This window comes from Thauera sp. (genome assembly GCF_035444905.1).
Lineage (GTDB): Bacteria > Pseudomonadota > Gammaproteobacteria > Burkholderiales > Rhodocyclaceae > Thauera.
This window is the reverse complement of the sequence record NZ_DAOMPS010000018.1, coordinates 1-57671: the sequence shown is the minus strand read 5'-3', so window position 1 is coordinate 57671 and position 57671 is coordinate 1. Positions and strand designations below refer to the sequence as shown.

The window sequence follows — 57671 nt, the reverse complement described above, 5'->3', positions numbered from 1 at the left end:
CACAGTGCGCGGCGCTCCTCCGGGCCGGGCGTGGGGAACTCGAGGATGGCGTCGAGGCGGCGGGTGAAGGCGGGGTCGAAGCGGGCGCGGCTGTTGCTGGTGAGCAGCACGATGCCCTCGAAGCTCTCGATGCGCTGCAGCAGGTAGTTGGTCTGCTGGTTGGCGAAGCGGTCGTTGGCGTCCTTGACGTCGGTGCGCTTGCCGAACAGCGAGTCGGCCTCGTCGAACAGCAGCACGACCTCGGCATGCTCGGCGCGGGCGAACAGCTCGGACAGGTTCTTCTCGGTCTCGCCGATGTACTTGCTGGTGACCGAGGCCAGGTCGACCCGGTACAGCGGCAGCCCCAGGCGGGTGGCGATCCAGCCGGCGGCGAGGGTCTTGCCGGTGCCCGAAGGGCCGACGAGCAGCGCGCGCACCCCGGGGCGGTAGCGCGAGCGCGCCGCGGCGCCGAGCGCGGCGACCAGGGTGTCGCGCAGCCGGCAGCGCGTCAGCAGGCCGTCGAGTGCCTGGCGCAGCGTGGGCACGAGGACGAGGGCGTCGTCGTCGATGTCGTCTTCGAGCAGCTCGGCGAGGGCGCCGAGGTCGGCGCCGACACCGCTGCGCGCGGCGGCGGCGACATGGGCGCTGGCCAGCGGCTCGCCCGCGCGTGCGGCAGTGGAGCGGGCTGCCTGGCCGAGCTCGACGATACGCCCGGCACCGTGCCGGTGCTGGCCGGCGAGGGCATCGAGGGTCGCGGCGGGAAGGCTGTCGCCGAGCGCCTGTTGCCACAGTTGCCGGCGTTCCTCGGCAGGCGGCATGGCGAGCCGCCATTCGGCGACCGCGCCCTGCGCCTCGAAGCTGCCGTCGGCGCCGCTCGCCACCAGCACGGGGCCGCGATGGCCGGGGAGGGCGGGCAGGCGCTGGCGGTCGCCGGGCGCCAGGCGCAGGCACAGCACCGGCAGGCGGCCGCGCAGCCACAGCCAGGGACCGAGGCCGGGCGGCACCTCGCCGCTGACGAAGGCGGGTCGCGCGCCGAGCGCGGCGGCGACCTCGGCGGCAGCAGCGCGTGCCTCGCCGTCGAGCGCGGCACGGATCACCAGCACGCGCGCGCCGCCACGGGCGAGGCCGTCGGCGTGGCGCCGGGCCGCCGCGCGCGTCGACGGCGCCAGTACGGGCAGCGCGCTGCAGTCGTTTTCGACGCCGGCGAAGCGGCCTTCGTGGCCGCCCAGCGCCATCACGATCGGCAGCGGCAGGCGCACGCTGCGCTCGCACAGCGGGCGGTCCTCGGGCACGAGCTGGATCAGGCCCAGCGCCTGTGCGGGCCCGTCGGCGAGGCGGGACAGCGCCTCGGCCTCGCCCAGGCGCTCGCACAGCGAGGCGAGCAGGCCGAGGCTCGGGCGGGCCTCGCCCACCGGGTGCTGCAGCCAGATCAGTGCGCGGGCTGCCATCGGCTCGAGCTCGCAGGCGCGTGCCAGGGCGATCGCCATCGTCTCGGCCAGCGACAGGCGCTCGTGGCGGGCCAGGGCGTGCAGGGCACGGTCGGCCTCGGGCGGGGCCTGCAACCACGTGGCGAGCGCTGCGCGGGCGCGGGCCTGCTCATCCTCATCCTCAGCCTCAACTCGTGCGCTCTGCGCTTCGAGGCCGAGCCGATCGCGGTGCGCGCGCAGCCAGTCGGCCTCGGCGCCCTGGCCGGGTACGCAGGCGGCGGCAAGCAACGCGAAGCCGAGCTCGGCGAGCGGGGGGGCGGGTGCGGCAGGGGCGGCATGAGCGTGCCCCTGTCCCGTGCCATCGACAGGCCCCGCGGCGCGGCCGTGTTCGGGGGAGCGCGCGGCTTCCTCCGGGCGTTTCATGACGGCCTCTGCCCGTAATGAAAGCGCACCACCCGCCCGAACCACGGCAGCCAGCCCGGGTCGATGTCCAGCCCGGCGCGGCGGATGCGCAGGTCGAGCTGGTCGAAGGCCAGCCACACGTCGGCATGGGTCGGCGTGATCTCCATCTGCGCCGGGCGCAGACACAGGCTGGCCGGTCCGATGCCGATGGCGACGCGCAGATGGCGGCGGCAGGCGGCGAGCCAGCGTGCGGCCTGCCGCCGCTCGTCAGCCTCGACGGTGGGACGGCCCAGCCACCAGGCGGGGTCGTCGTCGGCCACGCCCAGCCGATGCAGCAGCTCGCCCATGACCAGGGCCGGCAGCGCGCCGCCGGCGTCCGGGTGGGCCTGCAGCCAGGCGGGCAGGCCGACGCGTTCGAGCACCGGCAGCAGGAAGAGCAGGCCGCCGACGAGGGTCGGCGCGTCGATGGCATGCGGTGCGCTCATCCAGTCGATCGCGGGGTGAGGCGGCTGGGCGGCGCGGCGCGGGCCGGGTGGGCGGTTCGGCTCGGGATCGGGCGTGATTTGCAGGGCCGCGCCGGCGTCGGCGAGGCCCTGCCCGGGTGCCGCCGCAGCTTGCGCGCCGTCGCGCAGCGACGGCGTGCTGGTCATGATGCGCGGTGCTGGCGCTGCGCGCCCGGTGGCCGCCAGGGCGCGGTAAGGCTTGGCGTCGGTGGGGGGCGGGACGATGCGCCAGGCGCTGAGCTGCGGCGCGACGCCGGCCGCCGGGGCCACGTTCGGCTGCGGCGATTTCATCGCCGACAGGCGCGTGCCTGCACGCGCAGGGGCGGCGACCGGGGCGAAGTCATTCCCTGCGCCCGCTGCGTCCCGACGGGGTGGTACTGCTGCGGTCCGTGCGCGGAGCGGACGCCGGGCCGCGGTGGGTGACTGGGCGTCTGCACGCTTCTGCAGAGGCCTTCCCGTCTCCAGCTCCGTCGCCTCCCGGCCGTGAGGGCGCGGCACCGTTCGCCGCGCCTGCGCCCCGCGCTCGGATGTGTCACCGGCGTCCTCTACCGCGGGCATCCCTCGTCCGGCGGCCATCGCCTCGAGCAGTGTGCGTCGCGGATCGTCGCGCGCGAGGCCTTTCCGTGCCCATGCCAGCGCCCGCTGCCAGGCAGCCGCATCGGCGGGCGCGACCGCCGTGGCCGCGCGGCTGGGCGTGCAGCTTGGCGCGATCAATGCCGCATCGTCGGCATCGAGTGCCCGCAGCAGGCGCTCGGCGCCACCCCAGGCGACGATGCGGGCAAACCAGTGCGCCAGCGCGGCCGCGGCCGCCTCGCCGCGGGCGAGGGAAAGCGCGATGCTGCGCAGCCCGGCGCCGGTCCCCGCATCGGGGCGGTAGCCGGGCACGGCCAGCGCCCAGCACCAGGCGCGCGCAGGGCGGCCAGCGAGCAGGCGGGCGCTGAGGGCGAGGTGGGCTTCGAGCGCATCGGCAAAGCGCACTGCGCGCGCCGCGGCAAGCGCGGCATCGTCCGCATCGCGCCCGCTGACGGGGGCGAGCGCACGGCATGCGGACTCCAGCCCGATCGCCACGCCCTGCGCCGACACGCGGCTGTCGAACACCGGCAGGTCGAGGCGCCGCACCAGCACCAGCTCGGCGCCGTCGCCCGGCAGGCTGGCAGTGCGCAGCGCATCCTCCACCAGCAGGCCGGCGCGCCGCGCGAGCTCGGCGCTGGGGGCGGCGATGTCGAGGCGATGCACGCTGCGCGCGAGGCTCATGGCGCTACACCGCCTTTGTCCCCGCCAGCCGGACCGCGCCCATTGCTACCGGGCTGGCGGCATCGACGAAATGCACCCGGGTGTCGGCCGCCAGGTTCAGCGTCGCCGTCTCGAGCTGGACCACGGTGGCGGCCGCGGTGGTGCCGGACAGGTCCTCGACGTTGGCGCGCGCCACCACGCGCCCGCTCTGGTAGATCAGCGCCTGCATGCCGACGCGCAGCTGAAGCGCATCGGTGACGCGGATCGGCAGGCGGATCCCCGGTCGCACCGTCACCGGCTCGGGGATGCGGCCGGACAGGATGCGGTTGACCGGCGCATGGCTGGCGAGCAGCAGGCTCATGTGCACGACGTCGTTCATCAGGTTCTCGGCATCGACATCGCCGCTGCGGATCTGGCCGAACAGCCAGTCCACATAGGCCTGCAGGCGGTGGCGGTCGGCGTAGTCGATCTCGCCCCAGCGCGCCAGGCCGGCGAGGTTGCGCAGGCGCGGCGTGGCATCGAACTGCGACAGGCGCTCGGCCCAGTCGAGGCGGATCGAGGGCAGCACGGTGGAGAAGGCCTCGTGCAGGCAGGCGGCGAGGCGCGACAGCTCGTCGAACACGGTCGCAGCCCGGCTCGCCACCGCGCCGCTGCCATGCTCGCCGTCGATCAGGTCGCCGAGCGACACCACTTTCTCGGCCTCGGCGCGCGCGCCCTTCCAGCCCAGGCTGGCGACGACGGCGAGGTCGATGCGTGTGGCCTCGCTGCGCAAAGCCTGCACGGCGAGCAGGCGTTTTCCCTGCAGGCTGGCGATGGCGCCGGCCACGCCCTTGGCCGCTGCGGCGGGCGCCGGCTGGGCGGCGAGCTTGAGCTCGAGCAGCTGGCTGCGCAACTGCGCCGACTGCATCGCCTTCAGCAGCAGGTCGCTGCGGTCGAGGCGGTCGAGCAGGGCCGGCACGGCGGCGAACCAGCGCGCCGGCGCTTCGCGCACCACCGCCAGCAGCTCGCGCAGGGCGTCGGGGGCGTCCTGGTGCGCGGCCAGGCAGGCGGGCACCGCGGGCGCGAGCAGGCCGGGGTCGAGCGTGCGCTGCGGTGCAGCGACGATGAGCTCGGTCTCGCGCGGGCGCTGGTAGGCGATGAAGTGCACGTGATCGCGCAGGATGCGGGCGCGTCGGGCATTGATCGCCGCCAGCCGGGCCTCCTCTTCCGCGATCAGCGCACGCGTCACGGCGACGTCGTGGCGCGCCTCGGCGAGTTCCTCGCCGATCGCGCGCAGGCGGCTGTCGAGGGCGCGCACGGTGGCGCGCAGGCCGTCGAGCACCTGCTGGCTGCGCGCGATGGCGTCGCGGTAGCGCTTCACCCGGCCTTCGAGCTGGCGCATCAGCACCACCGTGTTGTCGGCCAGGTCGGTGCCATCGGCGAACTGGGTTGACTCATCGGTCCGGATGCGTCGCGGCGTCTTCAGCAGCAGCGGCATGCGCCACGATTCGCGCAGCACCTGGGCGAAGGGCAGGCTGCGCGGGCGCGCCTCGAGCAGCGCGCGCTCGTCGGCGTTGTCGGTGTCGATCGCCGGGATCGGCACCCCCTTCTGGGCCTCGTCCTGGTTGGCATAGAACAGCGCCGGGTCGCCACGCGTGCCATGGAGCTCGATGTCGAGGAACAGGCCCGGCGTCTCGCCACCATCCTCCCGCGTCAGCGCGGCGGCGTAGGCGGCGATCGCGCGCACCGCCTCGTAGCGGGTCGAGGTCGTGTAGTCCTTGGCCTCGGTCGCGCGCGGCGCCTGCAGGCGTTCGGCGATGCTCACCGTGCGCACCTCGGCCTTGCCGATCAGCGGCGCGGCGTTGGTGATGTCGCTGGGCAGGAAGTCGCGCGAGACGCCGATGGTGAACTGCGGCGTGGTGGCGTTCTTGATGAAGAGATTGCTGCTGCTCGACTTGAGGTCGGTGCTGCGCGTCCCCGTACCGCTGAGGGTCCCCTGGCGGCTGTCCAGTTCGAGCCGGCCGAGATCCACGTTGCTGACGAAGGCGAGGTTGTTGCCCGTGTTGGCGGCGGGCGCTGCGCCACCGGTGGGCGCCGTGCCCGACGACTGCGCCTGTGAGAGCGCGCGCTCAGGGGTCTCTTCCTGCTTGAGCTCGTTGAAGAAGCCGGCGATGCGTTCGGTGGTGGCGACCGCGGTTTCGGCCTGGGCGATGCCGGCCAGCGCCGGCGACACCGCCAGGCGGGTGGCGGCCGAGCTGCCGAGGATGATCTGGCGCACGCGGTAGATGTCGGTCTGCACCTTGACGAAGTTGAAGTCCACCAGGTCGTCGGCGCGGTCGGTGCGTGCCTTCAGGTAGGCGATGAAGCCTTCCAGCCCGCGCTGGAACAACTGGTAGCGCTCGTGCGCGGACAGCGGCGCGAGTGCGGGGTCGTCGTACAGCGCCAGGCTGGCGGCGACGGCGCCGTTGCGCCCCGCCGAGCCCGGCGCCTGCAGGTCGCGCGGGCTCAGAAAATGCCAGGCGCCGCTCGGCCTGGCGCCGGCCGGCAGGCTGCCGGCGAACCACGGCCGCTCGTTGCCGTTGGTGTCGATCACGCCGCTGGCGCCGAAAGCGACGCTGCCGCCCGCGACCAGGAAGCGGATGCCGCGGATCTCTCGATCGGCGGCGCCGACGCCGCTGGCCTCGTCGGCGCCGATCTCGAGCCGCAGCCAGCGCCCGGGGCGGGGCAGCGGACCCGCACGACGGCGTACGAGGTTGGGCTGGGGAACGGCCGGCATGCGCTCCAGCCCCCACCAGGCCTGATGCAGGCGCGTGCTGCTGCGCCATTCGACCAGCAGCTGGGCGGGCGGGGCGTTGGGGTCGAGGTAGGCCCAGACATACAGGTGCTCGCCGGCGGCGGCGCGCAGCGGCGCGCTGGCACCGTCGAAACCGTGCTCGCTGAGCTCGATTCCCGTCGCACCGGCATGGCCGCCGCCGGCCGGGGCGCCGTCGCCTTCGACCGGCAGCACGCCGTCGATGCGCTCGAAGGGGGCCCACAAGTCGTTGTGGGTGAGCATCGTCCACGGTTCGTCACCGCCGCCGCGGGCATTGGCCGGCAGCACGCCGCAGAACCACTTCTGCCGTGCGCCGTCGGCGCTGATGCTGCCCGTCATGCCATAGGCGGCCTGGCCGTCGTACAGGGTGAAGGCCATGCCGTCGACCGCCTGCGCGCCGAGGCCGACACGCGCGGCCGGGACGCGCAGCTCCACCCAGCGCCCGGCGGGCGGCAGCTCGTCGATGCGCACGCGCTCGCTGCCGTCGGCCGCACCCCAGGGGATGAGGTCCTCGCCCCAGTAGGCGCGGTGCTGCCAGCCGTTGGCGTGCCACTGCAGCATCAGTGTGCGCGGCGGGTGGTCGGGGTCGAGATAGACCCAGGCGTAGAGCTCGCTGCCGCTGGCGACCGCGAGCGTCTCGGTGGCGGCCTCGAAGAAATGCTGGTGGATGCCGGCGACAAGTTGCGAGCGATGGCCGCCGCCGGCGGGGGGCGGCCCCCAGGGCGCGAGCGACTCCGGCTCGAGGGCCTCGGCGTCGGCGTCGATCGCGGGCACTTCCAGCGCGCGGCCGCTGATCGCCCTCACCAGCAGGGCGGCGCGGGTGCGCAGGCCCTGCCGTGCGCCCAGCCAGCGCGCCCGCACGAGCAGGAACTCGGCCAGGGTGGCGGCAAACTCGGGGTCGATGCGTTCACGGATCAGCAGACGGGGGTCGAACACCGCCTGCGGCACCGGCACCAGCAGGCGCACGCGTCCGCCGAGGCCGAGGTCGATCGCCGCCAGCGAGGCGGCTTCGCCAATCGCGGCGTCGAGCTGCTCGATCGGCACCGGCGCGGCGTCGAGCTCGAAGCTGGCGGGAAAGAAGTCGCTGCGCAGGGTCTCCAGATCAAGCGCGTGGGCGGGCAGCAGGCCGAAGGGCGGCAGGCGGGCGAAGCCGGCAGCCAGGGCGTCGGCGGGTGCGTCGCCGGCGGCGGTGATCTGCTCGGCGAGCTGTTCGAGCTGCGCCTGCCACAGCGCAGGCAGGCGCCAGTGCGTGGCCAGCCGGGTGGCACCGCCGCCCATGCGTGGCCAGCGGCCGCGGCCGCCGGTGCGCTGCACGCTGGCGCGGTCGAGGAAGAGCGGCGTCCAGTCGGCGGCGCAGGCCACCAGGCCGAGGGCGACGCCAAAGGCCTCCCAGGGCAGGCCTTCGTCTGCGCCGAGCGTGCGCTCGGCGTCGAAGATGCGCCACGCCAGCAGGTTGCGCCAGCGCTGTGCGCCCGAAGGCGGCAGTGGTGGCAGGCTGCGCCATTCCTGCGGCCAGGCGTACCACAGCAGGCGCGCGCCATCACCGATGCGCCAGTCCTCGAAGGCGATCGTGCCCTCGCCGCAGGCGTGCAGCGGGCACGGGTCGGTGGGGTCGAACTCGCCGATGCGGTCGGCGCATACCGGTTGCAGCACCAGGATGCCGACGCGCGGCAAGGCATCCGGGTCGGCGCCGATCACCGTGCCTAGGTCGGGGCCGATGAGCTTGCCGGCCAGCGTGTCGCCGCTGCCACCGGCCGCGCCCAGGCCGGCGAAGGCGGACGGGTCGGCCACCACCGGCAGCCGGGCCAGCGCGAGCTCGTGCGCCTGGGGCAGGTGCAGGTCCTCGCCGTCGGCGGCCAGCGCGATGCCCTGCATCAGCGCCAGGCGGGTGTCGCCCAGGCCGCTGCCCGCTGCGCCGTCGGCGATCAGCGCCGTCTCCAGGCCCTGCACCACGCCGGGCGTGAAGGCGCGCGCGCGCAGGGCAACATGGGCCGCAGCCCAGGCCTGACGGCCGGACAGCGTGGGGGCGGTCAGCGTGCGGCCGGCAAACAGGTTGGGGCGCCGCAGCCACCAGCGCGCGGCCTGCGTCGCATCCTCGGGCGCCAGACCCAGCAGGCGTTCGCCTGGCAGGGGGGCTTCGATCGGGGTGATGCTCACGGTTCACCTCCTTGCATCAGCTCGCATCGCTGTCGGGCTTGCGGCGGCGGGTGGCGGCAGTGGTCTTGCGTGCGGGTTTCTCGGCTTCGGAGCTGGGCGCGGGCGTGCGCCGGCGCCGCCCCGAGGGCGAGGTGGCGGCCGGCTGGCCGCGCGTGTCGGGCGCCGGTGCGGCCGCGGCGCGCGCCTGCGCGCGCGGCCGGACGGGGGCTTCCAGCACCGGTCCGGTCGGCGCGACCGGCGTCTCGCGCACCGGTTGCGGGCGCAGCACGCTCTGGGCGAGCGGCCTGAGCTCGGCGCTGGCGGCGACCGTGGCCTGCTGGTCGGCGGCGCGCCAGTCGGCCTCGCCGCTGGCGATCTCGCGCAGCGCGGTCTTGCTCGGTACGGTGTCGGCACGCGTGGTCTCGAGTCGTACCAGGCCGTCGCCGACGCCGGGCGCCGACAGCTCGGCGGCCACCTTCAGCACCGCGGCCTGGTCGAGGGTGTCGGCGCGCGACAGCTCGCCGATCGCCGCCGCGGTCAGGGTCGGCGAGTCGGCGAAGCGCGGACTGGCGAGCAGGCTGTTCACCTCGAGCGCGGCACGCGGGGTGGCCTCGGCGAGGACGCGGTTGAGCTGGGTGTCGAGGCCGAGCGTGTTGAGGCGCGGCAGGAGCTCGCTGACGCGGTCCTGGCCGGCGACGCGGATCGCCTCGCCGGCGAGCTCGTCGCGGTAGGCGAGGTTGCGCCGGCGCACGAACCACAGGCCGGGCAGCGCGGCCAGGCGCGCCCATTCGGCGTCGACGGGGTCGGCCGGCGTGAGCGGTGGCAGCGGGCGGGGAAGGCGCAACTGCTGCAGGATCTCGAGCGGCTTGCGGCTGGCGACGAGGTTGATCGCCGCCGGGCGCAGGCTGCGCAGACGCGCACCCGCCTGGCCACCGAGGCGGGCATTGACCGCCCGCCACTCGTTGCGCGGCACCGGGGCGAGGACCAGCACCGAGGTCGATTCCAGCGTGTCGGCGGCGGCGCCGAGGTCGATCGGTGGCAGCGCGAGCGACTCCTCGACCAGGGCCGGCAGCTCGTCCTCGGGGATGATCGAGAAGTCGACCGCCATCTCGGCCGGGAAGTAGCGCTGGGTGAAGTCGCGCGCATCGATCATGCCCGGCGGCAGCGGCCCGGCCGGCGGCAACAGCGGGAAGCGCTCGCGCGCGGCAAAGCCGCGGCCGCCATTGGCCGCCACCGCGTCGGCGAGGTGCAGCTGGTGCTGCAACAGGTGCGCGAGGCGCAGCGCGCGCGGCGAATGACCCAGCCCGGGCAGGTCGGCGCGGTCGGTACCGAGCTCGCGCCGCACCAGGGGAGCGTCGATCCACAGCGGCAGGTTGTTCTGCAGCGCGATCATCGCCAGCGGCAACACGTTCGAGGACAGCACCGGGCCGCCGTCGCCAGCGAAGAGGGTCGCGGCTGCACGTGCGCGACGGGCGTCGAGCGCATCGGCCGCGGCGTCATCGTTCCACGGCACCAGCACCACCGCCGTGGCCTCGATGATGTCGGCGTCCTCGACCGTGCGCGGGCCGGTGATCGTCGTCGGGTAGGCGCCGACCGGGTTGTCGGTGAACTCCACCGGACGCAGCGCGAGCACGAACAGCCCGGTGCGGCTGCGCAGCGGCGGCTGCGGGATGCGGCCCAGGCCGAAGCGCGCCGACAGCTGTTCGGCCTGCGCGATGTCGGCCAGGCGCAGGCTGGCCGCGCGCGGCAGCACGACGAGCTCGCCCGCCGGCGTGACGCCGTGGCCGGGGGAGACCTCGATGCGGTCGCCGCCGCCGCGGCTCACCTCCAGGCCGGCGGCGACGCCGCTGCCGGCGGCGCGGCCGAGGTCGGCCTCGCGCGTGAGGATGTACTGCTGGTCGCGGATGAGATCGCGCGCGGCGAGGAAGCGGCCGTCGAAATAGCGCGGGCGCTCGCGGCGCGGGTCCTCGATCAGCGCGCCGGCGCTGCGCAGGGCGCCGACCTCGCTTGCGGTCAGGGTGACGCGGCCCTTGCCAGTCGTCAGGTCCATGGCATGTCCTCCAGCGCGTTTGCGGACGCGCACAAATGCAGTCGGGTGGCCGGCGCGCTGTTCATGTCGGCCTCAGCGCCCCAGGCCGAGCGCACCGGCCATCAGGCCCAGATGGGGCAGGAAGCGCCGCCCCCAGTTGTCCACGATCGCCTCGCCGCTGCGCGCGGGCGGGTTGCCCGCGGCGACGCCGACGAAGACGCGGGCGATGAACACCGCGGTCGGATCGAGCGCGGGCGGGTGGCCGGGCGGGCGCGGCAGTTCGCCCGCGGCGTCGGTGTTTCCGGCCAGGCTGGGCCAGGCATCCAGCACCGCATCCTGCAGGGCGTCGCGGCGGCCTTCGGCGTCGAGTGCGGCGAGGTCGCGGTCGCCCAGCGGCAGGCCGTCGAAGTCGTCATCCAGGCCGTCGCCGCGCAGCACCAGGTGCAGCTCCCAGCCATCGCGCAGGCGGGCGGTCTCGACCGCGTCCAGCGCATCGAAGGGGCCGCTGGCAAAGGCCGGCGCCAGCGCCTGGCGGCAGGTCACGAAGCGGATGAAGACGTCGGCGATCACCGCGCGCGCCGGCAGCACCGTGCCGTCGGCGAGCAGGCGGGCGCTGGCGAAGCGCGCCGGGTCGTCGAGCGCGGCGCGGCGCAGGTCGTCGCCGCCGTCGCGCGCGAGCTCGCCGGCGAACCAGCGTTCGACGCGCAGGCACACCGGGACGGGGAGTTCGATCAGGCGACCGAGGCGGTCGACGGCGAGGCCCGGCGCGATGCGCAGCTCCTCCTCCGCCGCCTGCGGCGGCTGCCGATGGGCGACGCGCAGGCCCGCCAGGGTGCCGCCGCCGTGCAGGCCGACCACGCCGCTGTCGTCGCTGTCGGGCGTGGCCAGGCGACGGCTGCCGGCACCGCTGGCAAAGGCCAGCGCGCGTGCGAGGCGGTTGCGGTGGTAGGTCTGTTCGTCGGCGAAGTCGCGCGCGCCGAGCAGCATGCCGGTGGCGTAGTGGGGGCGGGCGGCCTCGGGCAGGGCGTACAAGGGGTCGTCCGCGGGTGGGCGCAGTGGACTGTTCATGATTCCTTCCTCGGCTTGCGCGGCTGGCGGCTGGGTGCAGACCGGGGTCTGACGAGCGTGCCGCCGATGCTGCCGGTGGGGGTCGGACTCGTCGTTACCGTGGGGGTGGTCGTGAGCGTCGGCGAGCCGGGCTGCGGATTGACGACGGTGCTGTCGAGCACGGGCCGGATCGGATCGACCACGATGCGCACGACGCTGACCTCGACCATGGCAGGCACGCTGGCCTGGCCGTTGTCGGTCTGCACCACGAGCTGGAAGCGGTGTACGCCGGCCGCGAGGCCGGCATCCACGGTGATCGTGGGGGTGGCGGTCTTGATCGTCTGGCCGCGAACGAAGCTGACCATGGTGTCTCCGTGAGCGTGTTGGCGTGGCCTTTCTCAGGGCTGGCCGAGGTAGGTCCACAGGTAGGTGGTGATGCGCCCGCCGCCGACGTCGAAGGAGCGGCTGCCGTCGAGCTCGAAGCTGCGGCCGAGGCTGACCGAGCGCGGCGCGCTGAGCACGGCTGTTGGCGCCTCGGTGTCGGCGACGATGACGATCACGTCGTCCGGGATCGAGGTGTTGCCCGAGTCATCGACCACCACCAGGCGGAACACATGGCGCCCGATCGGCAGCGGCCGGTCGCGCGACACGGTCACCTCGACGGTGGGGGTTTCGGTCTTGACCTCGGTGTTGATGATGAACTCGGCCATGATGGGCTCCTTGTTGGTGGCGGAACGGGGCGGGCGGCTAGCCGAGCAGGCGCCAGCGGTATTCGGTGAGGTGGCGGCCCGGGGCGGCGTGCGAGCCGCCGCCGTCGAGCACGAAGCTGCGGCCGTGGGCGACGCGTGCGTCGGCGCCGGCGTCGGCGACCGGCAGCGGCAAGGGCGCGAGCGTCGCCGCCGCGCCCGACAGGCGCGGATCGAGGCTGGCGACGCCGAGCACGCGGTCGCCGTGGCCGAGCGTGCTGTGGTCGGCGCGTGCCGGCTGCGGCGGTCGCGGCGGGCCGAGCCAGGTGTCCACACCGACCAGGCTGGCGATGCCGGTGAGCAGCGGCCAACTCGCGCGCGCGATCTGCACCTCGACGTGGGCCGGCGCCTCGAGCTCGATGATGCGGCGCAGCAGGCCATCCGCGTGTTCGGCGGCCGTGCTGTCACCCTCCTGCTCGCCGTGCAGCAGCACCAGCGTGCGGTAGGCCAGCCGCTCGTAGAAGGCGCGCACGGCGGCGCGCTCGGCGGCGCTGGCGACCTCGTCGCGGAACAGCGCGAGCAGCTCGACGCGCTCGGCCTCGCCCAGGATCAGGGTGTCGCCGACCACCGAGTTGCCGCTGATGACCAGGCCGGGCAGCAGCGGATCGTCCTCGACGTTGAGGTCGACGCCGAGCAGCGTTGCCAGCAGGCGGCGGATGCGAAAGCCCTCGATGACGACGATGCGGCCCGCGCGCACGCCGCCGTCGGTGGCGAGGTCGAGCGCCAGCAGCAGGCCGTGCCGCGTGCCGTGGAAGCGCGCGAGCTCGGCCGCATGGCGCAGCCAGTCGCGGCGCCGCGCGGCGGGTAGCGCGGGGTCGAAGGCGACGCCGATCCAGCTCCCGAGCCAGTCCAGCCCGGGCTCGGCGACGGTGTCGGGGTCGGTGAGCAGATGCGCGGCGGCGACGCGGTCCTCGAGCGCGGTGAGCCAGCCTTCGACGTTGCCGAGGAAGCGTTCGAGGAAATCGGCCGGGGTGCTCTGTGGCTCGCCGGGGGCGACGCGGGCATCGGCAGCGGCACCGAACTCGGTCTCGTGATAGAGCCGCGGCAGGTACTGGTCGCGAACGGGGAAACGCGGGCCGTAGGCGCGCAGCGCGGCGATCTCGGGCGAGTCGCGGCCGTTGCCGTGCAGCGTGATGCGCACCCACAGGTAGCGCCCGCGCAGCGCACGCACCCGCCGCCCGTGGCGTTGCACGAGCACCGTCCATAGGCCGGCGCGGCCGGGCTGCGGTGCGCCCCAGGCGCCCAGGCCGGGATGGCCGGGCAGCTCGGACGGCAGGCGCTCCCAGGCGGCGCGCGGCAGCGGCCCTGCGGGCAGTTCCTCGGCCGGCACCGCGCCGAACACATGGGGTTCCCAGTCGACGACGCCTTCGGGCGAAGGCTCGGCGGTGGCGGCAAGCCACACCACGAAGCCGCACTCGGCCGGCAGGCGGGCTTCGGCATACAGGCGATGCCATACGGTGGCGGCATCGCCACTGTCGATCAGGTGCGGCGGGCCGGCGCCGAAGTTGGCGGCCTCGCCACGGCGGGCGAGGCGCGACACCGACAGCCGGTGCAGCGGTTCGAGTGCCGGACCGATCACCGGATAGTGCGGCGGCTGGTCGAGGCGGTGGGCGAAGGGGGCTTCCTCGGCCTCGGGCTGCAGCGGATAGATGTCGCCACTGGCCTGCAGGGTGAGGGCCTCGCCGGTGGCGCGTGGGCGGAACACCGGTGCGTCGCGCCGGCCCGGCACGCGCACGGCGATGCCGCCGTCGCCGAGCCAGTCGAGCGCATAGGCGAAGCGCAGGCCGGCCAGTGTCTGGGCGGCACCGAGCGCGCGCGCGTCGGCCTCGAGCAGGCGCAGCCGGCATTCGCCGTCGCCGAACCAGGACAGCAACGCGAGGCGACCGTCCGGGTGGGCGGCGATCGCCTGCGGTCGTTCGCCCGTCGGCCAGGCCAGCGCGGGCGCCAGGTGCAGGCGCGGGGCGTCGGCGTTCTCGGGGTCGGGACGGAAGGTGGTGGCGGCATAGTCCGCTGCCGGGCGCGCGGCCTGCAGGCAGCCGCGCAGGCGCGCCAGGCGGCCGCTGCCACGTTCGAGCAACCAGGCGCCGCCGCCGGCTGCCGCGGCGACGCGCCAGGCCTGGAAGCCGGGGGTCGGCAGCACGAAGTCGGGCCAGCGGCCGCGCAGGTCGTGCAGCAGCAGGCGGCCGGCGAGCGCGACGTAGAGCACGTCGTCGTGGCCGGGGGCGAAGTCCTGCAGGCGCTCGGGCAGCTCGAGCAGGGTGGCGGGCGCGGGCAGGTGGCTGCGCACCTGCAGCGCGCTGGCGGCCTCGTCCCACCAGGCGGTGGCGCCTTCACGGTCGATCGCATGCGGCAGGCGCTCCAGCGCCGAAGCTGCGATCGCGGCGGCGTCGGCCACCATGGCGCCGAGGCTGCGCTCGCTCGACAGGTGCAGTGCGCGGCAGGCGCTGCGATAGTCGACATGGCTGCGCGCCGGCCAGTGGTGGTCGTCGGCGAGTAACCAGAAGCGCTGGCGGTTGGCGTCCATCAGCACACCTCGGGCACGACCGGCACGGCGACGGCCGTGTCGTCGGCGAAGGGGTTGGGCAGCGCCGCGAGCGAGCCCGGCGCGGCGTTGGCGCTGCCTGCGGCGACCTCGATCACCAGCACGCTGAGCAGTTCGGGCAGCTGCCAGGGCGCCAGCTCGAGCTGCTGCGAAGCGTCGACCGTGTTGCGCGTCAGCAGGCGCCAGGTGGTCTCGCCGTCGATCTGCGCGCGTTCGAACAGGTTGAGGCCGGCGACCTCGGCCACGCCGGCGACGCGCGACACCTCGACCTCGAGCTCGCGTTCGCGCACCGGGCGGCGCAGCGGCCAGCCGCTGCCGGTGGGGCCGAAGGGTGGCAGCGGCCACAACAGGCGGCGCAGGGCCTCGCGCACCTCGAACAGCACCGCGTCGCGGGCGAAACCGTCGCGGATGACCACCGCCACCGACAGGCCGAGGGCGAGGTATTCGCAGCCGATCACGTAGCACTCGGTGGCAAGCGGCGTGCGTGCGGCGAGATGGGCGTGCACCCGCTCGATGAAGGGGCGGTCCGGGCGCGGATTGGGGGCCGGGCCCAGCGCGCGCGCCGGCAGCACCATCACGCTGACCACGCCGGGCACGTCGAAGCGGCGCTCGCGCGGCTTGAAGCGCGGCAGCACGTCCACCCGGCCGACCTCGGTGCCGGGCACCTCCTGCGCCAGGCGGCGATAGTCCTCGGCCGTCACCGCGCGCTCGCGATGGCGCAGCAGGGCCGGGATGCGGCGCTCGGCCAGGGCCAGGGTCTCGGCGTCCTCGCCGCCGGCGCTGGCCAGCGGCTGATGCACCTTGATCGCCGGCAGCGCGCGCGGGCTACCCACCACGCGCGCGCTGGCGAGCTCGGTGAGGCTGCCCGCCGGCAGATTGCCCGCCCGTCCGCCGCCGAAGCGACCATGGGCGAGACGGACGCGCATCTGGCGTTCCGGCACGCGGCCGCGCACGCCATCGCCGAAGCGCAGCGTGCCGGCCTCGGCGTCGAGCTCGAAGGCGCCGGTCTCGCGGGCGACGACGGGGTCGGCGGAGATCGCGGCGAGCTCGTCGACCCGCCGCCATTCCCGATAGCCGCGGCCCGGCTCCTCGACCTCGATGCGCAGGCTCGCGGCATCGACCGAGCCGGCGGGTAACTGGAAGACCTGGTCGGCGGTGCCGGTGGACACGCCGAGCACGCGGCCGCCGATCGTGCTGCGCTGGTCAGCCTCGACCGCATTGACGCCGACCCAGGACAGCTTCAGGTGTTCGACGCCGCTGCCCGGCCGCGGCCGCAGGCGCAGCCAGCCGATCAGGCGCGCGGCGCGTTCGGGGTCGTCGAGCCGCGGCGGGTTGTCGCCGACGCCGGCGCGTGGGTTGTCGCCGACGTCGTTGGACGGCGCCCAGATCAGGGACTCGTCGGGCATCGGCAGGCGCAGCACGCCCGGGCGGGTGAGGCCGGCGGTGGTGTCGTTGAGCGTGCCGGGCAGGGGGTCGATGGTGAGGTAGTCGGCATCGACGCCGTTGGCGCCCTGGGTCACGATCTCCCACATCACCGGGATGCGGGCGCGTGGCCCGATCTCCTCGAACAGCGCCGGCGCGGCGATCGCCGGCACCACGCCGACCGACAGCAGGGCGGTGGCGCCGCTGTCGCCGCCGCCGAGGGCGCTGCGCGCGGCAGCGGTGACCGCGGCCTGCTGCTCCGGTCGCGCCGCGGGCGCGAGCAGGGCCAGCCACAGCGCGCGGTCGATGCTGTCGGCGAACACATCGACCCCCTCACCGACCGCCTGGCCGTTCTCGAACAGCGGCGTCACCTGGTAGCCGCGCGCCGCGCCGTCGATGCGGTGCACCCGCTGCAGGCCGTCGATGAGCTCGGCGAGGCGGGCACTGTCGGCCTCGTCGAGCGGGCGCTTGTAGCAGGCCTCGGCGCTGATCGGCAGCACCGTGGTCTCGGCCAGGGTCTCGAAAGGCTGCGGCCCCTTGATGACGGCGCCGGCAGCGAGGGTGAGCGCGGCGAGCTCGGTGGGCTGGGCAAAACCGAGGCTGAGGATGGCCGAGGCCGGCTGGGCCGGGCGCAGGCCCTGGCCGAGCAGCTTAAGGAACACCAGGCGCTGGCGCTCGGGGATCAGGTTGGCGCGATACAGCAGCGCATCGCCGAGCCAGGCGAAGAGCTCGAGCAGCGTGCGGCCGGGGTCGCCCAGGCGCGGGTGGGTCCACTCGGGCGTGTGCGCCGGGATGCGGGCAAGCAAGTCCTCGAGCAGGTCGTCGAAGCTGCGGTCGTCGAGGCGGGGTGGCAGGATGGGCATGTCAGCCTTCCTCCAGTCGGACGGTCACCGCCACTGCGCCGGGGCTGCCGCTGCGGGCGAGCCGGTAGGCGATCTCCACGCGCAGTTCGGTCGGGCGGTCGGGGACTTCGAGCACCTCGACGCGGTCGAGCAGGATGCGCCGTTCCCAGCGCTCGAGCGCCGCGCTGACCCAGTCGCGCAACTGGCGGCGGGTGGCGAGGTTGTTGGGCTGGTGCAGCAGGCGGTCGACGCCGGCGCCGAACTCGGGCCGCATCAGCTGCTCGCCCGGCCGCGTGCTGAGGATGATGCGGATCGACTGGCGCACACTGGCCTCGGGTGTCGGCCAGTCGAGGCGGCCGTCGGCATCGGGCACGGCGAACAACGGCCAGCCGACGAGCGGGCGGGGGAGCGGGCTGGTGCTCATCCGCCACCTCCACCGCCCTCGCCGCCCCCCTTCTTGGGGAAGGGGATGCAGATCTTGAAGAACATCATCCAGCGCAGGAACAGATCGAACAGCGACAGGAAGATGTTCAGCACGATGAAGGCGCAGATCGTGATGATCGGGATGTTGAAGCCGCAGATCCAGCCCAGGCCCAGGCCCTCGCCGGCGGGCTTCTTGCCTTCGAGCATGTCGAGCGGGTCGCCCGACAGCAGGTGCTGCATCGAGGCCGGCACGGTGAAGGCGACATTGGGCTTGAGTTTCCTCAGCGTGGCCTTGTCGGTGGGGTCGGGCATCGCCACCTGGGTGGGCGGCGCGCCGCTGCCCTCGTACCAGGGCGCGATGACGAAGCGCGGGCTGTAGGCGCTCCACACCGTGCGTGCCGGGCAGGGGCCCTCGGGCTTGAGGCGCACGAAGGCGCGCAGCACGTACTGGGCGTCCTGGTCGTCGTAGCGTCCGGCCTGGCCGCTCAAGGCCTCGAAGCGGCGCAGCAGGCAGGCGTGCAGCGCCAGGGCGAGGCGCTGGGCGGTGGGCGTGTCGAGCGCGGGCCAGCCCAGCGGCATCGTCGGCGGATCGGCCGGGGTGTCGCCGTCGAGCAGGATGGCGGTGGCAACGCGCAGGAAGGCGCCAGCGGGCGTCGTGCCTTCGATCGGCTTGCCGGCGGCGTCGGCGAGCGGCAGGCGGATGCCGTCGAGCACCTGCATCAGCGCGTCGGCCTCGGGGGCATCCTCGAAGGCGCCGAACTCGACCGCGAGCTGGCGCAGCAACAGCAGCAGGCGCTGCATCGCGCTCTGATCGGCGCCCGGGGTGCGCGCGAGGGAGGCGAGGTCCTCGGTCACCAGCCGCCCCGGGCGCGGGAAGCTGTCGGGAAGGCCGCGCAGAGTACCGACCAGGTGCGTGGTGAAGGCGCTCGAGCTGGCGCCGAAGCCTTCGTCGTCAAAGGCGGGCGCACCGCCCTCGGCGCGGTCGCTGCTGCTGGTGGGAACCAGGCCGTAGAACAGCGTGGCGCCGGCGGCGGTGCACACCTCGGGTGGGGCGACGAACATCGGCACCACGTCCTCGCTCAGCACGGCGTCCTCGTGGGCGCTGATCAGGGCCAGGAGCTCGCGGTCGAGGGCGGGCTGGCGGGTGCCCGGGCGGCTCAGGCGCCGGCGGGCGTCGGGGTCGTGGCGCGGCGGCAGCGGCGCCTCGCTGCTGTCGACCTGCACCCAGCCACGCACGCCGTCGGCGGCGCGCATCCAGCCCTGGCGGATCTCGCGGCCCTTGTCGCTGCGCAGGCGGCGGATCACCAGCCCGGCCGACTCAACCTTCGCCGGGTCGATGCGCGGCAGCCCCGGCGTGTCGCAGCGCGCTTCCATGACGGCGAGGTGAAACTGGCGCTGGATGGGCTGGAACAGCTTGAGCACCGTCTGGCCCCGCACCGCGCGGTGGAGAGTGTCGAGCGCGGCGGCGCTGCCCTTGCCGCTGGCAGCCTTCTCGGCGCCGCTGTTGGTCGCGGGGGCCTTGAGGCGCGCGCCCGGCAGGCCGAGCCGGCCGCTGGCGGCGCGCAGCGAATCAAGCAGGCCGCGACCCGCAGCGCGTTTGCTGGTCGGGCGCGTGTCGGCGCCGGCGGCCAGCGTGACGCTCCGCGCCAGGTTGTCGCGCAGCGCGCTGCGCGCACCGGGTTCGCGCAAGGCGGCGAGCACGGCGGGGATGAAGTCGTCGTCACTGCGTTGCAGGATGGCCGGCGCACCGCAGCCTTCGGCAGGCCAGGTGGCGATGTCGCGCGGCGGTCCGAGCAGGACCTCGTGGGGGTGCCTCACCATATGTTCCCCGCTCCCGGTGTGTAGCTGGTCGACACCACCGCCGTGGTCTGCAGCATCTCGCACTTGACGATGCCGGAGAACTTGGCGATCGCGGTATTCACATTGACCATGCCGGCGGTGATGTCCACCTGCGGTGCGTCGATCTTGAGCTTGGCCGAGGCGGTGAAGGCGATGCTGCTCGAATCCATCACCACGCGGTTGCCGTTGCTGTCCTCGACGGTGATCGTGCCGGGGCCGTCGCCGAGCGTGACCTTCTGCCCGGCGGGGGTCTCGAGCACGAGCTTTTCCTGACCCTGCTGGTCGTCCAGGGTCACGACCACGCCGTTCTTCGAGCGGATGCGCTTGAAGCGGTTGCCCTCGCTGCCCAGATCGGCCGGGGCGGCGGCGCTGCCGTTCCACAGCCCGCCCAGCACCAGCGGGTAGCGGCTGTCGCCCTGCACGAACACGACCAGCACCTCGTCGTCGACATCGGGCATGAAGAAGGCGCCGCGCTGGTCGCCGGCGAAGGGGCAGACCACACGCGCCCACAGCGGCGCGTCCTGCTGGTCGGCGCCGTCGAGCGCGAACAGGCGCACCTGCACGCGGTTGAGCGACTCGGGGTCGTCGAGGCTGACCACGCGCGCCAGGGTGGCGGACTGCATCCAGCCGGTGGCGGCGAGGAAGTGCGGGGCGCGGTCCATCAGCGGCCTCCCAGCCAGGCGCATTCACCGACGAACTCGGTGCGGTAGCCGGCCTGCATGTCGTAGCGGTGGCGGGCCTCGACGACGTAATAGGTGTTGTCGAAGCGCGGCGACAGGCCGCTGACGGCGACATGGGTGCCGACGCGCAACTGGGCGTTGCCCTCGGCGATGCCGTCCAGGCGCACGAAGCGGCGCGCGCGCTGGTCGAAGGCGGCGGCGGCGACCGCGCTCGCCTCCTCGTCGGTGGCGAGCGCGAGATGGCCGAGGTGTTCGCTGCGCGCCTCGAGCGCGCGCGTCAGCCAGTCTGCGCCGCTGGTGCCGCTGCCCGGGCCGGCGTGGGCGCAGCGGGTGGCCTCGCCGCTGACGGTGCTGCCGCTGACCGGGTTCCAGCCGCCGGCGGTGACGCGGCTGACCTGGTGGGCGAGGTCGGCGGTGACGCGGGCGCGGGCGAGCTGGCCGTGCAGCTCGAGGCTCAGCTCGCCGCGCCGGACCTCGCCGCGCGGCGCGACCTGCAGCTCCTCGCCGACGATCTGAAGGTCGGCGTCGAAGCGCCCGAGCAGGCGGCGCAGGAAGGCGAGGTCGCTCTCGTTGAGCTGGGCCCAGGTCGCCACCGGGGCGTCCAGGCCCTGCACCGTCGGCCGCAGGCCCAGTTCGCCCGCCACCGCGCGCACCACCGCGGCCGGGCTCATGTCGGTGAATACCTTGCTGCGGCGGGACAGGCGCGCACGGCCGAGCGGATCCTCGGCGAGGACGACGAGCTCGGGCGGAGAGCCCTGCACGAACTCGGCCTCGAGCGCGCTGACCACGCCGCGGAACAGCTCGCGCGCCTGGGCCTCGTCGCCGGCATAGACCTCGATCGCGGTGCCCAGCGCCAGCCGGCTGCCGTCCTCGAAGGCGGGCTCGGCGTTGCCGTCACGCGTGCTCGCCCAGTTCGAGAAGCGCAGCTCGGCGGTGCTCATGCCGCCTTCGGACTCCTCGATGCACATGCCGATCAGCAGCTCGGAGGCGCGCTCGTCGGCCTGGCCGGCCAGGCGCAGCGTGGGGCGCGCGCGATAGACGGCGGTCTGGCTGACGGAGGTCTCGGTGCTCATGGCGCCGCTCCTAGTCCGCCTGCCAGCGCAGGCGGCGTTCCTCGCGCAGGCGCAGTTCGCGCCGGATCTGCTCGGCGAGCGCGGCAAGCAGCGCAGGGTCGAGGCCACCCCCGGCGGCACCGGACTCGCGGCCCGGCTCGCGTTCCGCCGGCTCGCGCTCCGGTCGGATCTGGGTGTGCATCTCTTCGATCATGATCGGCATCGTGCTGTCCTCCTCGTGTCAGCGGCCGCCGATGACGAAGTCGGCTTCCGCGCCGACCTCGGCACGCAGGCCGCCGCTGCTGGCCGTGAGTCGGCCACCGGCGGCGACGCCGCCCGCCGAGGCGCCGAAGCTGGCGTTCGTCGGGCCGGGCAGCAGCGCGGCCGTGTTGAGGCTGCGCGTGCTCTGGCTGGTTTCCAGGCGCAGGCCGGAAAAGCCGGCGCTTGCGCCGGCACCGGCGCTGAAGCCTGCGCCTGCGCTCGCACCCGCACTCAGGCTCGCGCCGAAGCCGGCACTGGCGCCCGCGCCCAGCGACAGGCCGCCTCCGGCGGACAGGCCAAGGCCGGCGCCCGCACCCGCACCCAGGCTCAGCCCGCCACCGCCACTGGCGAAGGCGGCGGGCGGCAGCAGGTTGGCGCCGGCGCCGGCGGACAGGCCGGCCGAGGCCGACAAGCCTGCCCCCGCCGAGGCCGAGAAGCCCGCTCCGGCCGACGCGCCGATGCCAGCGGAAAATCCGGCGCCTGCCGCAAAGCCCGCGCCGACCGAGGCGCCCACAGCGAGGCTGGCGCCGGCGCCGAAGCGCAGGCTGTCTGCGCCGTTCGCGGCTGCGATGGCGCGTGCGGCACGCGGATCGCCCGCGGCGTTGGCCACCCCTTGCGCGCCACCGGGGCCGGCGCCGTCGTCCGCGCCCGGCGCGACCACCGGCTCGGGTCCAAGGTTGGCGTCGACCGAGGCCGGGCTCGCGGTGCCGCTGTCGAAGACCACGTCCTGGCTCGACAGCGTGAGGTTGATCGAGGCGCGCAGCGGCACGCCGCCGGCGGCGAAGAAGTCGATCGTCTCCTTGTACTGCTCGACCATGCCGGTGAAGGCATAGGCGCCCCAGCTGAAGCGCACCGTCGGTGGCACGTTCTTGCCGCCGCCGGCCGCGACCGGCTGCAGCAGCTTGGCCATCTTGTTGGTGGTGACGCGCACGTCCTCGCCGCTGTCGGTGGTGTCGAACACCAGGTCCATCGTCAGCTTGGCCGTGGTCTGGCTGACGTACTGCTTCTTCTTGGCGCCCTTGCCTTCTTCCTTGAGGGTGTTGGCGACGGTGTATTGCAGGCTGGCCGGGTTGAAGTGCACCGGCACGCTGACTTTCTCCCCGGTCAGCGTCTCGAAGCTGGCGGGCTCGTCGATGAGTTCGGCAGGCAGCTGCGGCATGGCCGGCTCCTCAGCTCACCAGCACCAGGCCCTCGTGGGCCAGGTGCAGTTCCTCGATGCCGACCTCGGTGCCCTTGGCGTTGAGGTCGGCGGCCTTGAACTTGACCGGCAGCGCGCGCCGCAGCGCCCAGCGCAGCACCGGCTCGTCGCGGCCGTTGCGCATTTCGATCTCGACCTCCATGCGGTAGGCGTAGGCGCCGGCGGCGACGGTGGCGAACCAGTCCCACAGCTCCTGGCGGCCGTTGCGGGTGCGCGTCATGCCGCGCTTGAGCACGACGGTGGCGAAGCTGACCGGGCCGGCGCGCTGCACCGCGCCGTAGTTGGCGCCGCCGACCTTGATCACCTTGGGTTCCATGCTCGCCTCGAGGCCGCTGCATTCGGCAAAGGCGCCCTGGCACAGCGGCACCTCGGCGCCGGTCGCGCCCTTGATCGGCTGCTTGCGAAAGCTGACATGAAAGCGGAACACGCCGAGCGGGGCGGCGTCGAGCCGTTCCTGGCGCGCGCTGTCGAGCGGCTCGGCCATCACGCCACCTCCAGCGCGGGCGCGGTGGCCGACGCGCTGCTGCCGCCACCCAGTTCGAGGACCACGGTGATGCGCTCGATGGCGGCGAGCGGCAGCAGGCTCACCTCGACGCGCAGGCGGCCGTTGTCGAGGTCGTTCTGCGTCATCGTCGTCAGGTCGCAGCGCACGCTGAAAGCCTCCGCCGGGTCCTTGCCCCCCAGGCCACCCTCGCGCCAGAACGCGGTCAGCGTGTGTTCCAGGCTGCGCGCGACGCTGTGCCACAGGGCTGGGCCGCTGGCCTCGAACAAGGCGTTGCTGCCCACCGTGCGGGCGGCGCGCAGCACGGCGCCGAGCAGGCGGGTGACGCCGCCGGCGCGCCAAGCTTGGTCGGCCGCGGTGCTGACGTCGGACTGCAGGGCCCAGCCGCCAGGCTGGGGCGCGATCACGCACACGCGGCGGGCGAGGGCGTCGCTCGGGCTGGGGGCGATGGCGCTCCACGGCAGCACCGGCTCGCTGCCCGACACCATCGGCAGCGGCGTGCCGGCGATCGAGCGGAAGGTGCCGCGGGCCAGCGCGTTGTGGGCGATGAGGCCGGTGAGCAGGCCTTCGGGCGGCTCGAGTTCGCCGGGCAGGTCGCGCGCCTGCGCGGTTCGGAGCCAGGGCCAGGCGAGCTGGATGAAGGCGCTCGCGGTGCCGGTGCCGGCGGTGTCCGGCGCGGCGAGCACGCCGGTCTGCTCGAGGTGGGCGAGGTAGTCGGTGCGGGCCTGGGCGTCCGCCTCGCTGCCAGGCTGGTGCAGGTCGCGCGTCGGCAGCGGCAGGCTGGCGACCAGCAGCTTTTCGCGATGGTGGCGGGCGAGCTGCAGCCGCGCCTGGCCGAGGGCGTTGCGCCAGGCCGCGAGGCCGGCCGCATCGCAGCGCGGCGGGGCGAGGTCGCGCAGGCCGATGTCCTGCTCGACCGCGGGCGCGGCGTTGTCGCTGCAGGCGACGAAGACTTCGGGCGAGGAGGGCGCCTCGATCGCCACCGCCAGCGTCTCGGGCGGCGCGGCGCAGAGGTCGGGCAGGTCGGGCAGGCACACCAGGCTGACCTCGGGCAGGCCGTGCAGATGGCCCAGGCCGTGCCAGGACGAGGGGTCCATCGCGCTCGCCTGCGGGGCGAGCAGGGCGGCGAGGCGCTCATCGCGGCGGGCGGTGCGCTCGGTGGTCGGCTCCAGCCAGGGCCAGGGATCGCCGCAGCGCACGATCAGCGCGCGCCGGCCGCCAGTGGCGAAAAAGCGCCGCACCGCCGCGCCGAGCGCGCTGGCGCAGTGCTGGCGGCCGCCGCCGAGCGGACGTTCGTCCCAGGCATAGAGGGCGTCAAAGGCGGTCCAGCCGTCCACCGCCACCGGCAGCTGCAGCAGGCTGTCGATCTCTGCCGCCGGTCGCGCCCAGGGGCCGTCGGTCCAGCGCGCGCGCGCCAGCGCCGTGCGCACCGCCGCCGGCAGCGCGCCGGGGCGGCGGCCGACGAAGCCGACGAAGCAGGCGATGTCGACCCGGTTGGGGTCGGCCTGCAGCGCCGGGGGGGCGATCTCGAAGGCGAGGCCTTTCATGGTGGCGTTACGCTCGGTTAGGTGGCCGGTGAAGCGGCGGGTCGGGTGCCGGATCAGGTGCCGGATCAGGTGCTGGATGAGGCGGCCATCGATCAGGCCTGGATTTCGAAGCCTTCGGCCGACAGCACGATCTCTTCCATTGCCACGTCGCCGCCGCCCTTGCCGGCCAGCGTGGGGCCGGTGTACTTCATCGGGATGCAGCCGCGCAGGAGCCAGGTGCGCACCGGGTTGCGAGCCTCGTCCATCAGGGTGATGGCGACCGTCTTCTGCGCCGCCGGGCCGTCGGTGCGCGTCTGCTCGATCCAGGCCCACAGGCTGTCGAAGTTGACGATGCCGCGCTTGCAGGTGACGTCGCTGACCTTGTGGATGCCGGCGACCTTGCGGACATGGTTCTCCTTGTCGTTGCCGGCCCGGTATTCGGCCACCGTGACCTCGGTACCGATGCCGGAGACGTCGGAGAAGCCGCCGAACTCCTCGCCACCGTCGAAGTTGACGATGAAGTTGAAGGCGCCATAGGGCGTGATGCGCTCAGCCATGATTCAGTCCCCCTCGATCAGGCACGGGCATCGGCGGTCTTCTGGCCGATGCGGAAGATGACGAATTCGGCCGGCTTGATCACCGCCACGCCGATCAGGCAAACCAGGCGACCGTTGTCGAGGTCGTTCTGGGTCATGGTGCTGCGGTCGCAGCGCACGAAGAAGGCTTCCTCGGTCTTGGTCCCGAGCAGGGCGCCGTTGCGCCACTCGTTGTAGAGGAAGTCGGAGATCGTCTGCCGCACGTTGGCCCACAGGCGCTCGCCGTTGGGCTCGAACACCGCCCACTGCGTGCCGCGGTCGATCGAGGACTCGAGGTAGTTGAAGTAGCGCCGCACGTTGACGTACTTCCACTCCGGGTCGGACGAGGCCAGCCTCGCGCCCCACACGCGAAAACCCCGCCCGGACAGGTAGCGCAGGCAGTTCACCCCGATCGGGTTGAGCATCTCCTGCTGGGCGAAGTTGATGTCGAGCTCGAAGCGCAGCGCACCGCGCACGACCTCGTTGGCGGGCGCCTTCCACACCCCGCGCTCGACGTCGTTGCGGGCGTAGATGCCGCACACGAAGCCCGACGGCGGCAGCGCCAGCTCGCGCGGGATGTCCTCGCGCCCCGGGCGGGCGAGCGGGTTGGAGACCACCACCCAGGGGTAGTACACCGCGGCGTAGCGCGAGTCGATCAGGCCGCGCAGGGTGCGTGCCTGGCCGGGCAGCTGGTCGGGCGGCAGGTCGAGCACCGCGATGCGGTAGGCGCGGCGGGATTCGGCATGCGAGATCAGCAGGTTGTTGATGGCCTGGGCGTCGGCGTAGGCCGAGGCGCCGGGGGCGGCGACGATGGAGATGTCCTCCAGGCCGGCGAGCTCGCCCAGCGCCAGCGCGTAGTCGGCCGCGGCCGGCGCGGCGCCGTCGCTGCCGTCCTCGAGGCTGAAGCTGGCCTCGAGCTCGCCGGCGGCATTGCTCGCGGCGCCGGCGAACAGCGCGTTGCGCAGCTCGAGCGCGCTGACGCCGGCGCCGATGCTGATCGCGAACAGGTTCTGCAGGTGGTCGGCGCGGCGGCCGGGCGTGGCCGACATGACGTGGCCGACCCAGGCCGGGTGGCTGCGGTCGAAGCCCAGCCCCTCGTAGCTCAGGTCCTCGCCATCGGCGTCGATGGCGATCACCAGCAGGGTGGCCAGGCGCGGCGTGGCCGCGGCAAGTGCCGCCTCGTCCTCCGCCGCATCGCCCGGGCTGGCCGCCGGGTGCCAGGTCGAGCCCACCTTGAGGTGCCAGGCGGTGGCCGCGCCGGCGCCGGTGGCGAGCAGGCTGCCGGCAGGGGCGTTGGTCATCGCGGTGAGGGCGACCGGGGCGAGCACCTCGCGCACGATGATGCGGCCATTGCCGATGGCACCCGGAAAGCGCGCCTGGAAGGCGACCGCCTGCGCTGCCGGCGTGCCGTCGGCGGTGACGTTGCCCGTTGCGGCGGCGGCGCCACCACCGACCACGCGCGACACGTACAGGCGCGAGCCGCCTTCGTTGAAGAAGGCGCGCACGCCGTGGGCGAGGTAGTTGGTTGCGGGGCTGTAGTCGAAGTCGGCGATGCCACCGTAGATGCGCTCGAAGTCGCCGAAGCTGGTGAGCAGCTCGGGGACTTCCTGGGCGTCGGTGTCTACGCGGTAGGGGCCCTTGCGCGTCGGCCCGACGAAGGCCGTGGTGCTGGTGCCCACCCCTTCGATGGACTTGGCGCGGAAGCTGGTTTCCTCGACATAGACGCCGGGAGCAAGGTACTCGGGCATGGCTGGTCTCCTTTTATCGAGCGTGCCGGGCGGTATTCACGCCCAGATAAGCGGACTCCGATCTCATGGCAGGTCGAGGCCCAGGTTGAGGCTGAGGCTGGCGCGTGCGCGCAGCTGGACGTCGGCCTGCGCCGAGGGCAGCGTCGCGCGGCGGGTTTCGAGATCGACCGGATCCACGCAGGGGAGCTGCGCGGGCGGGCGACCGTTGCGCATCGCGGCCAGCGGCGTGCGCGTGCCGGCGGCGGGGTCGTGGCAGACCTCGAGCACGGCATCGACATGGGTGGCGACCACCGCGTCGGCGTCGGCCGACCAGGTGGTGACCGGCACGCCGGCCACCGCCACCAGCGCTTCGCCGCGCCAGTCGCTGAGGCCGCGCGCCAGCACCTGGCCGCCGGCGACGACGCGCAACAGGGCGCCACCGAGCACATCGCCACCGGGCTGGGCGCTGACACTGACGCGCAGTGCGCACCAGTTGGTGCCCAGGGCTGCGCGGGGCGCCGGGTAGAGCGGGATGTCGAGCGCATTGAAGATCGAGTCGGGCGCGTCGCCATCGGGGTTGCGCGGCAAGCTGAGCGTCGCCAGCCGTGGCAGGTAGCGCCCGCTCGGGTCGTCGATACGGATCATGAGGGTCTCGCTGCCGATCGCCGGGCTGGCCGGTGGCTGCAGGAACTCGGTGGCGTGGGCGGCGAGCCGCGTCCATTCGTGCACCACATGAAAGCCGCTGCGGTTGCGCACGATGCGCGCGCCCTCGCCCTGGAGCCGCAAGGGGGCCTCGATGGTGGCGCCGGTGGTGGCGTCGATCGGGCGCAGCGCGGCCAGCACCCGCCACTCGAAGCGCTCGAGTTCGTGCAGCTCGGGGGCGTGGGGCGCCGGCGTGCTCACGAGGCCTCCCGGCCATAGGCGAAGCGCGCGGCGACGACGCGGCGGTAGCTGGCGTCGTCGGTGTCGGGGTCGATGCGCACCAGCCGCGCGACCCAGGACACCGACAGGCGATAGGCCGGGCTGAGGGCGTCCCAGATGCGCATCAGGTCTTCGGTGGGCAGCTCGGAGGGCACGATCTGGATGACTTCCTCGCCATCCCAGCCGGCGTCCGGGGTCAGCGAGGAGGCATCGAGCACCGGGTACTGGTGCAACTGGCGCAGCGCCCAGGTCATCGACACCTGCTCCTCCTCGGCACTCATGCCCCAGGCGCTCATCAGGTAGTGCAGGTCGAGGGCGAGCGGGCCTGCGCCGGATTCGCCCTCGCGCATGCGCGGGCTCTGGCGGCGGTGCTCGTTGACCGCGATGCGGTACAGGAACAGCGTGATGCGGTTGCCCTCCTCGATGTCGCCGGCGAGCTGTCCGGCGCTCACCAGCTCGAAGTCGCAGGCCGGCAGCGCGCGCTCCGCCCCGGGGCCGGGGTAGGTGTTGCGCAGGAAGGTCACGATCGAGCTTCCCACCGAATGCACGCCGAAAACGTTTGCCATCGTTCGCCTTGCGCCTGTCCGTCCGTTTCCATGTCCTTGCTGTTTCGCTCGCGGCCTTCACCCATCGGGGTCGCTCAGTGCGGCCGCTCCGGATCCGGCCGCGGTGCCGCGCCATAGACCTGACGCCCGTCCGGCGTGTGGGTGACACGCACGGCGTGAAAGGCAATCAGGCGCTGCAAGGCGGTGTGGACCTCGTCTGCCGTCGCCTCCAGCCCCCGACTGCGCAACCACCAGCGCGCGATGCCTTCCTCGCTGTCGACCGCCTCGGGGTGGCACGCCAGGTAGGCTTCGATGGCCTCCATGAGCTCCTCGAGGTGGCGATCCTGCATGGCGGCGGACTCCCGATCCGGATTTCGGCGACACCTATGCGAAACGCGTGCCATGACTCGGTGATTGTCATGATTGCGAAGGGAAACAACGGCTTGCGAGCGATCAGCCGTATTCGTCAGGCGGTGCACGTGGGGGGCGAGCGGGTCATTCACGACCCAGGGCCACGACCCGGTGGCGGGCGAAGGCGCCGTCAGTCAGCCGCTTGGGGCGAGATGCGAGCGTCGGCGCGGTGGGTCGGCCTCGACCCGGTGCATGCCGTGAGCAAGCCTGGCACCACTTTGGTGCCCTCGCGAGCGGGCTTGGTGCGCGCGATGCGCGTTCGAGGGGCGTGATCCGGGCCAATGCACTGCAATGACGCCCTCGCGCCGCATCGCACGATTCTTGCTGTCGAGGTTGACCAGCATCCCCTGCCCTTCGCGAGGCCCCTGTGTCCATCCACGTCAAGCTGAACCACGTCACCCATTACCGCTACGACCGCCCGGTGACGCTGTCGCCCCAGGTCGTGCGCCTGCGCCCGGCGCCGCATTGCCGCACGCCGATCCTGGCCTACTCGCTGAAGGTCGAGCCGGCCGATCACTTCATCAACTGGCAGCAGGACCCGCAGTCGAACTACCTCGCCCGCCTGGTCTTCCCCGAGAAGACGACCGAGCTGCGCATCGAGGTCGACCTGGTGGCCGAGATGTCGGTCATCAACCCCTTCGACTTCTTCCTCGAGCCCGAGGCCAAGCAGATTCCCTTCGCCTACGACGAGGGCCTGAGCGTCGAACTGGCGCCCTACCGCCTGAAGGCGCCGGCCGCCGCGCTGGGGCCGAAGTTCCTCGACTACCTCGAGTCCATCCCGCGCGAGCCCTGCGCCAGCGTCGATTTCCTGGTTGCGCTCAACCAGCGCCTGCAGCAGGACATCCGCTACCTGGTGCGCCTCGAGCCGGGCGTGCAGACGCCGGAAGAGACGCTGACGCTGGCGAGCGGCTCGTGCCGCGACTCGGCCTGGCTGCTGGTGCAGCTGCTGCGCCACCTCGGGCTGGCGGCGCGCTTCGTGTCCGGCTACCTGATCCAGCTCACCCCCGACGTGAAGTCGCTCGACGGCCCCTCGGGCACCGAGGTGGACTTCACCGATCTGCACGCCTGGTGCGAGGTGTACCTGCCAGGCGCGGGCTGGGTCGGTCTTGACCCGACATCGGGGCTGTTTGCCGGCGAAGGCCACATCCCGGTCGCGTGCACGCCCGAGCCCTCGTCGGCGGCGCCGATCACCGGTTTCTCGGATGAGTGCGAGTGCGCGTTCGAGCACCACATGAAGGTCGAGCGCGTGTGGGAGGCGCCGCGCGTCACCAAGCCCTACAGCGACGAACAATGGGCTGCGATCGAGGCCCTCGGCCACCTCATCGACGGCGACCTGACGGCGCATGACGTGCGCCTGACCCAGGGCGGCGAGCCGACCTTCGTGTCGCTCGACGACCGCGACGGTGCGGCCTGGAACAGCGATGCGCTCGACCCGCACGATCGTGATGCCACCAAGCCGAGCAAGCGCACGCTGGCCGAGAACCTGATGTTCCGGATGAAGGAGCACTACGCGCCGGTCGGGCTGCTGCACTTTGGCCAGGGCAAGTGGTATCCGGGCGAGCAGCTGCCGCGCTGGTCGCTGAACTGCTACTGGCGCCGCGACGGCGAGCCGATCTGGCGCGACCCGGCGCTGTTCGCGCGCGAACTGTCCGCCACCGCGGTGGACGAGGCCACCGCCGGCCGCTTCCTTGCCCGCGTCGGCGAGCGCCTGGGCGTCGATACGCAGTGGATGATGGCGGCCTTCGAGGACGCCTGGTATTACCTGTGGCGCGAGCGTCGGCTGCCGGCCAACGTCGATCCGCACGATTCGCGGGTGGATGATCCGCTCGAGCGCGCGCGCCTGGCCAAGATCTTCGAGCAGGGCCTGAAGCAGGTCATCGGCCATGTGCTGCCGATCGTGCGTCAACATGTCGGGTCGGTGCGCTGGCAGAGCGGGCCGTGGTTCCTGCGCAGCGAACGCCTGTACCTGATCCCGGGCGATTCGCCGATCGGCTACCGCCTGCCGCTGGATTCCCAGCCGTGGGCGGGCAAGGGCGACTATCCGTGGATCCACGCCGCCGACCTCAACCAGGCTTTCCCCGCCTTGCCGGCCCATGCCGAGCTGCGCCAGCAGTTGCGGCCGACCGGCGTGACGGGGGTGGCGACCATCGGCGCCGACAGCGGGCTGGGCTTCGAGGCGCAGGGGGGCGGGTGGACGCCCGGCCGCGCCGAGCATGCCGGCTTCCATGACACGCAGGGCGAGGCTGCGGTGCCGCTGCCCGGCGCCGCGGAGGCGGCGCTCGCCAGCCGTGACGAGCGCATCGACCCCACCCGCCGTCCGGCGCCCTTCGAGTCCGCGGCCTGGATCACCCGCAGCGCGCTGTGCGCCGAGCCGCGCGGTGGCCTGCTGTACCTCTTCATGCCGCCGACGGTGGCGCTGGAGGACTACCTCGAGATCGTCACCGCGATCGAGGACACCGCCGCCGAGTTCAGCCTGCCGGTGGTGCTCGAGGGCTACGAGCCGCCGTCCGATCCGCGCCTGGCGAGCTTCCGCATCACCCCCGATCCGGGCGTGATCGAGGTCAATGTCCACCCGGCGGCGAGCTGGGACGAGCTCGTCGAGCGCACCACCACGCTGTACGAGGAGGCACACCAGTCGCGCCTGTCGACCGAAAAGTTCATGCTAGACGGCCGCCACACCGGCACCGGCGGCGGCAACCACTTCGTGCTCGGCGGCGCCACGCCGGCCGATTCGCCCTTCCTGCGTCGTCCCGACCTGCTGCGCAGCCTGGTGAGCTACTGGCACAACCACCCCAGCCTGTCCTACCTGTTCTCGGGCATGTTCATCGGCCCGACCTCGCAGGCGCCGCGGGTCGACGAGGCCCGCCACGACACCGTGCATGAGCTGGAGGTCGCCTTCCAGCAGTTCCCCGAGGTGGGCAGGCAGGTGCCGCCCTGGCTCATCGACCGCCTGCTGCGCAACCTGCTGATCGATGCCAGCGGCAACACCCACCGCGCCGAGTTCTGCATCGACAAGCTGTACAGCCCGGACACCGCGACCGGCCGGCTCGGCCTGCTGGAATTGCGCGCCTTCGAGATGCCGCCGCACGCGCGCATGAGCCTCGCCCAGCAACTGCTGCTGCGCGCGCTGATCGCGCGCTTCTGGCAGCACCCTTACGCGCCCGACCGCCTGCGGCGCTGGGGTACCGAGCTGCACGACCGCTTCCTGCTGCCGCACTGGGTGGCGGACGATTTCCGCGACGTCATCGACGAGCTGCGCGATTTCGGCTACCCGATGGAGTTCGCCTGGTTCGCGCCGCACTTCGAGTTCCGCTTCCCCAAGTACGGCGAGTTTTCCGCGCGCGGCGTCGAGGTCGAGCTGCGCATGGCGCTCGAACCCTGGCATGTAATGGGCGAGGAGGGCGCGCCTGGTGGTACCGTGCGCTATGTCGATTCCTCGGTGGAGCGCGTGCAGGTGAAGGTGAGCGGACTCAACGATGACCGTCATGTGCTGACCTGCAACGGCCGTGCCGTGCCGCTGCAGCCGACCGGCACGGTGGGCGAGTTCGTCGCCGGCGTGCGTTATCGCGCCTGGCAGCCGCCGTCCTGCCTGCATCCCACCATCGGCGTGCATGCGCCATTGGTGTTCGACCTCGTCGATGGCTGGATGCAGCGCTCGATGGGGGGCTGCATGTATCACGTCGCCCATCCGGGCGGGCGCAACCATGAGACCTACCCGGTCAATCCCTACGAGGCCGAGGGTCGGCGCCTGGCCCGCTTCACCACCACCGGCCACACGCCGGGCCGGATCACGCCCGCGGTGGCCGAGCGCAACGCCGACTTTCCCTTCACCCTCGACTTGCGCCGACAGGGCTGAACGCCGCCATGCAGGTCCAGCCGCACAGTCCGCCCGAGCTGCTCGCCGCCTACGCCGCGCGTCCCGACCGCTACGACGAGCTGTGCCAGCGCATCGGCAGCGTGGTGGTGCTGCGGCCGCACTGGCGCGATTTCTTCCACAGCCTGGCGGACATGGCGCCCGCCGAGCTGGCGGCGCGGCGGGTGGCGTTGCGCCGCCAGATCCACGAGAACGGCATCACCTACAACGTGTATGCCGACCCGCGTGGCTTCCAGCGGCCGTGGGAGCTCGACCTCCTGCCGCTGATGCTGCCGTCGGCGGAGTGGGCGCAGATCGAGGCTGCGGTGATCCAGCGCGCGATGCTGTTCAACCGCATCCTGGCCGACCTCTACGGCGAGCAGACGCTGCTGCAGCAGGGCCTGATCCCGCCGGCTCTGATCTTCGGCCACAGCGGCTTCCTGCGCCCGCTGGTGGGGGCGAAGCAGCCGGGCGACCTGTTCCTGCACCTGTTCGCGGTGGACCTGGCGCGTTCGCCCGACGGGCGCTGGTGGGTGGTAGCCGACCGCACGCAGGCGCCATCCGGCGCCGGCTATGCGCTGGAGAACCGCAGCGTGCTGGCGCGCGCCCTGCCCGAGCTCTATCGCAGCGCCGGCGTGCAGCCGCTGGTGCCCTTCTTCGAGGGCTTTCGCGACAGCCTGGCGGCGCTGGCGCCGGCGGACACGGGGGAGGGCGAGGACGCGCCGCTGATCGTGGTGATGACCCCCGGGCCGTACAACGAGACCTACTTCGAGCACGCCTTCCTCGCCCGCGAGATGGGCTTTCCGCTGGTCGAGGGCCAGGACCTGACGGTGCGCGACGAGACCGTCTTCCTGCGCACGCTCGACGGCTTGCGCCGGGTGCATGTGATCCTGCGCCGGGTGGATGACATCTGGTGCGACCCGCTGGAGTTGCGCGACGACTCGGCGCTGGGCGTGGCCGGCCTGGTGGGGGCAGTGCGCGCCGGCCGCGTCACCGTCGCCAATGCGCTCGGCAGCGGCATCCTCGAGACCGGGGCGCTGCTCGGCTACCTGCCGCGGCTGGCCGAGCAGCTGCTCGGCCAGAAGCTGAGGATGCCCTCGGTGGCCACCTGGTGGTGCGGCGAGCCGGCCGCCTGCGCCTATGCGCTCGAGCACCTGCGCGAACTGGTGGTCAAGCCCGCCTACCCGAGCGCCAGCGCCGGCCCGGTGTTCTGCCGCGACCTGCCCGAGGCCGAGCTCGAGGCGCTGGCGGCGCGCATTGCTGCCCGCCCCTTCGATTTCGTCGCCCAGGAGATGGTCAACATCTCGCAGGCGCCGGTGCTCGCGGTCGATGGCGAGGCGCCGGGCGAGCTGCCGAGTGAGGCCGAGGCCGCCGCCTGCAGCCTGGTGGCGCGCAACATTGCGCTGCGGGTGTTCGTCGCCGCCGGCCCGGACGGCTTCCGGGTGCTGCCCGGCGGGCTGACGCGGGTCGCCTCCGGCGCCGACGCGCGCGTGGTGTCGATGCAGCAGGGTGGCAGCAGCAAGGATGTGTGGGTGCTGCGCTCGCCGGCGGCGGCACGACCGGCGGCGCGCATCGTACCCGGCCAGCTGGCGCCGTCCGAGCACGGGTTGCGCGAGCTGAGCCTGTCGAGCCGGGTGGCGGAGAACTTCTTCTGGCTCGGGCGCTACAGCGAGCGTGCCGACGCCGCCGCCCGCCTCGGCCGCGAGACGCTCGCCCGCCTGGGCGGGCTGATCGGGCCGGCGGGGGAGCTGAGCATGGTCGGTGCGTCGCCGGCGGGCGGCGGCTTCCCGCAGGACGGCACGAAGGCCGATGACGAGCCGACGCTGGCCGCCCTGCTCGCGTTGTGCCGGCGGGCGGGCATCCTGCCGACCGAGGGCGAGGAGGGTGCGGCGGCGGACGCAGACGAGGGCGGCGACGGCGGCGGTGGCACCGCTGGCGGGGCGGCGGCGCGTGCGCTGCGCTCGCGCGTGCCGCTGTCCGTTGCGCTGCTCGCCAGTGCGCTGTTCGACCCCGCGCGCAGCGGCAGCGTGGTCGCCAACCTGCGCATGGTGCTGGGCCTGGCGGCCCAGGTGCGCGACCGCCTGTCGCCCGACAGCTGGCGCATCTACAACCGCCTGTCCGATTTTGCCGAGGCCCCCAGGCGCGTACCCAGTCTGGGCGATGCCCTGCACCGGCTCGACGACTCGCTGCTGTCGCTCGTCACCCTGTCGGGCTTCGTCATCGAGAGCATGCCGCGCGACGCCGGCTGGCGCTTCCTGTCGATCGGGCGGCGCATCGAGCGCCTGCAGTTTCTCGCCGCGGCCTTGTCGGCGCTGCTGCTGTCGCCCTACCCGGGAGCGCTGCGCGCACTGCTGGCGCTGACCGACGGCGAGATCCGCTATCGCAGCCGCCACGCCCGCGGCCTGGCACCGCAGCCGGTGGCCGAGCTGGTGATGCTCGACGGCGACAATCCGCGCGCGCTGCGCTACCAGCTCGAGTCGCTCGCCGAACATGTGCGCCTGCTGCCCGAGGGCGAGGCGCTGGCAGAACCACTCAACCGTCAGCGCGAGCGTCTCGATGCGCTGTCGCTGTGCGACTGCTTCGTGCTCGAGCTCGACGGCCGCGCCCGGCGCGAGGCGGGTGGCGCGCGCCACTGCGACACCCTGCAGGCCGTGCTGGCTGACACCTGGGCCTGCGGCAACCAACTCGCCGATGCCTTGTCGCATCGCTACTTCACCCACCTCGACGCCCGCAGCCGGGCGACGGTTTCGCTCTGAGCGAGGTGCCGCCAGGATGCAGGAATACGACGTCCGCCACGACACGACCTACCACTACGACAGCCCGGTGCTGCTGTCGCAGCAGATTGCCCACCTGCGCCCGCGCGAGGTCGCCCACCAGCAATGCCTGTCGCATGAACTGGCGATCGAGCCGCCGGCCTCGGTGCAGCGCGAGCGCAGGGACTTCTTCGGCAATCCGGTGACGGCCTTCGCGGTCTATGCGCCCCACGACCGCCTGCTCGTGCGGGCGCGCAGCCGCATCCGGGTCGATGCGCGGCGCTGGCCCGAGGCCGCCAGCAGCCTGGCGTGGGAGGCGGCGCGCGACCACCTGCGCGATGGGCTGTCGGGCCATGCGCCGCTGCAGGACGATGCGCGCGACGCCGGCCAGTACCGCTTCGGCTCGCCTTTCGTGCCGCTGGGCGAGGCCTCTGCCACCTATGCCGACTATGCGCTGCAGTGCTTCACCCCGGGCCGCCCGCTGGTCGAGGCCCTGCTCGCCTTGTCGGCGCGCATCCATGCCGATTTCAGCTTCGATCCCGAGGCCACCAGCGTGGCCACGCCGGTGGCGCAGGTGTTTGCCGAGCGGCGCGGTGTGTGCCAGGACTTCTCGCACCTGATGATCGCCTGCCTGCGCGCCCTCGGGCTGGCGGCGCGCTACGTGTCGGGCTACCTGCTGACCGCGCCGCCGCCCGGCCAGCCGCGGCTGATCGGCGCCGACGCCTCGCACGCCTGGGTCGCGGTGTGGTGTCCGGGCCGGGGCTGGGTGGAGGTCGATCCGACCAACGACCTGCAGCCGGGCAGCGGTCACATCACGATCGCCTGGGGGCGCGACTATGGCGACGTGTCGCCCTTGCGCGGCGTGATCCTGGGCGGCGGCGGGCACAAGGTGGAGGTTGCGGTGACGGTGATGCCGCTGGAGGAGGGCGAGCACGCACCAGTTTGATGCATTGGCGGCCATCGTGGTGCGCACCAAGGCAGTGCCTGCACGCGGATGCGCCATTCCGTGGGAATTGGGGCTTGGCACGCTTCATGCTGAACCCTGCGCGAGGGAGTGAGAACATGAGCGCAAACAGCACAATGAACGCCGCAATACCTTTCGACGAGATGTACGCCGCCGACGGCAGCGTGCGCGAGCACTACCGGCCCTATGCCGAGTGGCTGGCGCAGATGCCGCATGAGCGTATCGCGCGCAAGCGCAGCGAGGCCGACGTCGCCTTTCACCGCGTGGGCATCACCTTCAACGTGTATGGGGAGGAGGGGGGCAAGGAGCGGCTGATTCCCTTCGATCTGTTGCCGCGCATCATTCCGGGCACGGAATGGACGACGCTGGAGGCTGGCCTGCGCCAGCGCGTGAAGGCGCTCAACGCCTTCCTCGCCGACATCTATCACGGCCAGGAGATCCTGCGCGCCGGGCGCCTGCCCGCCGACCAGGTGCTCAACAACGCCCAGTTCCGGCCCGAGATGAAGGGTGTGGACGTGCCCGGCGGGCTGTACGCGATGATCGCCGGCATCGACCTGGTGCGTGCCGCCGGCGCCGACGGCAAGGGCGAGTACTACGTGCTGGAAGACAACCTGCGCGTGCCCTCGGGCGTGAGCTACCTGCTCGAGAACCGCAAGATGATGATGCGGCTCTTTCCCGACCTGTTCTCACGCTACAACGTGCAGCCGGTCGAGCACTACCCCGACCTGCTGCTCGAGACCCTGCGCGCGGTGGCGCCGGCCGGCGTGCTCAACCCGACGGCGGTGCTGCTGACGCCGGGCGCCTTCAACAGCGCCTACTTCGAGCACAGCTTCCTCGCCCAGCAGATGGGGGTGGAGCTGGTCGAGGGCCAGGACCTGTTCGTCAAGGACGAGACGGTGTACATGCGCACCACCCAGGGGCCGAAGCGGGTGGACGTGATCTACCGCCGCATCGACGACGACTTCCTCGACCCGGAGGTGTTCCGCGCCGATTCCATGCTCGGCGTGCCGGGCCTGATGGCGGCCTACCGTGCCGGTCGCGTGACGCTGGCCAATGCGGTCGGCACCGGGGTGGCGGACGACAAGTCGATCTACCCCTACGTGCCCGAAATGGTGCGCTTCTACCTCGGCGAGGAACCGATCCTCAACAACGTGCCGACCTACATGCTGCGCAAGCCCGAGGACCTGGCCTACACGCTGGCCCACCTGCCCGAGCTGGTGGTGAAGGAGGTCCATGGCGCTGGCGGCTACGGCATGCTGGTGGGCCCGGCGGCGACCAAGGCCGAGATCGAGGACTTCCGCCAGCTCATCGTGGCGGCACCGGAAAAATACATCGCCCAGCCCACGCTGTCGCTGTCGACCTGCCCGACCTTCGTCGACGCCGGCATCGCGCCGCGCCATATCGACCTGCGCCCCTTCGTGCTGTCCGGCGGCAAGGAGATCCGCATGGTGCCGGGCGGCCTCACCCGCGTGGCCATGAAGGCGGGCTCGCTGGTGGTCAATTCCTCGCAGGGCGGGGGCACCAAGGACACCTGGGTCGTCAGTTGAAGCTGCCGCCGAGTCATCGCCCGCGCCGGGCGCAAGGAGAACAAGCATGCTGAGCCGTACCGCCGATCACCTCTACTGGATGGCGCGCTACACCGAGCGCGCCGAGAACACCGTGCGCATGCTGGACGTGTCCTACCGCATGTCGCTGCTGCCGAGCACCAACGGCGGCGATACCGACGGCTGGTCGGCGATCCTCGCCATCAGCGAGCTGTCCGAGGCCTTCGCCCGCAGCGGCCGGCCGCTGACCGCGAGCGACGTCATCGAGTTCGTCGTCCTCGACCGTGACAACCCGTCCAGCGTCTGGAACTGCCTGCGTGCCGCGCGCGAGAACGCGCATGCGGTGCGCGGCACGCTGACGGCCGAGATGTGGGAGACGACCAACGCCACCTGGCTCGAGATCCGCGACATCACGCCGGAGAAGCTGCAGGCGACCGACCTGGGCGAATTCTTCGAGTGGGTGAAGTTCCGCTCGCACCTGCTGCGCGGGGTGACCTTCGGCACCATGCTGCACGACGATGCCTTCCAGTTCGTGCGCCTGGGCACCTTCCTCGAGCGCGCCGACAACACCGCGCGCCTGCTCGACGTCAAATACCACAGCCTGCTGCCCAAGGCCGACGGCCAGAACAGCTCGACCGACTTCTACCAGTGGGGCGCGCTGCTGCGCTCGGTGTCGGCGTTCGAGACCTACCGCCACGTCTATCGCGACGTCATTACGCCGTACAAGGTCGCCGAGCTGCTGATCCTCAACCACGCCATGCCGCGCTCGCTGCACGCCTGCCTGGACGAGATCAATGGCATCCTGGGCGACATCGCCAACCTGCACTCGGCCGAGGCCGCGCGCCAGGCGGGCGAGCTGCACGCCAGCCTGCACTACGGTCGCATGGACGACATCTTTGCCACCGGCCTGCATGTGTGGCTCGAGCGCTTCCTGGCGCGCATCAACCGCCTGGGCGACAGCATCAGCGACAACTTCCTGGTGCCGGTCGCGGCCTGACGCGCGCTACCCAGACCTCCACGGGACCCGCCCATGACCTACTGCGTTGCCATGTGCCTCGACGAAGGCATCGTCTGTCTGTCGGACTCGCGCACCAATGCCGGGGTCGACCACATCAACACCTTTCGCAAGATGACCGTGTTTGAGCGCGCGGGCGACCGCGTGCTCGTGCTGATGAGCGCGGGCAACCTCGCCATCACCCAGGCCGTGGTGAGCGTACTGCGCGAGCACGCGGCGGTGCAGGACCGCGACAGCCTGTGGAACGCGCCGACGATGTTCGAGTGCGCGCGCCTGGTCGGCGACACCATCCGCCGCATCTACCAGCTCGACGCCGATGCACTCAAGCAGTTCGGGCTCGATTTCAATGCGTCCTTCATCCTGTGCGGGCAGATCGCCGACGAGCCGCCGCGGCTGTTCAACATCTACGCCGCGGGCAACTTCATCGAGGCTTCGGCCGACACGCCCTACTTCCAGATCGGCGAGTCGAAGTACGGCAAGCCGATCGTCGATCGCATCGTCACGCGCACGACCTCGCTCGACGAGGCCGCCAAGTGCGCGCTGATCTCGATGGATTCCACGATCCGCTCGAACCTGTCGGTCGGCCTGCCGCTCGACCTGCTGGTCTACCGCCGCGACGAGCTGCGCGTCGCCCGCCACCTCAGCGTCGACTGGGACAACCCCTATTTCGACATGATCCACAAGGAGTGGGGTGCCAGCCTGCGCAAGGTCTTCAACGCCCTGCCCAACCCCGACTGGACGGTGTGGCCGGGCGACACCGGCACGCTGCCCAGGATCGAGGTGGTGGCGCCGTCCGCGGCGCGCGGCGGCAACGGCAAGCCCACTTAGCCGGGGCCGCGCGAAGCGCTGTTGCAGGGACGCAAAAACAACAAGGCAGGAGCAAGAAAACACTTGCGAGATTTTTTGTTGCAGTGCAACATAAGCCCACACCGATGCATCGCTGCGGTGTCACTTCACCACAGGAGCACACCATGAACGCCTCGCCCGAAAAGCTGTTGTCCACCGTCAAATCCGCCGCCGAAGCGCGCGTCAATGAAATGGCCGTTGCCAGCGACAGCCTGCTGTCCGCCGTCGAGCACCTGACCGCGCTGAACCTCAACACGGCGCGCTCGGTCCTCGACGACACGATCGCCCTCAACAAGGCCGTCACCGCGGCGCGCGACCCGAAGGCGCTGGTCGAGCTGCAGATCGGCACCGTGACGCCCTCGCTGCAGAAGGGCTTCGCCTACTTCAAGGCCGTCGGCAGCATTGCCAGCCAGACCCAGGCCGACCTGTTCAAGCTGGTCGAAGCCGGCATGTCGCAGTGGCTGCAGGCCGTCATCGTCACCCTCGAGGGCCTGAACCGCAACGCGCCGGGCTCGGAGTTTGCCGTCAAGGCGCTGAAGACCGCCGTCGCCAATGCTTCGTCCGCCTATGAAGGCGCGACCGAAGCCGTGCGCCAGGCCTCGGAAGTGGCCCAGGCCAATGCCGACCAGGCCGCTGCCGCTGCCGTCGAGGCGGTGAGCAAGACCACCAAGGCCACGGTCACGCTGCTCAAGAGCGCCGCTTAAGCGCAGCGCGCCTGCCCCGGCCGCCCGGCCGGGGCCCCTGGCACGAGGCCAGCCCCTGGACGGGGCTGGCCTCGTGCGTTTACAGCGGGCAAAGCGCCTGGCGATGCGGCAGGGCCGGCGGCCGCGGTGGGGGTGTCCTGTCATAGAATGCAGGGCACTTTCCGCCCCCTGCACAGGAGTCCGCCCGATGCGTCGCCTTCCCCTTTACATCGCCGTGCTCGCCGCCGTGGGCGCGGCCGGCCTGTCCTTGCCGCCTGCGGCACATGCCCAGGGCACGGCCGCCGAGATCCTCGAGCGCGCCCGTGGCCAGGCGCGCGACATCGAGGAGTTGCGCAAGGTCCTCAACGGCCCCGACCAGAACATGCGGCTCGCCACCTTCGACGCGATGGTCAAGAGCGGCGACGAGGCCCTGCGCCTGATCGCCTACGAGACCGGCCTCGCCAGCGCCGACAGCGTGCTGCGGGCGATGGCCTTCAAGGCCTTGCTGCTGAGCCAGAACAACCTGCACCTGACGCTGACGCCCGATCCCTCGGCGCCGAAGCCGATCCAGGAGGCCTCGGCCGACTACCTGGTCAAGAACGGCAGCGGCCTGGTGGTGCCGATCGATGGCCGCAACGCCGAGGCGGGGACCTTCAAGGGGAGCAACTGGCAGGGCCAGGTCAGCGGTACCGAGCTGGTCTTCAGCTACGGCTCGCGAGTCAACGCGCAAATGAGCCTGCAGGACGACAACGCCGTCGCGGGCGTGGTGCGGCTGGATTCGGGTCGCACCCAGTTCCTCGCGATGGGCAAGCTGCGCTGAGCAGCGCGCGCCTTACTGGAGCAGGCCGATGCGGCCCAGGCTGATGAGCTCGCCGCCGCCCACCGTGGCGCTGAAGCTGAGCCTCAGCAGCCGGGTGCGCAGCGGCGCGAGCGCGATCTGCGCGACGCCGTCGCGATAATCCAGCGGCACCGAGGTGATCGCGCGCCAGCTGCGCGCATCGCCGCTCGGGTTGATGAACAGCTCGACGTGGGCCGGCAAGCGCCCGGCGTCGGCGACGGCGCGGCCGTCGAGCACCACGCCATTGATCGTGACCAGGCCCTCGCCGGCCTGCAAGTCGATGGTGACCGGCCAGCGTTCGGGAATGCTGGCCCAGGGCGGCGCCTCGGCGCCGGCGGTGAGGTTGGCGGCGCGATGCGCCTCGTCGATCGGCAGCGCGCTCCAGGCGAGCACGCGCGGGCCGCCCGCCGCTGCTGCTGGGGCGGCGGGCGCACTCGAAGGCGCCGCTGCGGCCTGCGCGGGGGGCGCAGCCGCAGGCGCCGCGGCGTTCATCAGGTGGGCGTCCACCTTCGCCATCAGCATGTCGACGCGCGCCACCGTGCCGATGCCCGAGCGCGCGTTGACCGAAAGCAGCATGCCGACGCTGACGCCGTCGATCAGCAGCAGGCTGCCGCTCAGGCCCTTGCGGATCGGGTTGCCCTGGTGGGTGGGCTGCACGCGCAGCAGGCCGCGGCCGTCGTCATCGACGATGGTGACGCCGAGCTGGGCCACCGTGCCGTCGCCGTTGATCGAGCGCAGCGTGCCCAGGCGGCCCTGCTGCAGCAGGCGCTCGACGGCGCGCCGGATGCTCAGCGCGCTCGCGCCGCAGTCGGTGCTGATGGCGCCCGCCACGCGGGCAAGGCTGAGGTCGTCGCCGAGCTCGGCGTGGTCCACGGTCTCGCCGAGCAGGCCTTGGGTGCCCTCGCGCCGCAGCGCCGGGCGCCCGGCCTCGCTCACCACATGGGTGGGCAGGATGGCGTAGCACTGGCCGCCATGATGGGCGAGAAAGGCCTGGCCGATCTCGAGCGCGCTGACGTCCTGGGTCGTCACCACCGCCTGCTGGGCGGCGACCGGGGCGGCGCAGGGCAGCAGGGCGGTCAGCGCGCTCGCCCACAGGCGTGCGCGCAGGCGGGAGTTCGTCATCGTTGGTCGTCCTGCGTGGGGGCTATGTTCGGGCGCCAGGCGCGGCGCAGCGCGCGCCAGGCCTCGGCGGGCGTGGGCGCAAGCTCACGGCAGCCGGCGAGGCCGCCGAGCACGGTGATCAGCGCCACCAGGATGGCCGAGGCCATCATCAGCCGGCGGTCGTGCAGGATGCCGACCCACCAGCCTGGCTTGAACTCGTAGCCGCTGTCGCCGAAGCGCTCGATGCGGATGCTCTCGGCGCGGCCGAAGGCGACCATGGCGAGGCTGGCCGGCGCGTCGCCGCCCGGGCGGTCGAAGCGCACGAAGCCCTTGGGGTGGAACACGCCCCCACTGTCGTGGCGCTCGAGGCGGACCTGGTCGCCAGGCATCAGCGCCACCTCCTCGACCTGCGAGCGCTTGGCAAGCGACTCGTCCGAGGCGGTGAACACCGCCAGCGTGCCCTCGCGCAGCATGCTCGCGTCGGACCAGGTCACGTCGCGGCCGACCCGCACGCGCTCGCCGGTGAAGGGGAAGACGAGGTCTCGCGGCCGCGTCTCGCCCGCCCAGATCAGGTTGAGGCCGGGCGGCAGGGCGATCTCCTGCCCGGCGGTGGCCAGGCGCAGCGGGCCGGGGCCGCGGATCGACATCTGCAGGCCGCCGTCGCTGCGCGCCTCCAGCCCGACCTGGAGCGCGGCGGGTTCGGTGCCGGGCGTGGCGGCGCCCCCCGCTGCGGCACTGGCGCCCCCCAGCACCAGCACATGCTCGGCGTCCTCGCCACCCGGCAAGGCGTGGGCCTGCCAGCGCCGTCCGCCGCAGGGCGAGGCCGCCGCGCGCGGCAGCAGCTCGAGGGGGGGCGGTAGTGCGGTGGTGGCGCACACGATCGCGCCTTCGATGCGCCACTGCGTCTCGCGCCCGGCGGCGAGCTCGAGGTCGGTCGCCTCGGTCTGCGCGCTGATGCTGAAGTACCAGCCCGGCGGCGCATGCAGGTTGAGCGCGAGCAGCACGACGACGACGCCCACCAGCAACCAGATGGCGAGCACGCCGGCACCCAGCGCCAGCTTCCACACGAAGCCCAGGCAGGCGCCGCAGCGCTGCAGTGCGGTGGGTGTGGCGTGGAGGGGCGGATCGTCCTCCGCCTGCGCTGGCGCGGCCATCAGTCCTGCGGCAACAGCACGAGCGTCAGCGTCACCGCCGGCATCTCGCGGCCATAGCGCTCGCGCTCGATGCCGACCTCGACCCGCTCGGCGCCGCCCGCCGGCCAGGGAATATCGCACCAGTGATCGAAGCTGGTGCGCCGGCCCTCGGCGATTGGCGTGCAGGCGCCCTCCAGGCCTGGCGCCGCGCTGCGGAAGAAGACGTCGGTGGCGCCGAAGGAATTGACGAACACGCGGATCGCCGCCGGCGCCTGGCCGCCCGCCGCACCGAGCACGTAGTAGAGGTTGCCGCCGTGCTCGCAACTGCCGGCGCTGGCGCGCATGGCGAGGTCGGTGGCGGCGTAGTTGCCGAGGCGGTCGCGCAGGTTCGAGCGGTAGGGCAGGCGCACTGCCTGGCCGGCACCGGCCGCGGGCAGCCTGAAGGTGTTGCGCGAGTAATAGACCCCGTCGCGCGACAGCATCGTCAGGCACACCTGCGGCTCGCCGGCCGCGTGCAGCAGCAGCAAGTTGTCGACCGAGCTGCCGCCCTGCACCGCGGTGCTGGTCACGCCCACCACCACCGAGCCGCTGACCGCCACATCGACCTGCTCGGTCTCGAAGAAGGCGCCCACCAGCTCGGCCTCGAACGGGGGCGCGGCCGCAGCCGCGCCCGACAGCGCGGCGAGCAGCGCGCCAGCCAGCAGGTGTCGGGTCGTCATCGGAATTCTCCTTGGGTTGCCGTGGCCGGCGTGCGGGGTGAAGCCTGTTGCCAAGTTATGAAGAGCGGCGGCAAAAGGCAAGCGCCGGCTTGCGCGTGCGGCGACCACTGCCGCGGCGGGGAGCGGCGTCGCTTGGTCCTCCCATGGGCGATAATCGCCCGCCTGCGCCTTCCAACGACCCGAGCCCATGAACCAGCAAGCCCTCTCCGCCCTCATCTGGTCGGTCGCCGACCTGTTGCGCGGCGACTTCAAGCAGTCCGAATACGGCCGCGTCATCCTGCCCTTCACCGTGCTGCGCCGGCTCGACTGCGTGCTGGCGCCGACCAAGGAGGCGGTGCTCGCCGAACACCGCGACAAGGAGCAGGCCGGGCTGCCCTTCGAGCCCTTCGTACTGAAGAAATCCGGCGTGCCCTTCTACAACGTCAGCGCGCTCGACCTGCCCACGCTCGCTGGCGACCAGGACCACCTGCGCGCCAACCTGCACACCTACATCCAGGGCTTTGCGCCCGACGTGCGCGACATCTTCGAGCGCTTCGACTTCGCCAACACCGTCGAGCGCCTGCACAAGGCTGGGCTGCTCTACCTGGTGGTGGAAAAATTCGCCCACGTCGAGCTCCACCCCAAGCGCGTCGACAACGTGCACATGGGCCTGGTGTTCGAGGAGCTGATCCGCAAGTTCGCCGAGATCTCCAACGAGACCGCCGGCGAGCACTTCACCCCGCGCGAGGTCATCCGCCTGATGGTGAGCCTGCTCTTCATCGAGGACGACGATGCGCTCGGCAAGCCCGGCATCGTGCGCACCATCTACGACCCCACCGCCGGCACCGGCGGCATGCTGTCGGTCGCGGGCGAGCACCTGCACGACATCAACCCCGGCGCGCGCCTCACCATGTTCGGCCAGGAGCTCAACCCCGAGTCCTACGCCATCTGCAAGGCCGACATGCTGATCAAGGGCCAGGACGTGCGCAACATCGTGCTCGGCAACACGCTGTCCGAGGACGGCCTGCTCGGCAAGCTGTTCGACTACATGCTCAGCAACCCGCCCTTCGGCGTGGAGTGGAAGAAGGTCGAGAAGGAGGTGCGCCGCGAGGCCGAGGACAAAGGCTTCGCCGGCCGCTTCGGGCCGGGTCTGCCGCGCGTGTCGGACGGCTCGCTGCTCTTTCTGCTGCACCTGATCTCGAAGATGCGCCCGGCCGAGCAGGGCGGCAGTCGCATCGGCATCGTGCTCAACGGCTCGCCGCTGTTTACCGGCGGCGCCGGTTCGGGCGAATCCGAGATCCGCCGCTACCTGCTCGAGAACGACCTGGTCGAAGCCATCGTCGGCCTGCCCACCGACATGTTCTACAACACCGGCATCAGCACCTATGTGTGGATCCTCACCAACCGCAAGGTCGACGACCGCCGCGGCTGGGTGCAGCTGATCGACGCCTCCAGCTTCTGGCAGAAGATGAGGAAGAGCCTCGGCTCCAAGCGCAAGGAGCTGTCCGAGGCCCACATCGCCGACATCACCCGCATCTTCGGCGGCTTTCCGGAGATGGAGCAGGCGGTGGTGATCGACGCCCACGGCAAGGAGCTCGAGCGCGTCACGCTGTTCCCGGGCGTGAAGCTGCCGACCGCGCCCGAAGGCGGCAAGGTGAAGCGCGTGCCCATCGCGCGCGTCTTCCGCAACGAGGACTTCGGCTACCGCACGATCACCATCGAACGCCCGCAGCGCGACGCGCAAGGCCACATCGTGCTCGGCGAGCGCGGCAAGCAGAAAGGCAAGCCCCAGCCCGACACCGCGCTGCGCGACACCGAGAACGTGCCCTTGTTGGAGGACGTGCAGGCCTGGTTCGAGCGCGAGGTCCTGCCCCACGCCCCCGACGCCTGGATCGATCACGACAAGACCAGGGTCGGCTACGAGATCCCCTTCAACCGCCACTTCTACGTCTTCGAGCCGCCGCGGCCGCTGGCGCAGATCGACGCGGACCTGAAGCGCTCGATGGACCGGATCAAGCAGATGATCGAGGGGTTGGCGGGATGAGCGAACTCGTCATCTACCGCAGCGATGCGGGAACGGTCGAGGTCAGGCTGGAGGGCGATACCGTCTGGCTGCGGCAGGAGCAGCTGAGCCAGTTGTTCGGGCGGGACCGCACGGTGATCGGGCGGCATGTTTGCAATGTCTTCAAGGAAGGCGAACTCGACGCCAAGGCAGTATGTGCAAATTTTGCACATACTGCCGACGACGGAAAAACCTATCAGGTCACGCATTACAACCTCGACGTCATCATCTCGGTCGGCTACCGTGTCAAGCCGCCCGAAGGCGTGCGCTTGGCGATGCCGGCGGAGGTTACGGGATGAGTGCCATGCCTGATAGCGGTTTTGCCGAGATCGTCGGCCTCATCGTCACCGCCCGGCAGCGCGCGGTGCAAACCGTCAATGCCGCGCTGATCGAACTCTACTGGCAGGTCGGCGCCATCATCAGCCGCAAGATCGCCGCCGCGGAATGGGGCGACGGCGTGGTCGCGCAACTGGCGGAGCACATCGCGCGCACGCAGCCCGGGTTGCGGGGATTCACGCGCCCGAACCTGTTCAGGATGCGGCAGTTCTACGAGGCCTACCGCGACGACGAAATTGTCTCGGCACTGCTGAGACAATTGCCCTGGACCCACAACCTCATCATCCTCAGCCAGAGCAAGCGCCCGGACGAGCGTGTCTTCTACCTGCGCATGGCGATCCAGGAGAAGTGGAGCAAGCGGGAACTGGAGCGCCAATTCAAGGCCGCGCTCTTTGAGCGCGCCGTGCTCAATCCCGCAAAAGTCTCACCACCGGTGAGACAAACTCACCCCCAGGCCCTGGACGTTTTCCGCGACGCCTACGTGGTCGAGTTCCTCGGCCTGCCCGAGCCACACAGCGAGCTCGACCTGCATCGCGGCCTGCTCCATCGCCTCAAGGACTTCCTGATCGAACTCGGCCGCGACTTCTGCTTCGTCGGCTCCGAATTTCCGCTGCAGGTCGGCAAGCGCGACTTCGCGCTCGACCTGCTGTTCTTCCATCGCGGCCTCAACTGCCTGGTGGCGATCGAGCTGAAGGTCGGCCGCTTCGAACCCGAATACCTCGGCAAGCTCGGCTTCTACCTGGAGGCGCTCGACCGCGACGTCAGGAAGCCGCACGAGAACCCTGCGATCGGAGTGCTGCTGTGCGCCAGCAAGGACGACGAGGTGGTCGAATACGCGCTCAGCCGCAGCCTGTCGCCGACCCTGATCGCCGAGTACCAGACCCAGTTGCCCGACAAGAAGCTGCTGCAGGCCAAGCTGCACGAGTTCTACCTGCAGAACACGCTCGAGGCGGGAGAGGAAGAATGAGCTTTCCGCGCTATCCGGAGTACAAGGACTCGGGCGTCGAGTGGATGGGGGAGGTGCCGGGGCATTGGGAGCTCCTGCGTGTCCGCCAAGTGGCGACGCTGAATCCGTCGAAGTCCGAGGTTGCAGCGCTCCCGCCTGAAACCGAGCTTTCATTCCTCCCGATGGAGGCGATTGGTGAGGATGGGCGGCTCGATCTGCAGCGTACTCGCCCGATTCTGGAGGTCTCGTCCGGCTACACCTACTTCCGTGACGGCGACGTAACGATCGCGAAGATCACGCCCTGTTTCGAGAACGGCAAGGGGGCTGTCATGTGCGGGCTCGTCGGCGGCGCCGGTTTTGGCACCACGGAGCTCATCGTTGCTCGGCCGAAGCCCGATGAGACGACCAGCGAGTATTTGCACTGGGTTTTCGTGTCGCAGCCGTTCCGCAAGCTCGGAGAGGCATCCATGTATGGAGCAGGCGGCCAGAAACGCGTCCCCGACGATTTCGTCCGGGATTTTCGGCTGGCCTTTCCTCCGCTGAGGGAGCAGTGCGCAATCTCTGCCTTCCTCGACCGCGAAACCGCCAAGATCGACGCCCTTGTCGCCGAGCAGCAGAACCTGATCGCACTGCTGAAGGAAAAGCGCCAGGCGCTGATCTCGCACGCGGTCACCAAGGGGCTGGATCCGGGTGTGCCGTTGAAGGACTCCGGGGTGGCGTGGCTGGGGGAGGTGCCGGCGCATTGGCGAGTCTGTGCGCTGCGGCGCGCGATCGCCAAGATCGAACAGGGGTGGAGCCCCGATTGCCATGCGCGTCCCGCCGAGGCAGGCGAGTGGGGCGTGCTCAAGGCCGGGTGCGTCAATGGCGGCAAGTACCGCCCAGCCGAGAACAAGGCGCTCCCGTCGGAGTTGCTGCCAGACGAGTCCTACTGTGTGAAGGTCGGCGATGTCCTCATGTCTCGCGCGAGTGGCTCGCCCGACTTGGTCGGATCGACGGCGCTCGTGCGGGAGACGCCAGGGCGTCTGATGCTTTCCGACAAGATCTTCCGGCTCCGCCTTGAGAACGATGTCGATCCGGCATTTTTCGTGGCGATGTTGAGCGCCCGCGCCTTGCGGGCGCAGATCGAGCAGGCGCTGAGTGGTGGCAACGGGCTGGCGAACAATCTGCCCCAGTCGAACTTACTTGCGTTCATCTGTGCTTTGCCGCCTGAGGAGGAGCAGATTGCGATCGCCGCACGACTCAATCGCGAGGTCGATCGGCTCGATCAGCTGATGATTGAGGCCGAGTCCACGATAAACCTTCTCATGGAGCGCCGCACCGCCCTGATCTCCGCCGCCGTCACCGGCAAGATCGACGTTCGCCACTTCGCCGCCGCCTCCGCCGAACCCACCCCGGAGCCCGCATGACGCCCGCCGCGCGCCCGCAGACCATCCAGATCTTCCTGCCGCTCGGCGACCCGCGCGGGATCCGCATCGCTGAGATCACCACCCGCATCGTGCAGCTCATCGAGGTGCCGCGCCCGCAGCTCGACGTCTTCCTCGCCATGCCCGAGAGCGAGCAGGTGGCGGTGTATTTCCTCTTCGGTCAGAGCGAGGACGGCGCCGAGCCCAAGGTCTACATCGGCCAGACCGGCGACCTGCGCAAGCGCCTGGCCAGCCACAACAAGGACAAGGACTTCTGGCAGCGCGCGCTGGTGCTGATCTCGCGCACCGGCAGCCTCACCCAGACGCACGGGCTGTTCCTGGAATGGCAGTGCCTCCAGGCCGCCCGCCAGGCCGGGCGCTACCTCACCGAGAACGGCAACGCCGGCACCCGGCCGCACACCCCCGCGCCGCTCGAAGCGGACTGCATGGAGATCTTCGACACCGGCCGCACCCTGCTCGCCACCCTCGGCTACCCGCTCTTCGACCCCGTTGCCAACCCCGCCGGCCCGGCGGGTGAGACGGAGCTCTTCTACTACCGCCGCGCCGGCACCGACGCTCGCGGGGAATACACCGCCGAGGGCTTCGTCGTGCTCAAGGGCTCGAAGGGGCGCGCGCAGATCGCCAAGGCCTTCGAGCACCATTCCTTCGCCAAGCGCCGCAACGAGTTGATCGAGCAGGGCAGGATCGTGGTCGAGGGCGATGTCACGGTGTTTACCGAGGACGTGCTGTTCGCCTCGCCGAGCGGAGCGTCGGCGGTGGTGTGTGCGGCGGCGTCGAATGGGTGGCTGGACTGGAAAACGGCGCGCGGGGAGACGCTGAGCGAGGTGAAGCGGGGCGGGTGAATCCGGCGTGCTTGGCATATCGCCAGCCCGCGCGTAATGTAGCCATACAGGCTTCGTATGAAGCTAAAAAGGCTACACATGAATCTGCTCGATACCCTTTTCGGCGTTCAGCGACAGCGCGCGCTCGGCTGGTTGCTGCTCCATCCGGATGACGCGGTGCACGTCCGCGAACTCGCACGACTCACTGGCACCAGCGCCGGTTCCCTGCACCGGGAGCTCGCCCGCCTGGCCGAGGCCGGGCTGCTCACCCGCAGCGAGCGCGGCAATCAAGTGCTGTACCAGGCCAATCGCGCGTGCCCTGTGTTCGCCGAGCTGGCTGGGTTGTTCCGCAAGACGGGCGGGCTGGCCGACGTGCTGCGCGCGGCGCTGATGGAGCTGGCGGACCGGGTCCGGTTTGCGCTGGTGTTCGGGTCGGTGGCGCGGGGCAGCGAGACCAGCCTCTCCGACGTGGATGTTCTGGTGGTGGGGGCGGCGGACTTTACCGAGGTCGTCATGGCGCTGCATCCGTGTCAGGAAGTCCTGGGGCGCGAGGTAAATCCGGTGGTGTATTCCGAGGCGGAGTGGCGTGCGCGCATTGAGCGCGACGATCCATTCGTTCGGAATATCTTGCACAATCCGGTCATGCTCTTGCTGGGAGTGCTGGATAACACTCGATAACCTGCTGGCGATCCACAAGCTCGTGCGACAGGCTCCGGACAAGGCCGTGATCGTGCTCGATGCCTTGCGCAAGCAGCGCAATGCAAGCGACTACGAGGGCGATCCGGTGTCGGGGAAGGCTTTGGACTCCTGCCTGCAGGAGGCGGGCAAGTTGCGGGCGATGTTGCAGCAGTGGCTGGAGAGCGAGTACCCGGAGATCGTTGATTGAGGCAGTGCGAGGGCCTCAGCAGCGAATCGTTCGACAGTCATGCGCATGGCTGGACCCGAGCTTGGTAATTGCTTGCTCGGTTGTAGCTGCGACAAACTCGAACAAGGAGTCGGCATTCGGAGCGTCAGCCTCTTCTCACCCTGAAAGGAGATTTTCCATCTTGGATATTCCGCGAATCTTCAACATCAGCGAGAGCGCTCACCGCATCCACAACCCGCTCACCCCCGAGAAACTCGCCACGCTCGGCGCCGCGTTGCGGCTGGAGCCGGGGGCGCGGGTGCTCGACCTCGGCAGCGGTTCGGGGGAGATGTTGTGCACCTGGGCACGCGATCACGGCATCACCGGTATTGGCATCGACATGAGCCAACTGTTCTCCGAGCAGGCGAAACACCGTGCGGGCGAACTTGGCGTTGGCGATCAAGTCACGTTCATCCATGGCGATGCGGCGGGCTTTGTGTCCGACGAGAAGGTGGATGTGGCCGCCTGCCTCGGTGCGACATGGATTGGCGCGGGGGTGGCCGGCACGATCGAACTGCTGGCACGAAGCCTGCACCCCGGCGGGATCATCCTGATTGGCGAGCCTTACTGGCGGCAGTTGCCGCCGACGGACGAGGCGGCGAGGCAGTGTCTTGCGGGCTCGATCTCCGACTTTCTCATGCTGCCAGCGCTTCTCGCGTCCTTCGGCGAGCTTGGCTACGACGTCGTCGAGATGGTGCTGGCGGACCAGGACAGCTGGGACAGATACGAGGCGGCCAAATGGCTCACCCTGCGCCGATGGTTGGACGCCAATCCGTGCGACGCGCTCGCCGAGGAGGTTCGCGCCAAACTGCGCTCGGAGCCCGTGCGCCATGCCGCTTACACACGCGAGTACCTGGGCTGGGGCGTGTTCGCGCTGATGTCGCGGGTTTGTTTGTTACATTAACCAACTTGCCAAAATAACCAAGAAGGTTACTATCCCGCCATGGAAAGACGGACCCCGCACTGCCGCTTGGCAATGGTCAAGGGCCTTGTCGAGGCTGGCAAGGTGCGCACCACGCTCTCGGCACGCGCGGGCGCGATCGAACTGGGGCTTGAACTCGCGGATATGTTGGCAGTGGTCTTGGACCTAAGGCCCGCGGATTTCTACAAGAGCATGACCACGCACGCGGACCACACCATCTGGCAGGACGTGTATCGGCCGCGGACCCCGGCTGGCGACGTGTATCTGAAGCTGACGGTAATCGACGACGTGCTGATCGTGTCGTTCAAGGAGTTGTGATCATGAAATGCCCGGTATGCGGTGAAGCGGAGTTGATTCGCGATACCCGCGATATTCCATACACCTACAAAGGCGAGACGACGGTGATCGCCGGCGTGACCGGAGACTTCTGCCCGGCATGCGCGGAGTCGATTCTGGATATCGCTGAGTCGGAGCGCGTGATGCGCGAGATGAGGATGTTCTCGAAGCAGGTCAATGCGGCGACTGTCGATCCGGCATTCATCGCCAGTGTCCGCAAGAAGCTGGCGCTCGATCAGCGTGAGGCGGCGGAGATTTTCGGTGGCGGGGTCAATGCGTTTTCGCGGTACGAGAATGGCAAGACCCGTCCCCCGCTGGCACTGGTAAAGCTGCTGAAGGTGCTCGATCGCCACCCCGATCTGCTCGACGAGGTGAGGGCGGCATAGTGCGGTCGGCATGGGGGGCGCGGCGTGCGCTCGCCCGCGACGGACTCGCGGCCTTGGTCAGGAGCTGATCCCGATCAAGGCGACCCCGGCCTGTTGATCGTAGGCTTCGCGCGGCTTAACAGAAGCCGCCAGCGTGGCGGTCAACGGAGAATTTGCATGAAATCCATCCAGGTGTTCGATCGGTCTTCGGGCGGCAGTGCCGCTGTGGCTGACGCTGCGGCACGGGGCGCCTTCGCCGCCGACGTCGAGTGGGCGAACAAGCAGGGCGCGCGCATCGAGTGCATCAGCCTTGCCGAGCAGCCCGGCGCGCTCGCGCAGCATGCGGTGGTGAAGGACCTTGTCGAGCGTTCGGGCCAGGCGGCGCTGCCGCTGATCCTGGTTGACGGCGAGATGGCGCTTTCCGGCCGCCATCCCACACGCAGCGAACTGGCGCGCTGGGCGGGGCTCGAGCAGCCGACGCTGCGCCCGATTCGCACCGGCGATTGCTGCTCGGGGGGCAACTGCGGCTGAGGCGGTGGTGGCGCTGGCGCGATGGTCGGGCGGCCGACCGTGCCAGCGCCTGATCAATCGCGGTCGGCGTCTGTCTGCGGGATGCTGCGGGCGCGCGGCCTGGCCCGGCGTCGAGACGCGCAAGCAAGGGCAGTGCGCGCCCATGATGCTAGGATGCAGGCCCCGACTGAGCACGATGCTGCGATGGGACTGGCCTGGCTTGGCGGCTTGCAGCCCTGGCTGTCCGAGATTGCGCGGCGCCGCACCGACCTCCGATGACCGCCCTGCATACCGAAGTCGCCCTCGAAGACGAGATCTGCGACGACCTTGCCGCCGCCGGCTGGCTGTACGACGCTGCCGATGCCGCGCGCTACGACCGCGCGCTGGCGCTGTTCCCCGACGACGTGGTGGGCTGGATCCAGGACACGCAGCGCGAGGTCTGGGCGAGCATCGAGCAGAACCACGGCGCGAACGCGCGCAAGGTGGTGTGCGAGCGCCTGCGGCGCACGCTGGCCGACCACGGCACGCTGCACGTGCTGCGCCACGGCTTCGAGATGCTGGGGCTGCGGCGGCCGATCCAGGTGGCGCAGTTCCGCCCGGCGCTGGCGATGAACGCCGAGCTGCAGGCGAAGTACGCCGCCAACCGCCTGCGCGTGGTGCGCCAGCTGCGCTATTCGCTGCACAACGAGAACTGCCTGGACCTCGGGCTGTTCGTGAACGGCATCCCGGTGGCGACCGTCGAGATCAAGACCGACTACACCCAGGCGGTGGAAGATGCGGTGCTGCAGTACCGCAAGGATCGCCCGCCGCGCGTGGCGGGCAGCAATGCGGTGGAGCCGCTGCTGGCCTTTCCGCAGGGCGCGCTGGTGCATTTTGCGCTGAGCAACTCGGCGGTGCGCATGACGACGAAGCTGGATGGCTTTGCCACCGTGTTCCTGCCCTTCGACAAGGGCGACGCCGGCGCCGCCGGCAATCCGCCCAACCCGCAGGGCTACGCCACCGACTACCTGTGGAAAGCGGTGTGGGCGCGCGATTCGTGGCTGGAGATCCTCGGCCGCTACATCGTGTCGAGGAAGAACGACGCGCGGCAGCTCATCGACACGATCTTCCCGCGCTATCACCAGCTCGACGCCACCCGCGCCCTCGTCGCCGCGGTGCGCCGCGACGGGCCGGGCGACAAGTACCTGATCCAGCACTCGGCCGGTTCGGGCAAGACCAACTCGATCGCGTGGACCGCGCACTTCCTCGCCGACCTGCACGACGAGGCAAACCGCAAGGTCTTCGACACGGTGCTGGTGGTGTCCGACCGTACCGTGCTCGACGACCAGCTGCAGGAAGCCATCATGGGCTTCGAGCGCACCCAGGGCGTGGTCGCGGTAGTGAAGGGCGAGGGCGCGAGCAAGAGCCAGGAGCTGGCCGAGGCGCTCGCCGCCGGCAAGAAGATCGTGGTGTGCACGCTGCAGACCTTTCCCCGCGCGCTCGACAAGGTGCGCGAGCTGGCGGCGACCGAGGGCAAGCGCTTTGCGGTGATCGCCGACGAAGCGCATTCCTCGCAGACCAACGAGACCGCGGCCAAGCTGAAGGCGGTGCTGTCGCCGGCGGAGCTGGCCGAGCTGGAGGACGGCGGCGAGTTCGACACCGAGGACCTGCTCGCCGCGCAGATGCAGGCCAAGGCGGCGGGCAGGGAATTGGGCATCACCTTCGTTGCCTTCACCGCCACGCCCAAGGACAAGACGCTGCAGCTCTTCGGCACCCGGCCCGACCCCGCGCGCCCGCCTGCGGATGACAATCTGCCCGCGCCCTTCCATGTGTATTCGATGCGGCAGGCGATCGAGGAGGGCTTCATCCTCGACGTGCTGCAGAACTACACGAGCTACAAGGTGGCCTTCAACCTGGCCCATGAGGGTGGCGCCAGGTATTCCGAGGTTGATCGCGACACCGCCATGAAGGGCATCATGGGTTGGGTGCGGCTGCACGAGTACAACATCGCCCAGCGCGTGCACATCGTGGTCGAGCACTTCCGCCAGCACGTCGCGCCGCTGCTCGGCGGCCAGGCCAAGGCAATGGTGGTGACCGCCAGCCGCAAGGAGGCGGTGCGCTGGCAGCTGGCGATGCGCAAGTACATCGACGAGCACGGCTACCGCATCGCGACCCTGGTGGCCTTCTCGGGCGAGGTGGAGGACCCGGAGTCCGCGCCCGAGCCGCTCGCCGAGACCAGCGCGCTGATGAATCCGCGCCTGCGCGGGCGCGGCATCCGTGAGGCCTTCAAGGGCGGCGACTACGCCATCCTGCTGGTGGCAAACAAGTTCCAGACCGGCTTCGACGAGCCGCTGTTGTGCGGTATGTATGTCGATAAGCGCCTCGCCGGCATCCAGGCGGTGCAGACGCTGTCGCGCCTGAACCGCGCGCACCCGGGCAAGGACACCACCTACGTGGTCGACTTCGTGAATGACCCCGACGAGGTCCTCGCCGCCTTCCGCGTTTATCACACCACGGCAGAACTGGCTGGCGTCAGCGACCCCGAGCAGATCTACACCCTGCGCGCCAAGCTCGACGGGCTGGGTTTCTACGACACGTTCGAGGTCGATCGCGTGGTCGAGGTGGCGCTGCGCGGCAAGGATCAGTCCGCGCTCGACCGCGCCCTTGTGCCGGTGGCCGACCGTCTGCTCAAGCGCTACGCCGACGCCCAGCGCCGCCGGCGCGATGCGGAAGAGGGCAGCGCCGACGCCCACGCCGCCAAGCTCGAGCTCGATGCGCTGATCCTGTTCAAGCGCGACCTTGCCACCTACGTGCGCCTGTACGGCTTCCTCTCGCAGATCTTCAACTACGGCAACACCGACATCGAGAAGCGCGCGATCTTCTTCCGCCTGCTGCACAAGGTGCTCGACTTCGGCCGCGAGAGCGAGACGGTCGACCTGTCCTCGCTCGCGCTCACCCACTACACGCTGAAGAACCTCGGCACCCGCCGACTGGCGCTGGACGCCGGGCAGGGCGAGTACAAGCTCAAGCCCAGCGGGCCCGGTGGCGGCGAGGTGCGCGACAAGCAGAAGGCGGCGCTCGACGAGATCATCGCGCGGGTGAACCAGCTCTTCGTCGGCGAGCTCACCGAGGGCGACAAGCTGCTCTACGTGAATAACGCGATCAAGGGCAAGCTGCTCGAGTGCGAGACGCTGATCGAGCAGGCGGTCAACAACACCAAGGAGCAGTTCGGCAACTCGCCGGACCTGGATGCGCGCATCCTCGACGCGGTGATGGACGCGCTGTCGGCGTTTACCGCAATGAGCCGGCAGGCGCTGGAGTCGGAGCGTATCCGCGCCGAGATCAAGGCCATTCTGCTCGGGCCGGGGCGGCTGTACGAGCTGTTGCGGGCGTCGCGCGGGCGCGGCTAGAGGGTGTCGGCCAAGCCGAGTGCACGCCCTCAAACGTGCGGCACCTGCGAGCAGCCTGACCGCGTGCGCCGCGCCTGCGCTGCGCGTGGTCCCTTGATTGGGTTGCATTGAGTTGTGAAACGCTACGCTATACAATAGGCCATGATCAAGAGCTTCGAGCACAAAGGACTGCAAGCCTTCTTCGAGACTGGCGGCAAGGCAGGCATCCAGCCGCATCACGCGCCAAAGTTGGCCCGATTGCTGGCACGACTTCACGCTGCCAAGGGACCCGAGGACATGAACTTGCCGGGATGGCGTCTGCATTCGCTTGTCGGAAGTCTGGCAGGCCATTACTCGGTTTTCGTGAATGGCAACTGGCGTCTGACGTTCTGCTTTGACGGCGGAGACGCGGTTCTGGTGGATTACCAGGACTATCACTGAGGGCAACACCATGACGACGATGTTCAACCCGCCGCACCCTGGCGAAACGCTCCGGGAGGATGTTCTTCCTGCTCTGGGCCTGACCGTGACCGACGCCGCCGCGCAACTTGGCGTGACCCGCGCTGCGCTGTCGCGCGTGCTGAACGGCCGTGCTGCAATCTCGCCGGAAATGGCCCTGCGCCTCGAAGGCTGGCTTGGCGTGGAGAACGGAGGCAGTGCAGACGCCTGGATTGCGCAGCAAGCCGCCTATGACTTGTGGAAGGCCCGCGCTGCCGGCATGCCTGCGGTGCAGCGTGCGCCCGAGATGACAAGCGCCTGACCGATGACCGAGCTTGCCGCCCTGAAGACCCTCATCCTGGCGAACCCCGAGGCCCGCGCCGACTACGAGGCGCAAGCGCCGGAGTTCGAGCTTGCGCGCGAACTCATTGCCGCCCGCACCCGCGTCGGCCTGGGGGCAACTTTCCCGAGGGCGAGCATCTCTGGTGCCAGGCGGGCCATCCGCATCAGGTTGTGGGCCAAGGCAAAGAACAAGACCACGCACTTGAACTTGACCAGTCCGCGTACGCGGAACTGCTGTAGCCCCCGATTGCGGCTGTGGGCATTGACGCATTCGGCGGTTGCGGCGCGGTTCTTGTAGATCGCCTTGGCCTCATCGGTCCCCATGCGCGCGCGCCACGCCGCCACGGCCAGACTGTCCTTCGGCTTGGGCTGGTGCGGATCGATCGCCTTGTCCTTGGACGCCGGCACTGGCCCATACACCGTGGTGTGTGCGCTGGCTTGTTCGACCTGCTGGTGACCGACGAAGCCGCCATCGACCAACCAGGCCTCGGGCGCCTGGCCGCAACGCTCGCGCACCTGCTCGATCATCGGCACCATCTGGCCCTGATCACTTCCCGCCGTGGCCACCTCGACGCCCACGATCACCAGCGAGTCGACATCGCTGGCCAACTGCGGGTTGTACGCGGGCCGAAACCCGCCGTCGCCCATCTTCATGACGTAACCGGTCACTGAGCGGCGTCCTTCTCCAGCCTCCGTCCGCGCGGAACAAT

The 57671-nt window shown here is 71.1% G+C and carries 48 protein-coding genes (1 of these 48 running past the window's edge); 22 read left to right on the top strand and 26 right to left on the bottom strand.

The genetic code is table 11. The features are described 5' to 3' along the window. The 22 genes from PLC66_RS10350 to PLC66_RS10245 form a co-directional block, all read right to left on the bottom strand. Positions 1–1829: the 5' portion of an AAA family ATPase gene (locus tag PLC66_RS10350; RefSeq protein ID WP_324540039.1), read on the bottom strand. Its footprint begins 229 nt before the window's first position; the window shows 1829 of its 2058 coding nt (coding positions 1–1829); the start codon lies at positions 1827–1829; its stop codon lies beyond the left edge, outside the window. Continuing rightward, positions 1826–3565 (bottom strand): hypothetical protein, encoded by a 1740-nt coding sequence (locus PLC66_RS10345; RefSeq protein ID WP_324540038.1) that lies wholly within the window; start codon positions 3563–3565, stop codon positions 1826–1828. The genes PLC66_RS10350 and PLC66_RS10345 overlap by 4 nt, the downstream gene beginning before the upstream one ends. A 4-nt stretch (positions 3566–3569) precedes the next feature. Beyond that, the gene (locus PLC66_RS10340; protein WP_324540037.1) at positions 3570–8492 is read right to left on the bottom strand and encodes an amino acid adenylation domain-containing protein; all 4923 of its coding nucleotides are present in this window, start codon (positions 8490–8492) and stop codon (positions 3570–3572) included. A 16-nt stretch (positions 8493–8508) separates the two neighbouring features. Next, entirely contained in the window at positions 8509–10521 is a 2013-nt protein-coding gene (locus PLC66_RS10335) for a hypothetical protein (protein WP_324540035.1), read from the bottom strand. A 72-nt stretch (positions 10522–10593) separates the two neighbouring features. Then, positions 10594–11568, bottom strand: a complete 975-nt coding sequence (locus PLC66_RS10330; RefSeq protein WP_324540033.1) for a hypothetical protein — start codon at positions 11566–11568, stop codon at positions 10594–10596. Continuing rightward, on the bottom strand, positions 11565–11912 hold the full coding sequence (locus PLC66_RS10325; RefSeq protein ID WP_324540031.1) for a hypothetical protein: 348 nt from the start codon (positions 11910–11912) through the stop codon (positions 11565–11567). The genes PLC66_RS10330 and PLC66_RS10325 overlap by 4 nt, the downstream gene beginning before the upstream one ends. Positions 11913–11945: 33 nt before the next feature. Then, positions 11946–12257 carry a hypothetical protein gene (locus PLC66_RS10320; RefSeq protein WP_324540029.1) on the bottom strand — a complete coding sequence of 104 codons (312 nt, stop codon included), beginning with the start codon at positions 12255–12257 and terminating at the stop codon, positions 11946–11948. Positions 12258–12294: 37 nt separating this feature from the next. Beyond that, positions 12295–14817, bottom strand: a complete 2523-nt coding sequence (locus tag PLC66_RS10315; RefSeq protein ID WP_324540027.1) for a phage tail protein — start codon at positions 14815–14817, stop codon at positions 12295–12297. Further along, the gene (locus tag PLC66_RS10310; protein ID WP_324540025.1) at positions 14817–17120 is read right to left on the bottom strand and encodes a putative baseplate assembly protein; all 2304 of its coding nucleotides are present in this window, start codon (positions 17118–17120) and stop codon (positions 14817–14819) included. Before PLC66_RS10310 ends, PLC66_RS10315 begins: the two co-directional genes overlap by 1 nt. A 1-nt stretch (position 17121) precedes the next feature. Then, positions 17122–17523: a GPW/gp25 family protein gene (locus PLC66_RS10305; protein ID WP_324540023.1), complete on the bottom strand. Its 402-nt coding sequence runs from the start codon at positions 17521–17523 to the stop codon at positions 17122–17124. After that, positions 17520–19340 carry a hypothetical protein gene (locus PLC66_RS10300; RefSeq protein ID WP_324540021.1) on the bottom strand — a complete coding sequence of 607 codons (1821 nt, stop codon included), beginning with the start codon at positions 19338–19340 and terminating at the stop codon, positions 17520–17522. The genes PLC66_RS10305 and PLC66_RS10300 overlap by 4 nt, the downstream gene beginning before the upstream one ends. Continuing rightward, on the bottom strand, positions 19337–20023 hold the full coding sequence (locus PLC66_RS10295) for a phage baseplate assembly protein V (protein WP_324540019.1): 687 nt from the start codon (positions 20021–20023) through the stop codon (positions 19337–19339). The genes PLC66_RS10300 and PLC66_RS10295 overlap by 4 nt, the downstream gene beginning before the upstream one ends. Then, positions 20023–21114, bottom strand: a complete 1092-nt coding sequence (locus PLC66_RS10290) for a phage late control D family protein (protein WP_324540017.1) — start codon at positions 21112–21114, stop codon at positions 20023–20025. The genes PLC66_RS10295 and PLC66_RS10290 overlap by 1 nt, the downstream gene beginning before the upstream one ends. Before the next feature lie 10 nt (positions 21115–21124). Next, a complete protein-coding gene (locus PLC66_RS10285) occupies positions 21125–21316 on the bottom strand; it encodes a hypothetical protein (protein ID WP_324540015.1) in 192 nt (63 codons plus the stop codon). Positions 21317–21334: 18 nt separating this feature from the next. After that, the gene (locus PLC66_RS10280) at positions 21335–22513 is read right to left on the bottom strand and encodes a CIS tube protein (protein WP_324540013.1); all 1179 of its coding nucleotides are present in this window, start codon (positions 22511–22513) and stop codon (positions 21335–21337) included. A gap of 10 nt (positions 22514–22523) precedes the next feature. Next, on the bottom strand, positions 22524–23036 hold the full coding sequence (locus PLC66_RS10275; protein ID WP_324540011.1) for a phage tail protein: 513 nt from the start codon (positions 23034–23036) through the stop codon (positions 22524–22526). Then, positions 23036–24601 carry a hypothetical protein gene (locus PLC66_RS10270; RefSeq protein ID WP_324540009.1) on the bottom strand — a complete coding sequence of 522 codons (1566 nt, stop codon included), beginning with the start codon at positions 24599–24601 and terminating at the stop codon, positions 23036–23038. Before PLC66_RS10270 ends, PLC66_RS10275 begins: the two co-directional genes overlap by 1 nt. Before the next feature lie 92 nt (positions 24602–24693). After that, positions 24694–25137: a phage tail protein gene (locus PLC66_RS10265; protein WP_324540007.1), complete on the bottom strand. Its 444-nt coding sequence runs from the start codon at positions 25135–25137 to the stop codon at positions 24694–24696. Positions 25138–25154: 17 nt separating this feature from the next. Beyond that, complete coding sequence (locus tag PLC66_RS10260) at positions 25155–26903, bottom strand: phage tail sheath family protein (protein ID WP_324540005.1); 1749 nt, start codon at positions 26901–26903, stop codon at positions 25155–25157. A 63-nt stretch (positions 26904–26966) separates the two neighbouring features. Next, positions 26967–27785 carry a hypothetical protein gene (locus PLC66_RS10255; protein ID WP_324540003.1) on the bottom strand — a complete coding sequence of 273 codons (819 nt, stop codon included), beginning with the start codon at positions 27783–27785 and terminating at the stop codon, positions 26967–26969. Beyond that, positions 27782–28369, bottom strand: coding sequence for a Pvc16 family protein (locus PLC66_RS10250; protein ID WP_324540001.1), 588 nt, complete (start codon positions 28367–28369; stop codon positions 27782–27784). The genes PLC66_RS10255 and PLC66_RS10250 overlap by 4 nt, the downstream gene beginning before the upstream one ends. A gap of 74 nt (positions 28370–28443) precedes the next feature. After that, positions 28444–28698, bottom strand: coding sequence for a hypothetical protein (locus PLC66_RS10245; RefSeq protein ID WP_324539999.1), 255 nt, complete (start codon positions 28696–28698; stop codon positions 28444–28446). Positions 28699–29126: 428 nt separating this feature from the next. On the opposite strand from PLC66_RS10245, the gene PLC66_RS10240 reads away from it, so the two are divergent. From PLC66_RS10240 to PLC66_RS10205, 8 genes are all read left to right on the top strand, one after another. Next, on the top strand, positions 29127–32615 hold the full coding sequence (locus PLC66_RS10240; RefSeq protein WP_324539997.1) for a transglutaminase family protein: 3489 nt from the start codon (positions 29127–29129) through the stop codon (positions 32613–32615). 8 nt (positions 32616–32623) lie between these two features. Beyond that, positions 32624–35368 carry a circularly permuted type 2 ATP-grasp protein gene (locus tag PLC66_RS10235; protein ID WP_324539995.1) on the top strand — a complete coding sequence of 915 codons (2745 nt, stop codon included), beginning with the start codon at positions 32624–32626 and terminating at the stop codon, positions 35366–35368. Positions 35369–35384: 16 nt separating this feature from the next. Then, positions 35385–36311, top strand: a complete 927-nt coding sequence (locus tag PLC66_RS10230) for a transglutaminase family protein (protein ID WP_324539993.1) — start codon at positions 35385–35387, stop codon at positions 36309–36311. 134 nt (positions 36312–36445) lie between these two features. Next, positions 36446–37876: a circularly permuted type 2 ATP-grasp protein gene (locus PLC66_RS10225; RefSeq protein ID WP_324540068.1), complete on the top strand. Its 1431-nt coding sequence runs from the start codon at positions 36446–36448 to the stop codon at positions 37874–37876. Between the two features lie 46 nt (positions 37877–37922). Further along, positions 37923–38870 carry an alpha-E domain-containing protein gene (locus tag PLC66_RS10220; protein ID WP_324539991.1) on the top strand — a complete coding sequence of 316 codons (948 nt, stop codon included), beginning with the start codon at positions 37923–37925 and terminating at the stop codon, positions 38868–38870. A 33-nt stretch (positions 38871–38903) separates the two neighbouring features. Then, positions 38904–39716, top strand: coding sequence for a proteasome-type protease (locus tag PLC66_RS10215; RefSeq protein WP_324539989.1), 813 nt, complete (start codon positions 38904–38906; stop codon positions 39714–39716). Positions 39717–39859: 143 nt separating this feature from the next. Further along, positions 39860–40438, top strand: coding sequence for a phasin family protein (locus tag PLC66_RS10210; protein ID WP_324539987.1), 579 nt, complete (start codon positions 39860–39862; stop codon positions 40436–40438). A 187-nt stretch (positions 40439–40625) separates the two neighbouring features. Then, the gene (locus PLC66_RS10205; protein WP_324539985.1) at positions 40626–41237 is read left to right on the top strand and encodes a hypothetical protein; all 612 of its coding nucleotides are present in this window, start codon (positions 40626–40628) and stop codon (positions 41235–41237) included. A gap of 12 nt (positions 41238–41249) precedes the next feature. On the opposite strand, the gene PLC66_RS10200 is transcribed toward PLC66_RS10205, so the two are convergent. From PLC66_RS10200 to PLC66_RS10190, 3 genes are read right to left on the bottom strand one after another with little or no spacing between them, the layout of a single operon-like run. Then, positions 41250–42377, bottom strand: coding sequence for a hypothetical protein (locus tag PLC66_RS10200; protein ID WP_324539983.1), 1128 nt, complete (start codon positions 42375–42377; stop codon positions 41250–41252). Then, positions 42374–43510 carry a hypothetical protein gene (locus PLC66_RS10195; protein WP_324539981.1) on the bottom strand — a complete coding sequence of 379 codons (1137 nt, stop codon included), beginning with the start codon at positions 43508–43510 and terminating at the stop codon, positions 42374–42376. The genes PLC66_RS10200 and PLC66_RS10195 overlap by 4 nt, the downstream gene beginning before the upstream one ends. After that, positions 43510–44208: a hypothetical protein gene (locus tag PLC66_RS10190; protein WP_324539979.1), complete on the bottom strand. Its 699-nt coding sequence runs from the start codon at positions 44206–44208 to the stop codon at positions 43510–43512. Before PLC66_RS10190 ends, PLC66_RS10195 begins: the two co-directional genes overlap by 1 nt. Before the next feature lie 187 nt (positions 44209–44395). Here PLC66_RS10190 and PLC66_RS10185 point away from each other — a divergent pair, with 187 nt between their 5' ends. The 14 genes from PLC66_RS10185 to PLC66_RS10120 all read left to right on the top strand — a co-directional run bounded on the left by PLC66_RS10185 (position 44396) and on the right by PLC66_RS10120 (position 56941). Next, entirely contained in the window at positions 44396–46231 is a 1836-nt protein-coding gene (locus tag PLC66_RS10185) for a type I restriction-modification system subunit M (protein WP_324539977.1), read from the top strand. Then, positions 46228–46548, top strand: coding sequence for a RhuM family protein (gene rhuM / locus PLC66_RS10180; protein WP_324539975.1), 321 nt, complete (start codon positions 46228–46230; stop codon positions 46546–46548). Before PLC66_RS10185 ends, rhuM begins: the two co-directional genes overlap by 4 nt. Beyond that, positions 46545–47552, top strand: a complete 1008-nt coding sequence (locus PLC66_RS10175; RefSeq protein ID WP_324539972.1) for a PDDEXK nuclease domain-containing protein — start codon at positions 46545–46547, stop codon at positions 47550–47552. Before rhuM ends, PLC66_RS10175 begins: the two co-directional genes overlap by 4 nt. Further along, complete coding sequence (locus PLC66_RS10170) at positions 47549–48937, top strand: restriction endonuclease subunit S (protein ID WP_324539970.1); 1389 nt, start codon at positions 47549–47551, stop codon at positions 48935–48937. The genes PLC66_RS10175 and PLC66_RS10170 overlap by 4 nt, the downstream gene beginning before the upstream one ends. Then, positions 48934–49797, top strand: a complete 864-nt coding sequence (locus tag PLC66_RS10165) for a GIY-YIG nuclease family protein (protein WP_324539968.1) — start codon at positions 48934–48936, stop codon at positions 49795–49797. The genes PLC66_RS10170 and PLC66_RS10165 overlap by 4 nt, the downstream gene beginning before the upstream one ends. A 78-nt stretch (positions 49798–49875) precedes the next feature. Next, the gene (locus tag PLC66_RS10160) at positions 49876–50454 is read left to right on the top strand and encodes a MarR family transcriptional regulator (RefSeq protein ID WP_324539966.1); all 579 of its coding nucleotides are present in this window, start codon (positions 49876–49878) and stop codon (positions 50452–50454) included. Between the two features lie 22 nt (positions 50455–50476). Beyond that, positions 50477–50662 carry a hypothetical protein gene (locus PLC66_RS10155; protein ID WP_324539964.1) on the top strand — a complete coding sequence of 62 codons (186 nt, stop codon included), beginning with the start codon at positions 50477–50479 and terminating at the stop codon, positions 50660–50662. A gap of 160 nt (positions 50663–50822) precedes the next feature. Then, positions 50823–51584 carry an SAM-dependent methyltransferase gene (locus PLC66_RS10150; protein ID WP_324539962.1) on the top strand — a complete coding sequence of 254 codons (762 nt, stop codon included), beginning with the start codon at positions 50823–50825 and terminating at the stop codon, positions 51582–51584. Between the two features lie 39 nt (positions 51585–51623). Next, complete coding sequence (locus PLC66_RS10145) at positions 51624–51920, top strand: type II toxin-antitoxin system MqsR family toxin (protein WP_324539959.1); 297 nt, start codon at positions 51624–51626, stop codon at positions 51918–51920. Positions 51921–51922: 2 nt separating this feature from the next. Continuing rightward, on the top strand, positions 51923–52324 hold the full coding sequence (locus PLC66_RS10140; RefSeq protein ID WP_324539957.1) for a type II toxin-antitoxin system MqsA family antitoxin: 402 nt from the start codon (positions 51923–51925) through the stop codon (positions 52322–52324). Positions 52325–52480: 156 nt separating this feature from the next. Then, a complete protein-coding gene (locus PLC66_RS10135; RefSeq protein WP_324539955.1) occupies positions 52481–52834 on the top strand; it encodes an arsenic metallochaperone ArsD family protein in 354 nt (117 codons plus the stop codon). A gap of 254 nt (positions 52835–53088) precedes the next feature. Further along, positions 53089–56202 (top strand): type I restriction endonuclease subunit R, encoded by a 3114-nt coding sequence (locus PLC66_RS10130; protein ID WP_324539953.1) that lies wholly within the window; start codon positions 53089–53091, stop codon positions 56200–56202. A gap of 141 nt (positions 56203–56343) precedes the next feature. Next, a complete protein-coding gene (locus PLC66_RS10125; RefSeq protein WP_324539951.1) occupies positions 56344–56622 on the top strand; it encodes a type II toxin-antitoxin system RelE/ParE family toxin in 279 nt (92 codons plus the stop codon). A 10-nt stretch (positions 56623–56632) separates the two neighbouring features. Continuing rightward, the gene (locus tag PLC66_RS10120) at positions 56633–56941 is read left to right on the top strand and encodes a HigA family addiction module antitoxin (protein ID WP_324539950.1); all 309 of its coding nucleotides are present in this window, start codon (positions 56633–56635) and stop codon (positions 56939–56941) included. Positions 56942–57003: 62 nt separating this feature from the next. Here the strand turns inward: PLC66_RS10120 and PLC66_RS10115 are convergent. Then, a partial coding sequence (locus PLC66_RS10115; RefSeq protein WP_324539948.1) for a transposase occupies positions 57004–57671 on the bottom strand: 668 nt, incomplete at its 5' end.

Coding starts and splice junctions, on each gene's coding strand:
- PLC66_RS10285 (WP_324540015.1), bottom strand. CDS start 21,316: ATGCCGATCATGATCGAAGAGATGCACACCCAGATCCGACCGGAGCGC.
- PLC66_RS10280 (WP_324540013.1), bottom strand. CDS start 22,513: ATGCCGCAGCTGCCTGCCGAACTCATCGACGAGCCCGCCAGCTTCGAG.
- PLC66_RS10245 (WP_324539999.1), bottom strand. CDS start 28,698: ATGCAGGATCGCCACCTCGAGGAGCTCATGGAGGCCATCGAAGCCTAC.
- PLC66_RS10235 (WP_324539995.1), top strand. CDS start 32,624: ATGCAGGTCCAGCCGCACAGTCCGCCCGAGCTGCTCGCCGCCTACGCC.
- PLC66_RS10315 (WP_324540027.1), bottom strand. CDS start 14,817: ATGGACGCCAACCGCCAGCGCTTCTGGTTACTCGCCGACGACCACCAC.
- PLC66_RS10230 (WP_324539993.1), top strand. CDS start 35,385: ATGCAGGAATACGACGTCCGCCACGACACGACCTACCACTACGACAGC.
- PLC66_RS10290 (WP_324540017.1), bottom strand. CDS start 21,114: ATGAGCACCGAGACCTCCGTCAGCCAGACCGCCGTCTATCGCGCGCGC.
- PLC66_RS10320 (WP_324540029.1), bottom strand. CDS start 12,257: ATGGCCGAGTTCATCATCAACACCGAGGTCAAGACCGAAACCCCCACC.
- PLC66_RS10145 (WP_324539959.1), top strand. CDS start 51,624: ATGGAAAGACGGACCCCGCACTGCCGCTTGGCAATGGTCAAGGGCCTT.
- PLC66_RS10140 (WP_324539957.1), top strand. CDS start 51,923: ATGAAATGCCCGGTATGCGGTGAAGCGGAGTTGATTCGCGATACCCGC.
- PLC66_RS10130 (WP_324539953.1), top strand. CDS start 53,089: ATGACCGCCCTGCATACCGAAGTCGCCCTCGAAGACGAGATCTGCGAC.
- PLC66_RS10210 (WP_324539987.1), top strand. CDS start 39,860: ATGAACGCCTCGCCCGAAAAGCTGTTGTCCACCGTCAAATCCGCCGCC.
- PLC66_RS10310 (WP_324540025.1), bottom strand. CDS start 17,120: ATGCCCATCCTGCCACCCCGCCTCGACGACCGCAGCTTCGACGACCTG.
- PLC66_RS10305 (WP_324540023.1), bottom strand. CDS start 17,523: ATGAGCACCAGCCCGCTCCCCCGCCCGCTCGTCGGCTGGCCGTTGTTC.
- PLC66_RS10265 (WP_324540007.1), bottom strand. CDS start 25,137: ATGGCTGAGCGCATCACGCCCTATGGCGCCTTCAACTTCATCGTCAAC.
- PLC66_RS10325 (WP_324540031.1), bottom strand. CDS start 11,912: ATGGTCAGCTTCGTTCGCGGCCAGACGATCAAGACCGCCACCCCCACG.
- PLC66_RS10345 (WP_324540038.1), bottom strand. CDS start 3,565: ATGAGCCTCGCGCGCAGCGTGCATCGCCTCGACATCGCCGCCCCCAGC.
- PLC66_RS10225 (WP_324540068.1), top strand. CDS start 36,446: ATGAACGCCGCAATACCTTTCGACGAGATGTACGCCGCCGACGGCAGC.
- PLC66_RS10295 (WP_324540019.1), bottom strand. CDS start 20,023: ATGGACCGCGCCCCGCACTTCCTCGCCGCCACCGGCTGGATGCAGTCC.
- PLC66_RS10330 (WP_324540033.1), bottom strand. CDS start 11,568: ATGAACAGTCCACTGCGCCCACCCGCGGACGACCCCTTGTACGCCCTG.
- PLC66_RS10215 (WP_324539989.1), top strand. CDS start 38,904: ATGACCTACTGCGTTGCCATGTGCCTCGACGAAGGCATCGTCTGTCTG.
- PLC66_RS10190 (WP_324539979.1), bottom strand. CDS start 44,208: ATGACGACCCGACACCTGCTGGCTGGCGCGCTGCTCGCCGCGCTGTCG.
- PLC66_RS10125 (WP_324539951.1), top strand. CDS start 56,344: ATGATCAAGAGCTTCGAGCACAAAGGACTGCAAGCCTTCTTCGAGACT.
- PLC66_RS10120 (WP_324539950.1), top strand. CDS start 56,633: ATGACGACGATGTTCAACCCGCCGCACCCTGGCGAAACGCTCCGGGAG.
- PLC66_RS10135 (WP_324539955.1), top strand. CDS start 52,481: ATGAAATCCATCCAGGTGTTCGATCGGTCTTCGGGCGGCAGTGCCGCT.
- PLC66_RS10200 (WP_324539983.1), bottom strand. CDS start 42,377: ATGACGAACTCCCGCCTGCGCGCACGCCTGTGGGCGAGCGCGCTGACC.
- PLC66_RS10270 (WP_324540009.1), bottom strand. CDS start 24,601: ATGAAAGGCCTCGCCTTCGAGATCGCCCCCCCGGCGCTGCAGGCCGAC.
- PLC66_RS10205 (WP_324539985.1), top strand. CDS start 40,626: ATGCGTCGCCTTCCCCTTTACATCGCCGTGCTCGCCGCCGTGGGCGCG.
- rhuM (WP_324539975.1), top strand. CDS start 46,228: ATGAGCGAACTCGTCATCTACCGCAGCGATGCGGGAACGGTCGAGGTC.
- PLC66_RS10170 (WP_324539970.1), top strand. CDS start 47,549: ATGAGCTTTCCGCGCTATCCGGAGTACAAGGACTCGGGCGTCGAGTGG.
- PLC66_RS10275 (WP_324540011.1), bottom strand. CDS start 23,036: ATGGCCGAGCCGCTCGACAGCGCGCGCCAGGAACGGCTCGACGCCGCC.
- PLC66_RS10160 (WP_324539966.1), top strand. CDS start 49,876: ATGAATCTGCTCGATACCCTTTTCGGCGTTCAGCGACAGCGCGCGCTC.
- PLC66_RS10195 (WP_324539981.1), bottom strand. CDS start 43,510: ATGGCCGCGCCAGCGCAGGCGGAGGACGATCCGCCCCTCCACGCCACA.
- PLC66_RS10260 (WP_324540005.1), bottom strand. CDS start 26,903: ATGCCCGAGTACCTTGCTCCCGGCGTCTATGTCGAGGAAACCAGCTTC.
- PLC66_RS10220 (WP_324539991.1), top strand. CDS start 37,923: ATGCTGAGCCGTACCGCCGATCACCTCTACTGGATGGCGCGCTACACC.
- PLC66_RS10335 (WP_324540035.1), bottom strand. CDS start 10,521: ATGGACCTGACGACTGGCAAGGGCCGCGTCACCCTGACCGCAAGCGAG.
- PLC66_RS10165 (WP_324539968.1), top strand. CDS start 48,934: ATGACGCCCGCCGCGCGCCCGCAGACCATCCAGATCTTCCTGCCGCTC.
- PLC66_RS10250 (WP_324540001.1), bottom strand. CDS start 28,369: ATGGCAAACGTTTTCGGCGTGCATTCGGTGGGAAGCTCGATCGTGACC.
- PLC66_RS10175 (WP_324539972.1), top strand. CDS start 46,545: ATGAGTGCCATGCCTGATAGCGGTTTTGCCGAGATCGTCGGCCTCATC.
- PLC66_RS10185 (WP_324539977.1), top strand. CDS start 44,396: ATGAACCAGCAAGCCCTCTCCGCCCTCATCTGGTCGGTCGCCGACCTG.